General features: G+C 61.3%; 52 protein-coding genes (2 of these 52 only partly in view). 16 read left to right on the forward strand and 36 right to left on the reverse strand.

Translation table 11 applies throughout. From position 1 onward, the window contains the following. The 7 genes from ACZRMO_RS23875 to ACZRMO_RS23905 form a co-directional block, all read right to left on the reverse strand. On the reverse strand, positions 1–1,017 hold the 5' portion of the coding sequence (locus tag ACZRMO_RS23875) for a BatD family protein (RefSeq protein ID WP_463974414.1). The gene continues 624 nt to the left of window position 1, outside the view; 1,017 of the gene's 1,641 nt are visible here — the first part of the coding sequence; the start codon lies at positions 1,015–1,017; its stop codon lies off the left edge, out of view. Further along, positions 1,014–2,753 (reverse strand): tetratricopeptide repeat protein, encoded by a 1,740-nt coding sequence (locus ACZRMO_RS23880; RefSeq protein ID WP_463974415.1) that lies wholly within the window; start codon positions 2,751–2,753, stop codon positions 1,014–1,016. Before ACZRMO_RS23880 ends, ACZRMO_RS23875 begins: the two co-directional genes overlap by 4 nt. Continuing rightward, positions 2,750–3,838 carry a vWA domain-containing protein gene (locus tag ACZRMO_RS23885; RefSeq protein ID WP_463974416.1) on the reverse strand — a complete coding sequence of 363 codons (1,089 nt, stop codon included), beginning with the start codon at positions 3,836–3,838 and terminating at the stop codon, positions 2,750–2,752. The genes ACZRMO_RS23880 and ACZRMO_RS23885 overlap by 4 nt, the downstream gene beginning before the upstream one ends. Then, positions 3,831–4,325 carry a DUF4381 domain-containing protein gene (locus ACZRMO_RS23890; RefSeq protein ID WP_124528467.1) on the reverse strand — a complete coding sequence of 165 codons (495 nt, stop codon included), beginning with the start codon at positions 4,323–4,325 and terminating at the stop codon, positions 3,831–3,833. Before ACZRMO_RS23890 ends, ACZRMO_RS23885 begins: the two co-directional genes overlap by 8 nt. Further along, the gene (locus ACZRMO_RS23895) at positions 4,322–5,254 is read right to left on the reverse strand and encodes a DUF58 domain-containing protein (RefSeq protein WP_017739128.1); all 933 of its coding nucleotides are present in this window, start codon (positions 5,252–5,254) and stop codon (positions 4,322–4,324) included. The genes ACZRMO_RS23890 and ACZRMO_RS23895 overlap by 4 nt, the downstream gene beginning before the upstream one ends. Positions 5,255–5,259: 5 nt before the next feature. Continuing rightward, positions 5,260–6,219: an AAA family ATPase gene (locus tag ACZRMO_RS23900; RefSeq protein ID WP_034119884.1), complete on the reverse strand. Its 960-nt coding sequence runs from the start codon at positions 6,217–6,219 to the stop codon at positions 5,260–5,262. Positions 6,220–6,497: 278 nt separating this feature from the next. After that, positions 6,498–6,851, reverse strand: coding sequence for a hypothetical protein (locus tag ACZRMO_RS23905; RefSeq protein ID WP_463974417.1), 354 nt, complete (start codon positions 6,849–6,851; stop codon positions 6,498–6,500). A gap of 479 nt (positions 6,852–7,330) precedes the next feature. Here ACZRMO_RS23905 and ACZRMO_RS23910 point away from each other — a divergent pair, with 479 nt between their 5' ends. Further along, positions 7,331–12,190 carry an NAD-glutamate dehydrogenase gene (locus tag ACZRMO_RS23910; RefSeq protein ID WP_463974418.1) on the forward strand — a complete coding sequence of 1,620 codons (4,860 nt, stop codon included), beginning with the start codon at positions 7,331–7,333 and terminating at the stop codon, positions 12,188–12,190. 69 nt (positions 12,191–12,259) lie between these two features. On the opposite strand, the gene ACZRMO_RS23915 is transcribed toward ACZRMO_RS23910, so the two are convergent. The 4 genes from ACZRMO_RS23915 to ACZRMO_RS23930 form a co-directional block, all read right to left on the reverse strand. Beyond that, entirely contained in the window at positions 12,260–13,258 is a 999-nt protein-coding gene (locus ACZRMO_RS23915) for an SEL1-like repeat protein (protein WP_463974419.1), read from the reverse strand. A gap of 44 nt (positions 13,259–13,302) precedes the next feature. Next, a complete protein-coding gene (locus ACZRMO_RS23920; protein WP_463974420.1) occupies positions 13,303–14,022 on the reverse strand; it encodes a GntR family transcriptional regulator in 720 nt (239 codons plus the stop codon). Between the two features lie 17 nt (positions 14,023–14,039). Next, on the reverse strand, positions 14,040–14,741 hold the full coding sequence (locus ACZRMO_RS23925) for a FadR/GntR family transcriptional regulator (protein ID WP_105521795.1): 702 nt from the start codon (positions 14,739–14,741) through the stop codon (positions 14,040–14,042). Positions 14,742–14,911: 170 nt separating this feature from the next. Then, entirely contained in the window at positions 14,912–16,237 is a 1,326-nt protein-coding gene (locus ACZRMO_RS23930) for a C4-dicarboxylate transporter DctA (protein ID WP_463974474.1), read from the reverse strand. Between the two features lie 217 nt (positions 16,238–16,454). Here ACZRMO_RS23930 and ACZRMO_RS23935 point away from each other — a divergent pair, with 217 nt between their 5' ends. Then, positions 16,455–17,084, forward strand: a complete 630-nt coding sequence (locus tag ACZRMO_RS23935; protein WP_463974421.1) for a DNA-3-methyladenine glycosylase I — start codon at positions 16,455–16,457, stop codon at positions 17,082–17,084. Between the two features lie 147 nt (positions 17,085–17,231). Here ACZRMO_RS23935 and ACZRMO_RS23940 read toward each other — a convergent pair whose 3' ends face one another. The 3 genes from ACZRMO_RS23940 to pdxR all read right to left on the reverse strand — a co-directional run bounded on the left by ACZRMO_RS23940 (position 17,232) and on the right by pdxR (position 19,530). Further along, complete coding sequence (locus ACZRMO_RS23940; protein WP_463974422.1) at positions 17,232–17,633, reverse strand: cupin domain-containing protein; 402 nt, start codon at positions 17,631–17,633, stop codon at positions 17,232–17,234. Positions 17,634–17,729: 96 nt separating this feature from the next. After that, positions 17,730–18,011: a putative quinol monooxygenase gene (locus ACZRMO_RS23945; protein ID WP_463974423.1), complete on the reverse strand. Its 282-nt coding sequence runs from the start codon at positions 18,009–18,011 to the stop codon at positions 17,730–17,732. 85 nt (positions 18,012–18,096) lie between these two features. After that, on the reverse strand, positions 18,097–19,530 hold the full coding sequence (gene pdxR, locus ACZRMO_RS23950) for a MocR-like pyridoxine biosynthesis transcription factor PdxR (RefSeq protein ID WP_463974424.1): 1,434 nt from the start codon (positions 19,528–19,530) through the stop codon (positions 18,097–18,099). A gap of 144 nt (positions 19,531–19,674) precedes the next feature. On the opposite strand from pdxR, the gene ACZRMO_RS23955 reads away from it, so the two are divergent. Further along, positions 19,675–20,118, forward strand: a complete 444-nt coding sequence (locus ACZRMO_RS23955; protein WP_463974425.1) for a carboxymuconolactone decarboxylase family protein — start codon at positions 19,675–19,677, stop codon at positions 20,116–20,118. 144 nt (positions 20,119–20,262) lie between these two features. Here the strand turns inward: ACZRMO_RS23955 and ACZRMO_RS23960 are convergent, their stop codons facing one another. The 3 genes from ACZRMO_RS23960 to ACZRMO_RS23970 form a co-directional block, all read right to left on the reverse strand. After that, positions 20,263–21,030: an SDR family oxidoreductase gene (locus ACZRMO_RS23960; RefSeq protein ID WP_207044276.1), complete on the reverse strand. Its 768-nt coding sequence runs from the start codon at positions 21,028–21,030 to the stop codon at positions 20,263–20,265. A 9-nt stretch (positions 21,031–21,039) separates the two neighbouring features. Beyond that, complete coding sequence (locus tag ACZRMO_RS23965) at positions 21,040–22,107, reverse strand: phosphotransferase family protein (RefSeq protein WP_463974426.1); 1,068 nt, start codon at positions 22,105–22,107, stop codon at positions 21,040–21,042. 129 nt (positions 22,108–22,236) lie between these two features. Continuing rightward, complete coding sequence (locus ACZRMO_RS23970) at positions 22,237–23,190, reverse strand: 2-hydroxyacid dehydrogenase (protein WP_463974427.1); 954 nt, start codon at positions 23,188–23,190, stop codon at positions 22,237–22,239. 226 nt (positions 23,191–23,416) lie between these two features. Between ACZRMO_RS23970 and ACZRMO_RS23975 the strand changes: the two genes are divergently transcribed. After that, entirely contained in the window at positions 23,417–23,821 is a 405-nt protein-coding gene (locus ACZRMO_RS23975; RefSeq protein ID WP_463974428.1) for a hypothetical protein, read from the forward strand. A 4-nt stretch (positions 23,822–23,825) separates the two neighbouring features. Here the strand turns inward: ACZRMO_RS23975 and ACZRMO_RS23980 are convergent, their stop codons facing one another. Beyond that, positions 23,826–24,350 carry a cysteine hydrolase family protein gene (locus ACZRMO_RS23980; protein WP_463974429.1) on the reverse strand — a complete coding sequence of 175 codons (525 nt, stop codon included), beginning with the start codon at positions 24,348–24,350 and terminating at the stop codon, positions 23,826–23,828. 385 nt (positions 24,351–24,735) lie between these two features. Here ACZRMO_RS23980 and ACZRMO_RS23985 point away from each other — a divergent pair, with 385 nt between their 5' ends. Beyond that, positions 24,736–26,013 (forward strand): serine/threonine transporter, encoded by a 1,278-nt coding sequence (locus tag ACZRMO_RS23985; protein ID WP_463974430.1) that lies wholly within the window; start codon positions 24,736–24,738, stop codon positions 26,011–26,013. 217 nt (positions 26,014–26,230) lie between these two features. Here ACZRMO_RS23985 and acnB read toward each other — a convergent pair whose 3' ends face one another. Further along, positions 26,231–28,840, reverse strand: a complete 2,610-nt coding sequence (acnB, locus tag ACZRMO_RS23990; RefSeq protein ID WP_463974475.1) for a bifunctional aconitate hydratase 2/2-methylisocitrate dehydratase — start codon at positions 28,838–28,840, stop codon at positions 26,231–26,233. Between the two features lie 397 nt (positions 28,841–29,237). On the opposite strand from acnB, the gene ACZRMO_RS23995 reads away from it, so the two are divergent. Then, positions 29,238–29,708: a DUF1289 domain-containing protein gene (locus ACZRMO_RS23995; RefSeq protein WP_463974431.1), complete on the forward strand. Its 471-nt coding sequence runs from the start codon at positions 29,238–29,240 to the stop codon at positions 29,706–29,708. 153 nt (positions 29,709–29,861) lie between these two features. Here the strand turns inward: ACZRMO_RS23995 and ACZRMO_RS24000 are convergent, their stop codons facing one another. Continuing rightward, positions 29,862–30,725 carry a universal stress protein gene (locus ACZRMO_RS24000; protein WP_463974432.1) on the reverse strand — a complete coding sequence of 288 codons (864 nt, stop codon included), beginning with the start codon at positions 30,723–30,725 and terminating at the stop codon, positions 29,862–29,864. Positions 30,726–30,877: 152 nt separating this feature from the next. Here ACZRMO_RS24000 and ACZRMO_RS24005 point away from each other — a divergent pair, with 152 nt between their 5' ends. Next, positions 30,878–31,480, forward strand: coding sequence for a MiaE family protein (locus ACZRMO_RS24005; RefSeq protein WP_124527550.1), 603 nt, complete (start codon positions 30,878–30,880; stop codon positions 31,478–31,480). Here the strand turns inward: ACZRMO_RS24005 and ACZRMO_RS24010 are convergent. Then, on the reverse strand, positions 31,436–32,635 hold the full coding sequence (locus tag ACZRMO_RS24010) for an MFS transporter (RefSeq protein ID WP_463974433.1): 1,200 nt from the start codon (positions 32,633–32,635) through the stop codon (positions 31,436–31,438). The genes ACZRMO_RS24005 and ACZRMO_RS24010 overlap by 45 nt on opposite strands. 156 nt (positions 32,636–32,791) lie before the next feature. Between ACZRMO_RS24010 and ACZRMO_RS24015 the strand changes: the two genes are divergently transcribed. Together ACZRMO_RS24015 and ACZRMO_RS24020 are read left to right on the forward strand one after the other, a co-directional pair. Beyond that, the gene (locus ACZRMO_RS24015; protein WP_463974434.1) at positions 32,792–33,499 is read left to right on the forward strand and encodes a winged helix-turn-helix domain-containing protein; all 708 of its coding nucleotides are present in this window, start codon (positions 32,792–32,794) and stop codon (positions 33,497–33,499) included. Then, a complete protein-coding gene (locus ACZRMO_RS24020) occupies positions 33,500–34,777 on the forward strand; it encodes an ATP-binding protein (protein WP_463974435.1) in 1,278 nt (425 codons plus the stop codon). Between the two features lie 168 nt (positions 34,778–34,945). On the opposite strand, the gene ACZRMO_RS24025 is transcribed toward ACZRMO_RS24020, so the two are convergent. From ACZRMO_RS24025 to ACZRMO_RS24050, 6 genes are all read right to left on the reverse strand, one after another. Next, positions 34,946–35,737 carry a MipA/OmpV family protein gene (locus ACZRMO_RS24025; protein WP_463974436.1) on the reverse strand — a complete coding sequence of 264 codons (792 nt, stop codon included), beginning with the start codon at positions 35,735–35,737 and terminating at the stop codon, positions 34,946–34,948. Positions 35,738–35,754: 17 nt separating this feature from the next. After that, the gene (locus ACZRMO_RS24030; protein ID WP_463974437.1) at positions 35,755–37,578 is read right to left on the reverse strand and encodes a serine hydrolase domain-containing protein; all 1,824 of its coding nucleotides are present in this window, start codon (positions 37,576–37,578) and stop codon (positions 35,755–35,757) included. A 116-nt stretch (positions 37,579–37,694) separates the two neighbouring features. After that, positions 37,695–38,420, reverse strand: a complete 726-nt coding sequence (locus ACZRMO_RS24035) for an amino acid ABC transporter ATP-binding protein (RefSeq protein WP_463974438.1) — start codon at positions 38,418–38,420, stop codon at positions 37,695–37,697. Then, on the reverse strand, positions 38,413–39,072 hold the full coding sequence (locus tag ACZRMO_RS24040) for an amino acid ABC transporter permease (RefSeq protein WP_463974439.1): 660 nt from the start codon (positions 39,070–39,072) through the stop codon (positions 38,413–38,415). The genes ACZRMO_RS24035 and ACZRMO_RS24040 overlap by 8 nt, the downstream gene beginning before the upstream one ends. Positions 39,073–39,078: 6 nt before the next feature. Next, a complete protein-coding gene (locus ACZRMO_RS24045; protein ID WP_463974440.1) occupies positions 39,079–39,741 on the reverse strand; it encodes an amino acid ABC transporter permease in 663 nt (220 codons plus the stop codon). Positions 39,742–39,791: 50 nt separating this feature from the next. Then, entirely contained in the window at positions 39,792–40,622 is an 831-nt protein-coding gene (locus ACZRMO_RS24050) for a transporter substrate-binding domain-containing protein (RefSeq protein ID WP_463974441.1), read from the reverse strand. Between the two features lie 371 nt (positions 40,623–40,993). Between ACZRMO_RS24050 and ACZRMO_RS24055 the strand changes: the two genes are divergently transcribed. Both ACZRMO_RS24055 and ACZRMO_RS24060 read left to right on the forward strand, forming a co-directional pair. Next, positions 40,994–42,238 (forward strand): NAD(P)/FAD-dependent oxidoreductase, encoded by a 1,245-nt coding sequence (locus ACZRMO_RS24055; RefSeq protein ID WP_463974442.1) that lies wholly within the window; start codon positions 40,994–40,996, stop codon positions 42,236–42,238. A gap of 21 nt (positions 42,239–42,259) precedes the next feature. Continuing rightward, positions 42,260–43,261 (forward strand): 4-hydroxyproline epimerase, encoded by a 1,002-nt coding sequence (locus ACZRMO_RS24060; RefSeq protein WP_463974443.1) that lies wholly within the window; start codon positions 42,260–42,262, stop codon positions 43,259–43,261. 46 nt (positions 43,262–43,307) lie between these two features. On the opposite strand, the gene ACZRMO_RS24065 is transcribed toward ACZRMO_RS24060, so the two are convergent. The 4 genes from ACZRMO_RS24065 to ampC form a co-directional block, all read right to left on the reverse strand. Beyond that, on the reverse strand, positions 43,308–44,006 hold the full coding sequence (locus ACZRMO_RS24065; RefSeq protein ID WP_463974444.1) for a GntR family transcriptional regulator: 699 nt from the start codon (positions 44,004–44,006) through the stop codon (positions 43,308–43,310). A 115-nt stretch (positions 44,007–44,121) separates the two neighbouring features. Next, positions 44,122–45,696 (reverse strand): aldehyde dehydrogenase (NADP(+)), encoded by a 1,575-nt coding sequence (locus ACZRMO_RS24070; protein ID WP_463974445.1) that lies wholly within the window; start codon positions 45,694–45,696, stop codon positions 44,122–44,124. A 59-nt stretch (positions 45,697–45,755) separates the two neighbouring features. Beyond that, positions 45,756–46,652 carry a dihydrodipicolinate synthase family protein gene (locus ACZRMO_RS24075; protein ID WP_463974446.1) on the reverse strand — a complete coding sequence of 299 codons (897 nt, stop codon included), beginning with the start codon at positions 46,650–46,652 and terminating at the stop codon, positions 45,756–45,758. 148 nt (positions 46,653–46,800) lie between these two features. Continuing rightward, positions 46,801–47,955: a class C beta-lactamase gene (gene ampC / locus ACZRMO_RS24080; protein ID WP_463974447.1), complete on the reverse strand. Its 1,155-nt coding sequence runs from the start codon at positions 47,953–47,955 to the stop codon at positions 46,801–46,803. A gap of 127 nt (positions 47,956–48,082) precedes the next feature. Between ampC and ACZRMO_RS24085 the strand changes: the two genes are divergently transcribed. Beyond that, positions 48,083–48,961 carry a LysR family transcriptional regulator gene (locus ACZRMO_RS24085; protein WP_463974448.1) on the forward strand — a complete coding sequence of 293 codons (879 nt, stop codon included), beginning with the start codon at positions 48,083–48,085 and terminating at the stop codon, positions 48,959–48,961. A gap of 422 nt (positions 48,962–49,383) precedes the next feature. Here ACZRMO_RS24085 and yghX read toward each other — a convergent pair whose 3' ends face one another. Together yghX and ACZRMO_RS24095 are read right to left on the reverse strand one after the other, a co-directional pair. Beyond that, on the reverse strand, positions 49,384–50,271 hold the full coding sequence (yghX, locus tag ACZRMO_RS24090; protein ID WP_463974449.1) for a YghX family hydrolase: 888 nt from the start codon (positions 50,269–50,271) through the stop codon (positions 49,384–49,386). A gap of 44 nt (positions 50,272–50,315) precedes the next feature. Beyond that, positions 50,316–50,810 (reverse strand): PaaI family thioesterase, encoded by a 495-nt coding sequence (locus ACZRMO_RS24095; RefSeq protein WP_463974450.1) that lies wholly within the window; start codon positions 50,808–50,810, stop codon positions 50,316–50,318. Positions 50,811–50,901: 91 nt separating this feature from the next. Between ACZRMO_RS24095 and ACZRMO_RS24100 the strand changes: the two genes are divergently transcribed. Next, entirely contained in the window at positions 50,902–51,468 is a 567-nt protein-coding gene (locus tag ACZRMO_RS24100) for a YceI family protein (RefSeq protein ID WP_463974451.1), read from the forward strand. On the opposite strand, the gene ACZRMO_RS24105 is transcribed toward ACZRMO_RS24100, so the two are convergent. After that, the gene (locus ACZRMO_RS24105; RefSeq protein WP_463974452.1) at positions 51,465–52,355 is read right to left on the reverse strand and encodes a DMT family transporter; all 891 of its coding nucleotides are present in this window, start codon (positions 52,353–52,355) and stop codon (positions 51,465–51,467) included. The genes ACZRMO_RS24100 and ACZRMO_RS24105 overlap by 4 nt on opposite strands. A gap of 89 nt (positions 52,356–52,444) precedes the next feature. Here ACZRMO_RS24105 and ACZRMO_RS24110 point away from each other — a divergent pair, with 89 nt between their 5' ends. After that, on the forward strand, positions 52,445–53,770 hold the full coding sequence (locus ACZRMO_RS24110; protein WP_463974453.1) for an aminotransferase-like domain-containing protein: 1,326 nt from the start codon (positions 52,445–52,447) through the stop codon (positions 53,768–53,770). Between the two features lies 1 nt (position 53,771). Here the strand turns inward: ACZRMO_RS24110 and ACZRMO_RS24115 are convergent, their stop codons facing one another. Continuing rightward, the gene (locus ACZRMO_RS24115; RefSeq protein WP_017736083.1) at positions 53,772–54,197 is read right to left on the reverse strand and encodes a nuclear transport factor 2 family protein; all 426 of its coding nucleotides are present in this window, start codon (positions 54,195–54,197) and stop codon (positions 53,772–53,774) included. A 236-nt stretch (positions 54,198–54,433) separates the two neighbouring features. On the opposite strand from ACZRMO_RS24115, the gene ACZRMO_RS24120 reads away from it, so the two are divergent. Together ACZRMO_RS24120 and ACZRMO_RS24125 are read left to right on the forward strand one after the other, a co-directional pair. Beyond that, a complete protein-coding gene (locus tag ACZRMO_RS24120; protein WP_463974454.1) occupies positions 54,434–54,661 on the forward strand; it encodes a DUF6434 domain-containing protein in 228 nt (75 codons plus the stop codon). Further along, positions 54,658–55,395, forward strand: a complete 738-nt coding sequence (locus ACZRMO_RS24125; protein WP_463974455.1) for a CPBP family intramembrane glutamic endopeptidase — start codon at positions 54,658–54,660, stop codon at positions 55,393–55,395. The genes ACZRMO_RS24120 and ACZRMO_RS24125 overlap by 4 nt, the downstream gene beginning before the upstream one ends. 137 nt (positions 55,396–55,532) lie before the next feature. On the opposite strand, the gene ACZRMO_RS24130 is transcribed toward ACZRMO_RS24125, so the two are convergent. Beyond that, positions 55,533–56,107 carry the 3' portion of an amidase gene (locus ACZRMO_RS24130; protein WP_463974456.1) on the reverse strand. Its footprint extends 1,135 nt past the window's final position, so only the last 575 of its 1,710 coding nucleotides appear in the window; the start codon falls outside the window, past its right edge; its stop codon occupies positions 55,533–55,535.

Below are 56,107 nucleotides of genomic sequence, written 5' to 3' on the forward strand. Positions count from 1 at the left end.
GCCGATCAGGCCACGGTCATTGGTCTGGTTGGCGAGCACCGGTTGATCCGGGTAGCGGCGCAGGCCGCTGATCTCGCTGCTGGGCAGGGCCGGCAGTTGTGCGCTCGACAGGCCTTCGGCCTTGATCGTGAGGCTGCGGGTCAGCGAGTCGCCGATCTGCACATGCTCCGGCTCGGGGTTCCAGCTTTCGTCGAGGGTCAGGCTACGTGCGGGCAGCCATGGTGTATCGGCGGGGTATAGCTCAGGCTTGGGCTTGACCGTCAGTGGCAGCGGCGCCGAGCTGACGTGGATCAACTTGCCGGGCTTGGTACCTTGCAGGGTATTTTCCTGGGGCGGGCGTGATTCCACCAAGGTGGCGCTGAAGGTCTGCGCGGGAATATCCAGCACACCGCTGTGTTGCGGGTAGATCGCGTAGCGGGTTTCGATCACGCCATGGCGGATGCTGTTGATGACTTTTTCGTAGGTGCGCGACTCGCCCAACTGCTCGATGCGTGCGTCGGGGATCTGCAGCGGTGTAAGGCTGCTGTCGTCATACAGCGACACCGAGTGGTACACGCGCACCGTCAGCAGGGCCTGGGCCTGTACGTACACGCTGGTCTGGTCGAGGTTGGCTTCGACAAACACCGGCGCCAGTTCGGCGTTGGTGTTCTGGCTGGCGGTCTCGACCACTTGCAGGCTGATGGGTTGGGTCGAATATTCGCCCACTTGCAGCGGTGGGATCACCACGGTGCCATTTTGCTTGGGCAGCAGGGTGATGATCCAACGCGTGGTGGCGTGGTTGTCGCCGCCCAGGGTGGTGAGTTGGTTGAGCTGGCGGGTGCCGCTGACTTCGAACTGCGCATCCAGGGGCGACAGGTCAGGTTTGCCGAACTGGGTGACGTCGCTGGATTCCACCGTCAGTTCCACCGTTTCCCCGGAGTTGAGGCGGCTGCGGTCAACGCTGGCGACCAGGTTCGCCGCTTGGGCGTGGCCTGCCGATAACGCGAGCAGAAGCAGTAGGGTGGGGCGGCGGCTCATCGAGTCTTGTCCTGATGTTGTTGCTGTTCGTACCAGAATTTGCGGCGCAGCAGTTCGCCGGGGTTGTCGGGGATCTCCCGCAACCATTGCTCCAGGGCCTGGCGGTGTTCACCGTCGAGGCTGGCGTCGCTGGGGCGTAGCGGCGGGGTGGTGGTTTGCTCATCCCCCAGTTCGCTGCCCGGCACTTCGTTGCCACCGGGGTGGGGCGTGGCGCCGGTCTGGGTATCGCCAGTGCCGGCTTCGCCCTGGCCTTGGGACGATTGCTCGCCACCCGTAGCGTTTTGTCCGCTGGCGCCCGGTTGCGCAGTTTGGCCGGGTTGGGTGGTTTCGTCATCTCTGTTTTTTGCCGGCTTTTCGGGTTCCGGCTGCGCTTGCTCCTGCATCAGGGTTTCCAGCAGGGCTTTGTTTTTCAGTGCCGGTTGCAGGTCGGGCTGGGCTTCCAAGGCCTGTTCGTAGGCGTCGATCGCCGCTTCCAGTTCACCGGATTTGGCCAGCGCATTGCCTCGATTGTAGTGGGAATAGGCGTCATTGCCTTCGGCAAAGCGTTTGATGGCTTCGGCGTAGTTGCCGGCTTCGTACAGTGCCACGCCTTGCCACTGCGGGTCCTGGAAGTGTTCGGCGGCTTCGGCGGGGCGTTTTTGCTTGAGCAGGTACTGGCCTTGCTGGTCGGGGCGCAGCCACAGGTCCTGCCAGTCGAAGGCATAGCTGGGTTGTGGCGCGACCAGGAGCAGCAGCGGCAGGCAGAACAACCAGCCGCGCCGCCCGGCACAGGCGGCCAGCAGCAGCAATGGCAGCAGCAGCCAATAACCCTGGTCGGCCCAGGTGTCGAGGTGCAGGCGCTGGCCGTCGTCGCGCAGGGCTTGCGGCGGGTCGAGCACGCCAAGCTGGCGCAGGTCTTTGTCATCCAGGCGCGCGGCACGGTAGCGGCCGCCCATTTCGTTGGCGAAGGCCTTGAGGGTCGGGCTGTCGAGGCGCGGCACCAGGATCGCGCCTTGTTCGTCCTTGAGGAATTCACCGCTTTCCTGGGTCACGGGTGTGCCTTCACGGCTGCCGATGCCGAGGATCGACAGGCTCGGCGATTGCGCGCTTTGCAGCAGCAGGCGAATGCCCTGGCGCTCCTGTTTGGACAGCGACGAGCCGATCAGCAGCAAGCGCCCCTGGCCGAGACCGCCACGCTTGAGTAGGTCGAGGGCTTTTTCCACCGCCAAGTCGGCACGATGGCCCGCCTCGGGCATGATCGACGGGCGCAGGGCTTCCAGCAGGTTGCGACTGGTGGCCAGGTCGTCGGACAGCGGCACCAGCGTGTGGGCGCTGCCGGCATACACGACGATGGCGGTCTGCGCGTCACTGCGCGCCTGCAACAAGTCGTAGAGCTTGCGTCGCGCCTGTTCCAGGCGGTTGGGCGGGCTGTCGGTGGCGAGCATTTCCGGGGTCAGTTCCAGCAACACCACCAACGGGTCGGAGGGTTTCTGGCTGGACTGTTCAACCCGCTGCCAACTCGGCCCAAGCAGCGCGAGCACGGCCAACAGCCAGGCGATGCCCAGCACCACCCACGGCGATTTGCTTTCGCGACCGTTGCCACCACTGAGCAAGACGGCATGGAAGGCCGGCGGCAGGATCATCTGCCAGCGCCCGGCGCGTTTCTGCCGATGCCACAACTGCCACAGCAGCCAGCCGAGCAACGGCAGCAGCAACAGCCACCAGGGACGGAACCAATGCGGCCACAGGTCGATCATCGCCGCCTCCGCAAACGCAGGCGTTGCAGGCGCTTGCGCCATTCGGGGTGCTGTTGCAGGAAAATCCCCTTGCTTGTGAATTTGTTGAACAGCCGTTGCAGGGCGTTGTTCGGCCAGCGTTCCTGGACCACCAGCAACAGGCTCAGGATCAACGCCAGGGCCAGCGGCCCGCTATACAGCGCCTGCGCCGGGCGGGCCTGGGTCGGTTGTTGTTCGACCGGCTCAAGCTTGTCGAGGGTGTCCTTGATGGTTTGCAATTCTTCACCGTCGCGGGCACGGAAGTATTGCCCGCCGGTGGCCTGAGCGATGGCCTTGAGCGCCGGCTCGTCGAGGTCCAGGCTCGGGTTGACGCCAAGGATGCCCAGGGAACCGGTTTGCTCGGGGTCGGCGCCAATGCCGATAGGGTAGATCTTCACCCCTTCTTCGGCGGCCAGGCGCGCGGCGGTGAGCGGGTCGATCTGCCCGGCGTTGTTGGCGCCGTCCGTCACCAGGATCAGCACGCGGCTTTGTGCCGGGCGCTGGCGCAAGCGTTTGAGGGCCAGGCCGATGGCATCGCCGATGGCGGTGTTTTTGCCGGCGATGCCGATACGCGCTTCATCCAGCCAGGTGCGCACGGTGCGGCGGTCGAAGGTCAGTGGCGCTTGCAGGTAGGCCTGGCTGCCGAACAGGATCAGGCCGACGCGGTCGCCTTCGCGCTCCTCAAGGAAGTCGCCGAGCAAGTGTTTGACCAGGCTCAGGCGGCTGATGTCGTCGTCCTGCCAGTGCATGTCAGGGAAGTCCATGGAGCCGGACACATCCACCGCCACCAGCAGGTCGCGGCCGCTGGCGGCAATCGGCAGCGGTTCGCCGAGCCATTCCGGGCGCGCAGCGGCGGTCAGCAGCAGCAGCCACAGGACCACGAACGGCGCTTGCTGGCGCCAGCCCGGGAGGTTCACGCGGGCACGGCGGCGGGCGAGGCTTTCGAGGTCGCCCAGGTAGCTGACTTTCAACGCGGGCTCGCCGCTGTCGGCCACTGGCAGCACCAGGCGCATCAGCCAGGGCAATGGCAGCAGGGCGAAGATCCACGGCCAGGCGAACTCAAACATGTTTGCGAATCCAGGTGTCGACGGCTTGGGTCAGGCCGGCGATGGCTTTGTCGTCGAGTTTGCATTCGGGTTTATAGGCGCCTTCCACCAGCACCATCCAACGGGTGAGGCCCGCAGCGGGGCAGCGGTTATCGAGAAACGCCAGCCATTTGCGGCCATTGAGGGTGTGGCTCTGGCTGTAGGGGTAGTCGTTGCGGCACAGGCGCTTGAGCAGGCCGTTGAGTTGTTGCAGCCAGGCGCCGGCCGGGGCGCCATCGTAGGGCTTGGGCATCAGTGCCAGTTCCGCCAGGGCGGCAATGCGCAACGGGTCCAGCGGTTGTTCGGCGCGGGCCACGGGGCGTCGCGCGGGCAAGAAACGACGCAGCGTCCACAGCCCCCAGCCGAGCAGCGGGATCAGCAGCAACAATAGCCACCAGCCCGGCGCAGGTGGCCAGAAACCGATGGCCGGTGGGGCGATCAGCGGTTGCAGTTGGTCCAGGCTGCTCATTGCTTTTTCACCGGACGTTGCGGGTTGAGGTATTCGCGCAGTTGCTCGACCATTTCGCTCTGGGTGCTCAAGGGCATCAGCAGCACCCGCAGTTTTTGCGCGAGCAATTCCCAGCGGGCGATGCGCGCCTCGGCCTGGGCTTTATAGGCCTGGCGCAGATCGTAGTTCAGCGTATCCAGTTCCAACAGCGCGCCGCGCTGCGCAAAACGCAGCAGCCCGGCGGCGGGCAGGGCGTGGTCCAGCGGGTCGGAGATCGGCAACAGCAGCAGGTCGCAATGCCGCGACAACAGGCTCAGTTGCTGCTCGGCGCCTTCGGTCAGGGCGCGCTCGTCGCAGATCACAATCACCAGGCTGCCGGGGCGCAAGACTTCACGGCCACGGCGCAGGGCCATGCCCAGGGCGTCGGCTTCGGGGTGGCTTTCGGTGTTCAGGCTCTGGTTGACGCGCACCAAGCGGTTGAGCAGTTGCAGCAGGCTTTGCTTGCTGCGCCGGGGTTTGATTTCGTAGTGCTCGTTGTCGCCGAATACAAGCCCGCCGACGCGGTCGTTGTGCCCCAGCGCCGCCCAGCCGATCAGGCTCGCCGCCTGGGCCGCGAGCACCGACTTGAACATCTGCCCCGAGCCGAAAAACAGCCGGCAGCTTTGCTCGACCATGATGAAGATCGGCCGCTCGCGCTCTTCATGGAACAGTTTGGTGTGTGGCTCCTGGGTGCGCGCCGTCACGCGCCAGTCGATGGTGCGCACATCGTCGCCCGCCTGGTACACGCGCACCTGGTCGAAGTCGACACCGCGCCCGCGCAGTTTGGAGTGGTGCAGGCCGATCAGCGGGCTGCGTTGGCTGGGTGTGGAAAACAGCTGCACTTCGCGCACGCGATGGCGCATCTCGATCAATTCGCTGAGGGTGACGCGGATGCCATCGCTTGCGTTCATGGGGTTCAAGCGACGGCAACGACGTCAAGAATGCGCTGTACCACGCGGTCTTGGTCAATGCCCGCGGCTTCGGCTTCGAACGACAGGATGATGCGGTGGCGCAGCACGTCGAACAGCACCGCCTGGATGTCTTCCGGGCTCACGAAGTCGCGCCCGGCCAGCCAGGCGTGGGCGCGGGCGCAGCGGTCGAGGGCGATGGAGCCGCGCGGGCTGGCGCCGTAGGCGATCCATTCGGCCATCTCCGGGTCGAACTTGGCCGGGGTACGGGTGGCCATGACCAGTTGCACCAGGTATTCCTCCACCGCGTCGGCCATGTACAGGCCGAGGATTTCCTTGCGGGCGGCAAAGATGGCTTGCTGGCTGACACGGCGCTCGGGCTTGGTTTCACCGTTGAGCGCTTCGCCGCGGGCCTGTTGCAGGATGCGTCGTTCGACGGTGGCGTCCGGGAAACCGATTTTCACGTGCATCAGGAAGCGGTCGAGCTGGGCTTCGGGCAGCGGGTAGGTGCCTTCCTGCTCGATGGGGTTCTGCGTGGCCATCACCAAAAACAGCGGCGACAGCTCGTAGGTGCTGCGCCCAACGCTGACCTGGCGCTCGGCCATGGCTTCGAGCAAGGCCGATTGCACCTTGGCCGGCGCGCGGTTGATTTCGTCCGCCAGCACCAGGTTGTGGAAGATCGGCCCTTGCTGGAACACGAAACTGCCGGTTTCCGGGCGATAGATCTCGGTGCCGGTGATGTCGGCGGGCAGCAGGTCAGGGGTGAACTGAATGCGATGGAACTGCGCTTCGATGCCTTCGGCCAGCTCTTTGATGGCCTTGGTCTTGGCCAGGCCCGGCGCGCCTTCCACCAGCATATGGCCGTCGGCGAGCAGGGCGATCAGCAGGCGATCGATGAGTTTTTCCTGGCCGAGAATCTGCGTAGAAAGAAAGGTTCGCAGCGCGAGCAGCGCTTCACGATGTTCCATCGATGACGGTTCCTGGAGAGGTGCGCCCTGGGGTCGAGTCAAGACGCCGGGCTAGGGAGGCTTACTTTAATGCATCGCGGGGTGTGGCGACTAACGGCGTAATGAGTATTTTTGGCAAAACTTGTAGGAAATTTGTTTGGCGTGCGCAAGACAATGTGGGAGCGGGCTTGCTCGCGAATGCGGTGGTTCAGTCAACAAAAATAGCGACTGATACTCCGCTTTCGCGAGCAAGCCCGCTCCCACACAAGCCCGCTCCCACATTTGATCCCTTGTGCAGCTTAAGTTCGGGTGAAGGTACCGGTGCCCTTGAGGATGTTTTGCAGGGTTTCTTCAACTTCGGTCATGTCTGACGCAGCGGTCGCGTGGGTGATCTGCAGTTGATCCTTGCCGCCCAGCGCGTCGGCGTCGCCGGCAGCCAGTTCCACCAGCAGGGTCGTGTCACCCAGGGTGACCTTCAGCCCGTCCAGGGTCGATGGCTCGTAGTCCCAGGTCAGTTCCACTTCGTCTTCGTCCGGGTAACGGGTCAGCATGAACATCTCGCCGTTCTTGCCGTGGCAGCAGAGCATGGCCATGTTGTCCTCTTCGTCATCGCACGGGGTGACCATCAGGGCGTCGGTTGTCAGTTGCAGCATGGGGAATCCTGTCTGGGCGGGGCGTAATGCGGGCAATTGTGCCATTGCCGCGAATTTTGTGCTGCATCCTGTGTCAGACCCAGTGCATGACCTGACGCGTGCTACCAGTCATTTCCGGTACTCGGTGCGGTAAAAATACCTGTTTTTTTCACCGAAAATTCCGGGTTGCCCAAGTTGCAACCGCCGGCCTGCGTACCGATGACCGAATATGTCGCAGCACCGCAAGCAGCTGTCTTCCCACACTCGTTAAGCTGCGCAACGGATGTGCTTGAGCCAGGCGCCTGACCTGCCCGTCGTACCGTCATCTGGCCCGGTGCGCATCTTGTGCAAGTTGTATGTGACCCCGTTGTCTTGTGCAGCTTCACCCACCTGTCGCTTTGATTCGCTATGGTTAACCTGCGAACAGAGCTGACGGTCTCCCCGCAAGGGGATAACACGCGACGCTTTCATCAATAACAAGCCCAAGCGGAGTACCACAGATGGCGTTCTTCACCGCAGCCAGCAAGGCCGACTTCCAGCATCAACTGCAAGCGGCACTGGCGCAGCACATCAGTGAACAGGCACTGCCACAAGTGGCGCTGTTCGCTGAACAATTCTTCGGCATCATTTCTCTGGACGAACTGACCCAGCGTCGCCTTTCCGACCTGGCCGGTTGCACCCTCTCTGCGTGGCGCCTGCTTGAGCGCTTTGACCACACCCAACCGCAAGTGCGGGTGTACAACCCCGATTACGAGCGTCATGGCTGGCAATCGACCCACACTGCGGTCGAAGTGCTGCACCATGACCTGCCATTCCTGGTGGACTCGGTCCGTACCGAGCTGAACCGTCGTGGCTACAGCATCCACACCCTGCAAACCACCGTGCTCAGCGTGCGTCGTGGCAGCAAGGGCGAGCTGCTGGAAATCCTGCCAAAAGGCACCCAGGGCGAAGGCATCCAGCAAGAATCGCTGATGTACCTGGAAATCGACCGTTGCGCCAACGCCGCCGAACTCAACGTGCTGAGCAAAGAGCTTGAGCAGGTGTTGGGCGAAGTGCGCGTGGCGGTGGCCGATTTCGAACCGATGAAAGCCAAGGTCCAGGACCTGCTGGCCGGTATCGACGCCAGCCAGTTCAATATCGACGGCGAAGAAAAGGCTGAGATCAAGAGCTTCCTGGAATGGCTGGTGGGCAACCACTTCACCTTCCTCGGCTATGAAGAGTTTGTGGTACGTGACGAGGTAGGTGGCGGTTATATCGAATATGACGCCAGCTCCTTCCTCGGTCTGACCAAGCTGCTGCGTGCAGGCCTGACGGCCGAAGACCTGCGTATCGAAGACTATGCGGTCAACTACCTGCGTGAGCCGACCGTGCTGTCGTTCGCCAAGGCTGCCCACCCAAGCCGCGTACACCGCCCGGCCTACCCGGACTATGTGTCGATCCGCGAAATCAGTGCCGACGGCAAGGTCATCAAGGAACACCGTTTCATGGGCCTCTACACCTCTTCGGTGTACGGCGAAAGCGTGCGAGTGATTCCGTATATCCGCCGCAAGGTGGCCGAGATCGAACGCCGTTCCGGCTTCCAGGCCAAGGCTCACTTGGGCAAGGAGCTGGCGCAAGTCGTTGAAGTGTTGCCCCGCGACGACCTGTTCCAGACCCCGGTGGACGAACTGTTCAGCACCGTGATGTCCATCGTGCAGATCCAGGAACGCAACAAGATCCGCGTATTCCTGCGCAAAGACCCGTACGGTCGTTTCTGCTACTGCCTGGCCTACGTGCCACGCGACATCTATTCCACCGAAGTGCGCCAGAAGATCCAGCAAGTGCTGATGGATCGCCTGAAGGCCTCGGACTGCGAATTCTGGACCTTCTTCTCCGAGTCCGTGCTGGCTCGCGTGCAGCTGATCCTGCGGGTCGACCCGAAGAACCGCCTCGACATCGACCCGCTGCAGCTGGAAAAAGAAGTGGTGCAGGCCTGCCGCAGCTGGCAGGACGACTATGCCAGCCTGGTGGTGGAAAGCTTCGGCGAAGCCCACGGCACCAACGTGCTGGCGGATTTCCCGAAAGGCTTCCCGGCCGGCTACCGCGAGCGTTTCGCCGCGCATTCGGCTGTGGTCGACATGCAGCACCTCAACAGCCTGACCGAAGCCAACCCGCTGGTGATGAGCTTCTATCAGCCGCTGGGCCAGGTCTCCGGCCAGCGTGAGCTGCATTGCAAGCTCTACCATGCCGACACCCCGCTGGCGCTGTCAGATGTACTGCCGATCCTGGAAAACCTCGGCCTGCGTGTGCTGGGCGAGTTCCCGTACCGCTTGCGTCATGCCAATGGCCGTGAGTTCTGGATCCATGACTTTGCGTTCACCGCCGCCGAAGGCCTGGACCTCGACATCCAGCAACTCAACGACACCCTGCAGGATGCATTCGTACACATCGTCAATGGCGATGCCGAGAACGATGCATTCAACCGTCTGGTACTCACTGCCGGCCTGCCATGGCGCGACGTGGCGCTGCTGCGCGCCTACGCCCGTTACCTCAAGCAGATCCGCCTGGGCTTCGACCTCGGTTACATCGCCAGCACCCTGAACAACCACACCGACATCGCCCGCGAGTTGACCCGGTTGTTCAAGACCCGCTTCTACCTGGCGCGCAAGCTCACGGCCGAAGATCTGGAAGACAAGCAGCAACGCCTGGAACAAGCGATCCTCACGGCCCTGGACGATGTTCAGGTGCTCAACGAAGACCGCATCCTGCGTCGCTACCTGGACCTGATCAAGGCCACCCTGCGCACCAACTTCTACCAGACTGACGCCAACGGCCAGAACAAGTCGTACTTCAGCTTCAAGTTCGACCCGCGTGCCATTCCCGAGCTGCCAAAGCCGGTGCCGAAGTTTGAGATCTTCGTCTATTCGCCACGGGTTGAAGGCGTGCACCTGCGCTTCGGCAACGTCGCTCGCGGTGGCCTGCGCTGGTCCGACCGTGAAGAAGACTTCCGTACCGAAGTGCTTGGCCTGGTAAAAGCCCAGCAAGTGAAGAACTCGGTCATCGTGCCAGTGGGTGCGAAGGGCGGCTTCCTGCCGCGTCGCCTGCCACTGGGCGGCAGCCGTGACGAGATCGCGGCCGAGGGTATCGCCTGCTACCGCATCTTCATCTCCGGCCTGTTGGACATCACCGACAACCTGAAGGACGGCGCCCTGGTGCCACCGGTCAACGTCGTGCGTCATGACGACGATGACCCGTACCTGGTAGTCGCAGCGGACAAAGGCACGGCGACCTTCTCCGACATCGCCAACGGCATTGCCATCGACTACGGCTTCTGGCTGGGTGATGCGTTTGCTTCCGGTGGTTCCGCCGGTTACGACCACAAGAAAATGGGCATCACCGCCAAGGGCGCGTGGGTCGGTGTGCAGCGTCACTTCCGTGAGCGCGGCATCAACGTGCAGGAAGACAGCATCACCGTGGTGGGCGTCGGCGATATGGCCGGTGACGTGTTCGGTAACGGCTTGTTGATGTCCGACAAGCTGCAACTGGTCGCGGCCTTCAACCACCTGCACATCTTTATCGATCCAAACCCGAACCCGGCCACCAGCTTTGTCGAGCGCCAGCGCATGTTCGAGCTGCCGCGTTCGGCCTGGACCGACTACGACACCAGCATCATGTCCGAAGGCGGCGGTATCTTCTCGCGCAGCGCGAAGAGCATTGCCATCTCGCCACAGATGAAAGAACGCTTCGACATCGCGGCCGACAAGCTGACCCCGACCGAACTGCTGAACGCCTTGCTCAAGGCGCCGGTGGACCTGTTGTGGAACGGCGGTATCGGTACCTACGTCAAGGCCAGCACCGAGAGCCATGCCGACGTGGGCGACAAGGCCAACGACGCGCTGCGCGTCAACGGCAACGAGCTGCGTTGCAAGGTGGTAGGCGAGGGCGGTAACCTCGGCATGACCCAGTTGGGTCGTGTGGAATTCGGCCTCAATGGCGGTGGTTCCAACACCGACTTCATCGACAACGCCGGTGGTGTGGACTGCTCCGACCATGAAGTGAACATCAAGATCCTGCTCAACGAAGTGGTGCAGGCCGGTGACATGACCGACAAGCAACGCAACCAGTTGCTGGCGAGCATGACCGACGAAGTCGGCAGCCTGGTGTTGGGCAACAACTACAAGCAGACCCAGGCCCTGTCCCTGGCCGCGCGCCGTGCCTACGAGCGTGCTGCCGAGTACAAGCGCCTGATGAGCGACCTGGAAGGCCGTGGCAAGCTGGACCGCGCCATCGAGTACCTGCCAACCGAGGAGCAGCTCGTCGAGCGCGCCGCGACCGGCAAGGGCTTGACCCGTCCGGAGCTGTCCGTGCTGATTTCCTACAGCAAGATCGACCTCAAGGAAGCGTTGCTCAAGTCGCTGGTACCGGATGACGACTACCTGACCCGCGACATGGAGACCGCGTTCCCACCGAGCCTGGTGGCCAAGTTCGGCGAAGCCATGCGTCGCCATCGCTTGAAGCGCGAGATCGTCAGCACCCAGATCGCCAACGACCTGGTCAACCACATGGGCATCACCTTCGTTCAACGACTCAAAGAGTCCACCGGCATGAGCCCGGCGAACGTGGCGGGCGCGTATGTGATCGTGCGTGACATCTTCCACCTCCCGCACTGGTTCCGTCAGATTGAAGCCCTGGACCACCAGGTTTCTGCCGACGTGCAACTGGAGTTGATGGACGAGCTGATGCGCCTGGGTCGCCGTGCTACGCGCTGGTTCCTGCGCAGCCGTCGCAACGAGCAGGACGCTGGCCGTGACACCGCGCACTTCGGTCCACACCTGGCAGCACTGGGCCTCAAGCTCGACGAACTGCTGGAAGGCCCGACCCGCGAAGGCTGGCAGAACCGCTACGGCAAATACACCGAAGCCGGTGTGCCGGAGTTGTTGGCGCGCATGGTTGCAGGTACCACTCACCTGTACACCTTGCTGCCGATCATCGAAGCCGCTGACGTGACCGGGCATGACGCCGCCGAAGTGGCCAAGGCCTACTTCGCCGTTGGCAGCGCCCTGGACCTGCCGTGGTACCTGCAGCAGATCAGCGATCTGCCAGTAGCCAACAACTGGCAGGCCCAGGCCCGCGAAGCGTTCCGCGACGATGTGGACTGGCAGCAACGGGCGATCACCATCTCCGTGCTGCAAATGGCCGACGCGCCACAAGACATGGAAGTCCGTGTGGCCCTGTGGCTTGAGCAGCACAAGGACATGGCGGAGCGTTGGGTGGCAATGATGGTGGAAATCCGTGCCGCCGTGGGCACGGACTACGCCATGTATGCAGTGGCCAACCGTGAGTTGCTGGACTTGGCACTGAGCGGTCAGTCGGTGCTGTAACCGGCGTGTTGAAGCAGTAAAACGAAAACCTCGTATCCTAGGATGCGAGGTTTTTTTTTGCAGCGCAGGTTATCGGCCGTTACCCAGCAACCTCAATGGCTCGCGGATTCGGAAAAGCAAAGGAATTTTTGCCTCCATGTCCATCACCAGCGGTGTTGCCGCCTCGAATTGCGGCGGCGTCATTTGATGCAGCAGGTCTTCAATAGCCTCTCCCAGCCCGTCGACAGGTCGTGTGTGCTGCGTTTTGCTGTATGCAAATTTCAAAAGCGCGTAGGCGAGGGGCAGATTTTTCTCAAGCCCGTAGGTGCGTAGCCTACGGGTCTTGTCGCGAGGCATGCCGGCGAGTGCAAAGCCGTACTCCAACAGGCCATCCAACTGACCCATCCAGGCCAACTGGGCAAGCCTTTGCTGCTTCTCAAGGGGGTTGGCGACAGTAACAGGATCTTTGAAGACGCGGTCCCAGATCGCTGGCGCATGGCCGCCGTCGGCCGACTTCTGACACAGTTCTTCAATCAGCGCTTCGCGTATCACCGCGTTGGCAACCAGCGAAGGGTGCTTGCGATAGGCTTGGGCAAGTTCATATTCGGCTCGGTGATCGTTCGTCGCGACCGCCTGTTCCAGCCAAGTGATGTCCTGGGTCATTGTGTACATGTTCAGCAGGCCTTGGGCATCACCCGCGCTTGCCAGTGTGGTAGATAGCTCCCGTGCCCTCGCCAGGGATTCGGCATCACCCAGCCACATCAAGGCCAGGATATGGTCCTGTGCCGCAGCCAACTTCAGCCATCCTTTGGTGTTTTGCTGCAGAAAGCGAAGTGAACCAAAAATACGTGCCGTGCAAATGGCCGTGGCATATTGCGATTCAACATCGCCGCCCAGACCGGAAATAATCAGATAGTCCACAGCCTGGTCGAAACCCCCCAGGTAGAACCGCTCGAACCCGGCTCGCTTGGCCTCGATATTGAGTGCGCTCAAGGGGGTGGTCATTTGCGGGGACAGCGTTGCGCGTTGTGTGTTCAGCACGGACAACAGTTCGTTCAATTTCGATGAAACGCTTGGATCTCTGTACATGGTTCAAACCTGCGATAAAGCACTCAATCAGTGCGAAGCGCAGGTTATGAAACCTGTGGTGCGTGCGAGCACTGCATACTTACATCATGGTTTATGCGCTTGGCCAGGTGAGTCAGGTGTTGCGTCATCAAGGCGACGGCGGTGCTGGCATCGCCACGCTCCATGGCGTCGAGGATGTCCAGGTGTTCCTGCCAGGTGCAATAAGTGCAGGCCTGCGCCTGGTACTGGGCGATGATCAACGAGGTCAACGGCACCAGGCTGTTGAGGAACTGCGCCAAGGGGGCGTTGCCCGCGATGGCCGCCAGTTGCAGGTGGAACTCCCCGGACAAACGGATCGCCGGCCCAAGCTGGCCACGGTCGATGCACTCGCGTTCACGGGTGATCAGCTCACGCAGTTGGCGCGCCTGCTGTGAGGTGATATGCACGCAGGCCAGATTCACCACCGTGATTTCCGTCAGCCGCCGCGCTTCCAGTATCTCTCGGGTTTGCTGGGCATCCGGCGCCGCCACCTGGGCGCGCTGGTTGGGGCGCAGGATGATCACTTGCTGGTGCGACAGTTTTGCCAGCACCCGGCGGATCACGCTACGGCTGACGCCGAAGGTTTCCCCCAGGCTCTCTTCGGTAAAACGACTGGCCGGCGCAATGCGTTGTTCGAGAATGGCGTCGAACAGGCGCGGGTAGATGTCATCCACGGAAGGCTTTTTACCGGCGATCAAGCGCAGGGCAGGGAAGATAGGGTCGCGTTGCAACGCGTAAGCGGTCATGGCCAGTCTCCAGTAAATCAGCTGCCCAGATGGTCATCCGGGATGTTCAAGCGAATGCCCATGCGCAGGCCTTCCTGCAGGATGTGCCGACGCATCTCGGCACTGGCCAGGGCGCTGTTCTTGTTGCGAATGGCGCGCACCACCGCCTCGTTTTCCCGCAGGCGTTCGGCCAGGTGCTCCGGCGAGTTGCGCAGCACCTGGGCGCTCTGCTTGAGGGCGTTGCTGGTTTGCTGCACCACGTTCTGGAAGATCGGGTTGGAGGTCAGGGCGAACAGTTCTTCGTGAAAGCCGATGTAGGCGTTCATGCCGGCCTCGGCGTCTTCAGCGTCGAGGGCTTCGCGCATGTCCATCAGGGTCAGGCGCAGTTGGCCGACTTCCTTGCTACTGATGGATTGGGCGACGAGACCGACGATGAAGGGTTCGAGGGTGTAGCGCAGTTGCAGGATATCTTCCAGGCTCGCGTCGGCCACGGCATCGCTGGACTGTGGTTCGCTGACGCTGGTTTCCAGCACCACCACGCCTTTGCCGGGCATGGAGCGCACCAGGCCGAGGGTTTCCAGGACGATCACCGCTTCACGCAGGCTGGGGCGGCTGATGCCCATCTGTTCGGCCAGCTCGCGTTGCCCGGGGAGCATTTCACCGCGGCGCCACTGGCCGCGCGCCAAGGCGGCGCGGAGTTTTTCTACCACTGAATTGACGACGGTTGAGGTGCTGATCACGTCTACGCCTCCTTTAAGTTGCAAACACAATAGTGAAATGGGCAAAGGTCTAAATGTGGGAGCGGGCTTGCTCGCGAAAGCGGGGTGTCAGCCAAAGATGTTCCAACTGAACCACCGCATTCGCGAGCAAGCCCGCTCCCACATTGGACCTGCGTCGCTCATGAAATGGATTAGAACTCCTGATGCGCCGGCAACACCGGCTTCTTGGCCTGGAAGGCATACCCTTGCTGCCCTTCAAGCACCTTGTTGGCACGCTGCAGGTCGATGTCTTTCTCCCAACGGGCAATCGCCACGGTGGCGACGCAGTTGCCGATCAGGTTGGTCAGTGCGCGACCGATGCCCATGAACCAATCCACTGCCAGCACCAGCACCAGGCCCACCACTGGAATCGCCGGGATGGCCGTAAGTGTCGCCGCCAGGATCACCAGCGCCGAGCCCGGAATGCCGTGGGCACCTTTGGAGGTGATCAACGACACCAGCAGGATGGTCATCAAATCGGTCATCGACAGCGGTGTGCCGGTGGCGTTGGCAATAAATACGATGGCCAGGGTCAGGTAGATCGAGAACCCGTCGAGGTTGAACGAATACCCCGTTGGAATCACCAGGCCGACGGTGGAACTGCCGATGCCCAGGTGCTCCAGTTTACGCATGATCTGTGGCAGCACGGCGTCGGAGGAGGCGGTGCCCATCACGATCAGCAGTTCTTCGCGCAGGTACTTGAGCAGCGGCAGCATGCGCAGGCCCGACAGGCGCATCACCAGGCCGAGGATCAGCCCGACGAAGGCAAAGCAGGTCAGGTAGAACAGGCCTACCAGGCTGCCCAGGTGTTGCAGCGAGTCCAGGCCGTAGGTGCTGGTGGTGAAGGCAATCGCACCAAACACACCAATCGGCGCCAGGCGCACGATCATGCCCATGATGCGGAAGATCACATGGCTCAGCTCGTTGATCAGGCGCGAGATGCCCGATGCCGCTTCGCCCACCAGGTTCAGCGCGCTGCCGAACAGCACCGAGAACAGCAGCACTTGCAGCACGTTGTTCTCGGCGAAGGCGCCGATCACCGAGTTGGGGATCAGGTCCATCAGGAACTGGCTGGTGCCGCGAATATGCTGGCCCTTGTCGGCCAGTTCATTGAGGCCGGCAGACGAAAGCTGTTCCAGGTGGATATTGGCGCCGGTGCCAATACCGGTGCTGAAGGCCATGACCAGGCCAATCACCAGGGCTACGGTGGTGAGGATTTCAAAGTAGATCACCGACTTGAGGCCGATGCGCCCGACTTTCTTCAAGTCGCCCGCGCCGGAAATACCGCTGACCACCACGCAGAACACGATCAGGCCGATCAGCATTTTGATCAGCTTGATAAAGCCGTCACCGAGGGGTTTGAGTTGTGTGGAGAATTCGGGAAGGGCCAGGCCGCAAACAACGCCTAGCATCAGGCCGATCACGACTTGCAGGAAAATCGAACGCGAGCACCATCTGAGCATGGGAGGGATCTCTATTCGGTGCCCTGGTGGTTCCAGGGCTTAATTGTTGTGGTCTTACCGGTAAGTCCAGTGCGCGGCCAGTCTACGCTCGGCTTTTTTGAAATCACAAGTAAAAATTCGGTGGTTGACCGGACCCGGTCTGACCAGTTGGTCGGCGAGGGCGATGCTTGAGCGGTTAGTGCCCTGGAAAATTTTTCGCTTATCATTCGCCGCTGGGCCGACGAGGTGATGGATGGACATACCAGGACTGACCACCGACGCCACCGGGCAGACCTACTGCACCTGGCGCACGTCGGCGCCGCAATACCCGCATTACCACGACCACGAGTGGGGCGTGCCGGTGGCCGACGACATCCAGTTATACGAGAAGATTTGCCTGGAAGGCTTCCAGGCGGGCATGGCGTGGATCACCATCCTGCGCAAGCGCGAGCAGTTCCGGCTGGCGTTCGAGGGCTTTGATTTTCGCCGGGTGGCGCAGTATGGAGAGGCCGATATTGAGCGGCTGATGCAGGACGTGGGCATTGTGCGCAATCGGGCGAAGATCGTGTCCACCGTCAACAATGCACGCAGGGCGTGTGAGCTGGTGGATGAGGCGGGGTCGTTGGCGCGCTGGTTGTGGGCGTTTGAGCCAGCGGATGATGAGCGTCCAAAGGTGGTGGACATGGCCTATTGGACGGGCAATCCCACGTCGCTGGCGTCAGTGCGTTTGTCGAAAGCCTTGAAGAAACGCGGTTGGACGTATGTGGGGCCGACCACGATGTATGCGCTGATGCAGGCGATGGGGATGGTCAATGATCATCTGGAAGGCTGCCTGTGCCGGCCCCGTATCGAAGAGTTACGGCGCCAGTTCAAACGCCCCTGAATCCTTGAAAGCACACCATTCAACCTGTGGGAGCTGGCTTGCTCGCGAATGCGGACTGTCAGCCACAAATACTTCGACTGACCCACCGCATTCGCGAGCAAGCCCGCTCCCACACAAGCCTGCACACACATGGATTTTGGGGGCGGGTTACTGTGGCAGCGGGGTCAGTACCTCGGCTTTATCATCCATAACCATCACCACCAGCAACCTAGCCGGTTTGGTCTGGCTGGCATTGCTCGATTCAAAATGCCGCGACCCCGCCGGCTCATAAAACGATTCGCCGACCTTGTAGGTGATCGCCTTCTCATCGTTCACCCGCGAGGTGATTTCGCCTTCCAGCACGTAGGCCACGGCGGTGCCGGTGTGGCTATGGGGTACGGTGGCTTGCCCAGGTGCATAGTCCACGGTGAGCATGATGGTTTTCTTGCCAGGCACATTGGTCAGCGCGTGTTCCTGCAAGACCTTGATCGATTCCTGGTTGTACACCGGTTCGTGGGCAAAGGCGCTGAGGGAGGCGAGCATCAGGGAGGCGGCGAGCAGTCGTTTCATGGCGAGGTTTCCGAGTAGTTCGAGACCTGTTCACCCTACGCCGCGTGGCCGGGGGCACCAATAACCAATCCTGGTGAAGTGCAGGAGGCCAATGCCTTAATGGTCGAACACCAGGCGGCTGGCCAGGCGTTCGCCGGTCAGGTCGATAAACCCTTGGAGGGCCGGCAGGGCGAAGTGCGCGTTGCGTTGTTCGGCGCAGGCCCAGTGGCCACTGACGGTCCACTGGTTGAGGTCCAGCGGGCTGCGGCACACGTTGTAGTCCAGGCAGCCGGGGCTGGTGCGCACCGCTTGCGCGATGAGTTGCAGGCGTTCGCCCAGCTCCCTGGAGCGCCCGGCGGTGGCGCGGACATGGACAGTGTTGAAGGCACAGGCAGGCATGGCGATGGTCTCCGGGGGCGGGTGTCAGTGCACAGGCTAGAGCCTTGTTGTGCCAGTACCAATGACCAATCCGCCGGTAAATCCCCTAGCCAATCTGCTGCAGGATATCGCGCACCCGGTCCAGGGCCGGGTCGATGTCCAGGGTCTCGATGGCGCCAAAGCCGATGATCAACCCCGCGCGCAGCGGTGCGTCATGGAAAAACACGTCCAGTGGGTACAAGCCGACCTCCACCTGGCGTGCCAGCTGAATCAGCAGCGGGATATCGATCGCGCCCTTGCACAGCGCCGCCATGTGGAACCCGGCCACGGTGGGCACCGCTTCGAACCAGGGCGACAAGTCCCCGGCGAGCCGTTGCAGGATGCGCTCACGGCGCCCGGCATACACAGTGTGGCAGCGGCGGATGTGCTTGAGCAGGTAACCTTCGCTGATGAACTTGGCCAGTGCCCATTGCGGCAAGGTAGAGCTGTGCTGGTCGGTCAATTGCTTGGCCTTGAGCACGGCGCCATGGATCGCCGGTGGCAGCACCGCGTAGCCAAGGCGCAGCTCGGGCAGGAGGGTTTTCGAAAAGGTACCGACGTAGGTCACTACGCCACGGTTGTCCATGCTTTGCAGTGAATCGGTGGGGCGGCCTTCGTAGCGGAATTCGCTGTCGTAGTCGTCTTCGATGATGATCGCCCCCAGCTCGAAGGCCCGCGCCAGCAGGGCTTCGCGGCGTGGCAGGCTCATGGGCATGCCGAGGGGAAATTGGTGCGACGGCGTCACGTAGATCAGGCGCGTGCCGTCAGGGATCTTATCGACCTGGATACCCTGTTCGTCCACCGGCACACTGGCGACGCTGGCCCCCATTGCCATGAACAGCTGGCGTGCGGGGCTGTAGCCGGGGTCTTCCATGGCGACGATGCTGCCGGGCTCGAGCACGACGCGGGCGATCAGGTCGAGCGCCTGCTGCGCGCCGTTGGTGACCACGATGTCGCTGTCACGGCATTTCACGCCCCGCGAAAACGCGATGTGCCCGGCGATGGCACTGCGCAGGGCGGGCAAGCCTTCGGGCTGGCTGTAGAAACCGCTGTTCTGTGCAATGCGCCGCAATGCATCCTGGGTGCAGCGCCGCCATTCATCCTGGGGGAACTGATTGCGGCTGGTGGCGCCGCCGATAAATTCGTAGCGCAAGGTGCTGTCGCGCGTGGGGTGGCGCATGGGCGAGGGCAGCGCTTGCCACTGTGCCAAGCTGGCGGCGCAAGCCAGGTCCGTGGCCGATTGCGGGCGTTCAGCCTGCAGCGCATGGGCGTTGACGAAGGTGCCGCGGCCGGTCTTGCCCACCAGGAGGCCTTCGTAGGTCAGGGTGGCGTAGGTGTCGGACACGGTCTTGCGCGACACCCCCAACTGCTCAGCCAGCAAACGGCTGGGCGGCAATTGCGCACCGGCGGCCAGGCGCCCGGTGCGGATGGCTTCGCGCAGTTGCTGGTACAGCTGTTCGGCCAGGTCCTTGCGGCCGTTGATCACCACGTGCAGTTCCATGTTGTATCCCAAGGCTTCAGTCTGCGCCAAGACTACGCGCTGGCGCGGTGGGTGCAAAATGGTCTGCGCATAAACCGACCGATTGGCTATAGGGCTTATGACGCGGGGGTTCTAGGCTGGGGTGTCATTTCAGAGAAGCACGCCATGGAACCCCGTCTCGATTACTACACGGCTTCACCGCAAGCGCTCAAGGCCATGTTGATGCTGGAGGCGAACACCTTTGGCCTGTCGATCGAACAGCCCTTGCTTGAGTTGATCAAGATCCGCGTTTCGCAACTCAACCACTGTGGGTACTGCACCGACATGCACTCGATGGCGGCACGCCAGCGCGGCGAGACCGAGCGGCGTTTGTTTGCGTTGTGTGTGTGGCGCGATTCGCCGTTTTTCACCGCGCGGGAAAAGGCCGCACTGGCCTGGAGCGAATCGGTGGCGGCGCTGCCCACTTCGCAGGTGACGGATGAGCTCTTCGCCGCCGTGAGGGTGGAGTTCAATGAGCAGGAACTGGTGGACCTGACCATGGCGGTGTCCAGCATCAGTGGCTGGAACCGCCTGGCGGTGAGCTTTCGTCAGCAACCGCCGAATGCTTGATTGAACTGAACACCGTTCATTGATCGTTCCCACGCTCTGCGTGGGAATGCATCCCTGGACGCTCTGCGTCCGTTCTTGCAGGCGTGACGCAGAGCGTCACCGGCGGCGTTCCCACGCAGAGCGTGGGAACGATCTAATGCATGATCAGGACAGGAACCCGCCATCCACATTCAGCGCAACGCCAGTAGTGTAGCTCGACGCATCGCTCGCCAGGTACAGCACTGCACCGGCCATTTCGCTCGGGTCGGCCACGCGCTTGAGGGGGATCTGCGCCAGCGCGGTTTTCAGGATGGCGTCGTTTTTCACCAGTGCCGAGGCGAACTTGGTGTCGGTCAGGCCCGGCAGCAGGGCGTTGCAGCGAATGCCGAACGCAGCGCATTCCTTGGCGAAGACTTTGGTCATGTTGATCACGGCCGCCTTGGTCACCGAATAGATGCCCTGGAACACGCCCGGGGAGATGCCGTTGATCGACGCCACGTTGATGATGCTGCCACCGCCGTTCTCGCGCATCAGCTTGCCGGCTTCCACCGACATGAAGAAGTAGCCGCGAATGTTCACGTCCACGGTCTTCTGGAACGCGCCGAGGTCGGTGTCCAATACGTTGCAGAACTGCGGGTTGGTGGCAGCGTTGTTGACCAGGATGTCCAGGCGGCCGAACTGTTCGCGGATACCGGCGAACACCTGGGTAATCTGCTCCATTTCACCGATGTGGCAGGCAATGGCCGTGGCCTTGCCGCCATCGGCGATGATTGCGTCGGCCACGTGCTGGCAACCGTCCAGTTTGCGGCTGGAGACAATCACGTGGGCGCCTTGCTGGGCCAGCAACTTGGCGATGGCTTCACCGATGCCACGGCTCGCACCGGAAACAAAGGCAATCTTGCCGTCGAGGTCGAACAGGTTGGTCTTGGACATGGGGGTTCCTTAGAGGGCTGATTTAGCGATCACATTCAGGCTCATCTGCTCCAGCAGCTTGTTCATGTGGATGAACTGCGCAAAGCGTTTGTCCTGGGTCTGGCCATGGAAGAAGCGGTAGTAGATCTGCTGCACGATGCCGGCCAGGCGGAACAGGCCGTAGGTGTAGTAGAAGTCGAAATTGTCGATCTGGATGCCGGCGCGTTCGGCGTAGTAGTCCACGAACTGACGGCGGGTCAGCATGCCGGGGGCGTTGCTTGGCTGGCGGCGCATCAGTTGCACCGGTGCCGGGTCGGCGGCTTCGATCCAGTAGGCGAGGGTGTTGCCCAGGTCCATCAATGGGTCGCCGAGGGTGGTCAGTTCCCAGTCCAGCACGCCGATGATCTGCATCGGGTTGTGCGGGTCGAGGATCACGTTATCGAAGCGGTAATCGTTGTGCACGATGCTGGAAGTGGGGTGGTCGGCCGGCATCTTGTCGTTGAGCCAGGCGCGCACGGCTTCCCAGCGCGGGGCGTCGGGGGTCAGGGCTTTTTCGTAGCGATCGCTCCAGCCGCTGATCTGCCGCGCCACATAACCTTCGGGCTTGCCCAGGTCAGCCAGGCCGCACGCGGTGTAGTCCACCTGATGCAGTTCGACGAACTTGTCGATAAAGCTCTTGCACAGCGCCTCGGTCTTGGCGGCGTCCAGGCCCAGTTCGGCCGGCAGGTCGGAGCGCAGGATGATGCCGTTGACCCGCTCCATCACATAGAACTCGGCGCCGATCACCGATTCATCGGTGCAGTGCACGTAGGCTTTGGGGCAGTACGGAAAGCCGTCCTTGAGTTGGTTGAGAATGCGGTATTCGCGCCCCATGTCGTGGGCGGACTTGGCCTTGTGGCCAAAGGGCGGACGGCGTAGGACGAATTCCTGGCCGGGGTACTCCAGCAGGTAAGTCAGGTTGGACGCACCGCCCGGGAACTGGCTGATGGTCGGCGTGCCGCTCAGGCCAGGGATATGGGCCTTGAGGTAGGGATCGATCAGGCTGGCATCAAGTTCTTCGCCTGCTCGGATCTGGGTCGATTGGTCGTTCAGCGCCATGCTTATCCCTTCTGCTTATTCTAAAGGCCTCGGACTATTTCCTAATCTAATGCGCACCACCGCCCAGCGACAAGGTCGGGGCGGCTTAATAGGTTAGCGTGTTGGATGATGATCAGCGTGCCTGATCGGTCATTTTGCGGGCGGGGGCAATGCGACGGGCGTGAGCACCGGGCGCCCGGCGAAGTACTCCAGCAGGTTGTCGGCCACGCGCTGCACGGTGTCGTGGGCGGCTTCCGGCGACAGGCCGGCGACATGGGAGGTCAGCACGGTGTTGCTCAAGCGCTTGAGGGCGTCGGGCACCTGGGGTTCGTCGTCGAATACGTCCAGGGCCGCGCCACCGATGCGGCGCTGTTCGAGGGCGGCCACCAGGTCGGCGGTGACCACCACGCTGCCGCGTCCGATGTTCACCAGGAAGCCATTCGGCCCGAGTGCGTCGAGGGCGTGGCGATCGATCAAGTGGCGGGTGCTTGCGCCGCCGGGCGTGGCGAGGATCAGGAAGTCCGAGGTTCGGGCCAACTCTACCGCCGTGGCGCAGTAGGTGTAGTCCACGTCATCGCGCGGTTGGCGGTTGTGGTAGCTGATTTCCATGCCGAAACCCAGGGCCGCACGCTTGGCGATCTCCAGGCCCACGGCGCCCAGTCCGAGAATGCCCAACTGTTTGCCGCCCAGGGAGGGGCGCATGACCTTGGGCCATTCGTTGCGGCGTACGGCGGCGTCGGTCTGCGGGATGCCGCGTACCAGCGACAGCAGCAGCGCCATGGCGTGGTCGGCGACCGAAGGTGCGTTCACACCGGCGCCGTTGGTGACGACGATCCCGCGATTGCTGGCGGCTTGCAGGTCCACATGTTCGTAGCCGGCGCCGATCACGCAGATGATTTCCAGCAGGGGCAGGGCGGTGATTTCTTCGGCGTACAAGCCCAGCGGGCCACGGGTCAGCACGGCTTTGATCTGCCCGCCGTGGGCCTTGATGGCCTGGGCGCGTTCGGCGGGCGTGGGCGCCAGAATCACGTGGAAGTCATCGTTTTCGATGATGTGCAGGTATTCGTTGATGGTTTCAACCAGAACCAGAACAGTGGTGGACATCGGAAGGCTCTTCCTGAAGGGTTTGAGGGGGGAGTATGCGGGATTTGTAAGACTGAGCGTTTTACTGAGATAGAAAATTTTCTTCTTCCGTAAGGCCATTCTGAATTTCCTCGCCGTTCGTCCTGGGTGTGTTTGTTGGGCCAGACTCTGCGGACTTTCCCTCTAGCAGAGACGACATGGATGCCTGTTCCTGCAACGCTCGAAGAAGAGACTCAATGGACCCCGTATGGATACAAACACTACCCTGCGCTATCCACGGTCATCCTATTTCTGGACAGGAATTCAGGAGATTAACAAATTGATTTCACTCAAGTTTGCCGGTGGCACGATCACTCACGACGATTTGTCGCTCCTGCAGGAGGGCGCCGTGTCGGAGCAGGTCGATCTGCTGAAAGAAGACATGCTTCAGGTTGAATTTGCCGGCGGCTTCCTACTCGATGTGGGGTGGTATCCGGAGTTCGATGCAGCGGGTGGTTTTCGGATAAATGTCATCAGGAATTACGACTGGGGCCGGCCTGTCGTTGCACTGACGGCGCACGAAACTGCTGAGCTCCTGGAGAAACTGGATATTGCGCAGAACGCCATAAACGGCGAACTGCACAATTCTTCTTTAGGAAGCTCAGCTTTTTAGCCGATCACCCCCAAATATCCGTAGCCCTGACTCGTTTCACAAACGCCCCCGCCAACGTCGCATTGTGATGCTCGATGATCGCCTGCGCTTTGAGCGCCGGGGTGTCCATGCAGGTGTGGCCATCTTCGGGTAACACCACCGAAAGCCCAAGTTCAACAGCCACTCGGCAAGTCGTGTCGATGCAGAACTGGGTTTTCATGCCCACAATCACCAGTTCATTGACCTGCGCCGCATTCAGTTGCTGCGCCAGGTCAGTCCCCAGAAAACAGCTGGGGCGGGTTTTATTGAACAGATGATCGCGGGATTCATCGACGTCCAGGCCGCGCCACAACTGCCAGAGCGGGCTGCCCGCTGCGATGGGCGAGCCTTCTGGCCCGGTGTGGCGGGCGACGAAGATCGGCGCGTTGGCGTTGCGGGCGCGCTGAATCAGTTGGTTGATGGTGGCGAGTACGCGTTCGCGCTCAAAGGGCTTCTCCGGGCCATCGTAGAGGCCGGTTTGCATATCGATGATCAGCAGGGCGTCAGCCATGGTGTTGCTCCTTGTGATTGCCAGGTGGGCGGAGCAATAAAAAGGCCCCGTCCATTGCTGGCGGGGCCTTGGGTTGAATCTGTGGGGTGTTTAGCTTGACCACCCACAGCCACCGCGCGACCCGCCGATAGCGGTCGTGGTGGTGGTGCGGGTGAGGTGCAGCTGAATAAAGTTCATGGTCCGATCATGCTTAGATCGACGCCAGGTTGTCAACAAATGTGTCTGGCTCGGGTGCGGCGTGTCGATATACCACGCCACCGTTCCTCAGCTAAGTCTTTGCTTATTCACAAGAATCCCGGACAATCCGGCCCCTTCTATGGTCGGGGCGCTGCCTGTCAGGTTTTTCTGACTCGTCCCGGCCGTGTAAATGCGGAGATCCGACCGGATGAATGATCAGGCCAATAGCGTTGACGAACGCTATGCATCGACACCTGCAACCCTCACAAGCTGGAGCCGCCAGGACACCACCTGGATGCTTGGCCTGTTCGGCACGGCCATTGGCGCCGGCACCTTGTTTTTGCCCATCAACGCTGGCCTGGGCGGTTTCTGGCCGCTGTTGATCCTGGCGCTGCTGGCATTCCCGATGACGTTCTTCGCTCACCGGGGCCTGACCCGCTTCGTCCTGTCCGGTCGTGAAGGCTCCGACATCACCGACGTGGTCGAAGAGCACTTCGGCATCACTGCCGGCGCGCTGATCACTCTGCTGTACTTCTTTGCGATCTTCCCGATCCTGCTGATCTACAGCGTCGCATTGACCAACACCGTCAGCAGCTTCATGGAACACCAACTGCACATCATGCCGCCGCCGCGGGCGCTGCTGGCGTTTGTGCTGATCCTCGGCCTGTTGGCCGTGGTGCGTTGCGGTGAGCAAGTGATCGTCAAGGCGATGAGCCTGATGGTGTATCCGTTTATCGTCGCCTTGCTGTTCTTGGCGGTGTACCTGATCCCGCATTGGACGGGTGGCATCCTCAGCACCGCCAGCGAAGTACCGGCGCCGTCCGCGTTGCTCAGCACGCTGTGGCTGGCGATCCCGGTGATGGTGTTCTCGTTCAACCACTCGCCGATCATCTCGGCCTTCGCGGTGGACCAGAAGCGCCAGTACGGCGCGCATGCCGATGAGCGCAGCTCGCAGATCCTCTCCCGCGCGCACCTGTTGATGGTGGCGATGGTGCTGTTCTTCGTGTTCAGCTGCGTGCTGACCCTGTCGCCGGCGCAACTGGCCGAAGCGAAAGCGCAGAACCTGTCGATCCTGTCGTACCTGGCCAACCACTTCGACAACCCGACCATCGCCTTCGCCGCGCCGCTGATCGCGTTCGTGGCGATTGCCAAGTCGTTCCTGGGCCACTACATCGGCGCCAGCGAAGGCCTCAAGGGCCTGGTGCTGAAGACCGGTCGTCGTCCGGCGGCGAAGACGCTGGACCGCATGACCGCTGCGTTCATGCTGGTGGTGTGCTGGATAGTCGCCACGCTTAACCCAAGCATCCTCGGCATGATCGAAGCCCTGGGTGGGCCGATCATTGCGTCGATCCTGTTCCTGATGCCGATGTACGCGATTCGCAAGGTGCCGGCCATGGCCAAGTACCGTGGGCAGGCGTCCAATGTGTTCGTTACGGCGGTAGGCCTGGTGGCGATTACGGCGGTGGTTTATTCGCTGATTGCTTGAGCCTGAGTACGGTCTCTAAGACTGTGCAGTTCTAAAGTGTGGGAGTTGGCTTGCCTGCGATAGCGGTGTGTCAGTCACCCATACAGTGACTCAACTACTGCTATCGCAGGCAAGCCAGCTCCCACAGTTGTTTTGGGTTGCTGCAAGTACAGTATTCCAGGCATAAAAAAACGCCGCGTATCGTGAGATACGCGGCGTTTTTTATTGCATCAACATCTTAGGCTTGAATCACCGGGATGTTGGCGCTTGCTGCGATTTTACGGAACTCGGCGATCTGGTCGAAGTTCAGGTAGCGGTAGACGTCACTGGCCATGGTGTCCAGTTTCGCTGCGTAGCCCATGTACTCTTCGACGGTCGGCAGGCGACCCAGAGTGGAAGCAACTGCCGCCAGCTCAGCCGAAGCCAGGTAGACGTTCGCGCCGTCACCCAGACGGTTCGGGAAGTTACGGGTCGAGGTCGACACAACAGTCGAATTCGGCTCGACACGTGCCTGGTTACCCATGCACAGCGAGCAGCCCGGCATTTCCATGCGCGCACCAGCCTTGCCGTAGATGCCGTAGTAGCCTTCTTCGGTCAGTTGGTGAGCGTCCATCTTGGTCGGCGGCGACAGCCACAGACGGGTTGGCAGCTGACCCTTGACCTGTTCCAGCAGTTTACCGGCAGCGCGGAAGTGACCGATGTTGGTCATGCACGAACCGATGAACACTTCGTCGATCTTCTCGCCGGCAACGCTCGACAGCAGACGGGCATCGTCCGGGTCGTTTGGCGCGCAGAGGATAGGCTCGTTGATTTCCGACAGGTCGATCTCGATGATTTCGGCGTATTCCGCGTCGGCATCGGCTTCCATCAGCTCTGGGTTGGCAACCCAGGCTTCCATCGCTTGGGCGCGACGTTCCAGGGTACGCGGGTCGCCGTAGCCTTCACCGATCATCCAGCGCAGCAGGGTGATGTTGGAGTTCAGGTACTCGGTGACGGACTCTTTCGACAGCTTGATGGTGCAACCGGCAGCCGAACGTTCAGCCGAGGCGTCGGACAGCTCGAAAGCTTGTTCCAGCGTCAGGTCGTTCAGGCCTTCGATTTCCAGGATGCGGCCGGAGAAGGCGTTTTTCTTGCCTTTCTTCTCTACGGTCAGCAGACCCGACTGGATCGCGTAGTAAGGAATGGCATGAACCAGGTCACGCAGGGTGATGCCAGGTTTCATCTTGCCTTTGAAGCGCACCAGGATCGATTCCGGCATGTCCAGTGGCATTACGCCAGTGGCTGCGGCGAACGCGACCAGGCCAGAACCGGCCGGGAACGAGATGCCCATCGGGAAACGGGTGTGGGAGTCACCACCGGTGCCGACGGTGTCCGGCAGCAGCATGCGGTTCAGCCAGCTGTGGATGATGCCGTCGCCTGGACGCAGCGATACACCGCCACGGGTCATGATGAAGTCAGGCAGGGTGTGGTGGGTGGTCACGTCGATCGGCTTTGGATAAGCCGCGGTGTGGCAGAAGGACTGCATCACCAGATCGGTCGAGAAGCCCAGGCACGCCAGGTCTTTCAGTTCATCACGGGTCATTGGACCGGTGGTGTCCTGGGAACCCACGGTGGTCATCTTCGGCTCGCAGTAGGTGCCAGGACGAACGCCTTTGCCTTCCGGCAGGCCGCACGCCTTGCCGACCATTTTCTGTGCCAGGGTGAAGCCTTTGCCGGTGTCGACAGGTGCTTCAGGCAGCTTGAACAGGTCGGTAGGGCCCAGGCCCAGCTCGGTACGTGCCTTGTCGGTCAGGCCGCGACCGATGATCAGCGGAATACGGCCGCCAGCGCGAACTTCGTCCAACAGCACCGGGGTCTTCATTTCGAAGGTGGTGATGACTTCGTCGCTGTTGTGTTTGCAGACTTTGCCAGCATGCGGGTACAGGTCGATCACGTCGCCCATGTTCATGTTGGTAACGTCGAATTCGATTGGCAGTGCGCCGGCATCTTCCATGGTGTTGTAGAAGATTGGAGCGATCTTGCTGCCGAAGCAGAAACCGCCAGCGCGCTTGTTCGGCACGTAAGGAACGTCATCGCCGAAGAACCACAGTACGGAGTTGGTTGCCGATTTACGCGACGAACCGGTACCGACCACGTCACCGACGTAGGCGATCGGGAAGCCTTGGCCGCGCATCTCTTCGATCTGCTTCATCGGGCCGGTCTTGCCTTGCTCGTCCGGCACGATGCCTTCGCGAGCCATTTTCAGCATGGCCAGGGCGTGCAGCGGGATGTCTGGACGGGACCAGGCATCGGGAGCAGGGGACAGGTCGTCGGTGTTGGTTTCGCCGGTAACCTTGAATACGCGCAGGCTGATCTTGTCGGCCAGGGTAGGGCGGTTGCTGAACCACTCGCCGTCAGCCCAGGACTGAATCACGGCTTTGGCGTGTTCGTTGCCGTTCTTGGCTTTTTCGGCCACGTCGTGGAACGCGTCGAACATCAGCAGGGTGTGCTTGAGTTGGGCGGCGGCGACAGGTGCCAGCTCGGCATCGTCCAGCAGCTCGACCAGGGTCACGATGTTGTAGCCGCCTTGCATGGTGCCAAGCAGTTCAACAGCGCGCTGTTTGCTGATCAGGGGGGAAGTGGCTTCGCCCTTGGCCAGGGCAGACAGGAAACCGGCCTTGACGTAGGCAGCTTCGTCAACACCAGGTGGAATGCGGTTGGTGATCAGGTCAACGAGGAATTCTTCTTCGCCAGCCGGAGGATTTTTCAGCAGCTCGACCAGGCCTGCGGTTTGTTCGGCGTTAAGCGGCTGGGGAACAATACCCAGGGCTGCACGCTCTTCGATATGTTTGCGGTAGGCTTCAAGCACAGTTATTACCCTCATCAGTGGTCCCACGGGACGCTCATCCAGAAATGAACGGCACGCATGCGCTCGGGGGCTTTTTGGGCCGCAAAGCCAGCGCTGCCGGCATTCCTCACAGAAGCTGCTTTCAAAGTTTTACGCCTGCAGAACGGGGCTGATGAGGGTTGGCGAGGGCATTGACCTACCGAGTCATTGACCATCGCCAACACCGTTCTGAAGGAACGACTGTGCTCGTGACGCTTTGAAAACAGCTTCCAGCGGATTATTGGCGCCTTACAAGGCCGGATGATTCTACGGCAAAAAAAATCTAAAGGTAAGTTGCCTAACCAAGTTTGCAGGGTGATCAAGGTTAGACAAAGGGCTAACATGACGCATTGTTTCGCTGATTTGCGTGTTGTTACCCATGCCCAACCAAACCATCAAGACCCCCTGCGTAGGCCTGTGCTCCACGGTCTACGGCGATCTCGTGTGCCGTGGCTGCAAGCGTTTCCACCATGAAGTGATCCAGTGGAATGGCTATAACGAAGAAGAAAAGCGTGCGGTCTGGCTGCGCCTGGAGCAACTGCTGGTGCAGGTGATGGCCGGCAAGGTGGAGGTTTTCGACCCCAAGACCCTGCGCGGCCAGCTGGAGCAGCGCAAGATTCGCTTCGTGCCGCACCAGTCGGAGTATTGCTGGGCGTACCAGTTGATTGCCCGGGGCGCGCGGGTGATCTCCAATCTGGAGGCCTATGGCATGGTGCTGTTGCCGGAATTTCGCGCCTGGGCCTTGCCGGATTTGCGTGATGCGATTGATCGGGAGTTTTTTATCCTGTCCGAGGCGCATTACCAGCGCTATATCGCACCGGGTTTCTTGAGGGATGTGTTTTCCAACTGATAACACCTAACCCACTGTGGAGTGGGCTTGTGTGGGAGCGGGCTTGCTCGCGAATACGGTGGGTCAGACAACATATTTGCTACTGACAGACCGTATTCGCGAGCAAGCCCGCTCCCACACAAACCCGTTCCCACAGGTTGAACTGCATTGTTCTCAGGCCTTGCTGGCCAGCTCTTCCAGGTGATCCATAAGGCTTGTCGGCTTGAGCACCAGCGCATCACTTTCCAGCTGGTCGAGTACAACTTCCGCCGTATTGCCGATCAACGCGCCGGAAATGCCGGTACGCGCCACGGTGCCAATGATGGTGACGGCGGCGCTGTACTTGTGCGCCGCAAAGGGAATCAGCACGTCGGCAGGGCCTTCCTCGATGTGCAGCCTTGAGTCGTCGATATCGAACTCGGCCTGGAAGGCCCGGCACTGTTCCCGGTAGCGCGCTTCAATCGTTTCCTTGAGCTGGAACGTTGGGTCTGCCGCTGACAGCATTGGCGACGGATGGGCACTGATCACATGCAGTTGCGCCTTGGCCAGGCTGGCGATGTCGAAGCCATGGCCGACGATTTCCGCGTGCAGTTCACGGTGCTCAGCGTCGGTATTGCCCACATCGATGGCCGCCAGGATCACGCGCCCAGCCCACGGCGTAGACGTCTTCACTAGCAGCACTGCCGTCGGGCAGTAGCGCAGCAACTTCCAATCCGCTGGCGTCAGCAACGCCTTTTTCAGCGGGCTGTCGGGAAAGTGTTGCTTGATCACCAGCCCACAACCTTCGGCCTGCTGCACATCAATGATGGTTGTATGCAGGCTGTCATTCCACGCCTGTTCGGTGGTGACGCTGTAGCCATCCTCCTGCAAGCCGGCCTTGAGCAAGCTCAGCAGCGCCGAATGCTCATGCTTTCTGTCGCACACCAGCAAATGCAGGTGCGCGCCAGTGACCCCGGCAATCAGCTTGGCGCGCTTGAGGGCCAGGCTTTCCGAGTGTTCGGGCTCGATGACGACCAGGATGCTGCGGATGGCTTGCATGTTCGGGTTCTCCATGAAAAGGGGGGGCATGGAACAACTATAGTTGCTGCCCGGCGCACGTCATGTTGATACACATCAAGGCCGGTGGCTGGTGGTCTGCGGCGTGGTCGGTATAATCGGCGCCCTTTTGTGATCCTTTGCCCGTGAGCCCGATGAACCTGCCCGAAATCCACGAATTCCTCGGCTGCCGCACCCCCGACGCCTGGGTCCAGGCTGCCTTGGCCGATCAGGAAACCCTGCTGATCGACCACAAGAACTGTGAATTCAAAGCCGCCAGCACCGCCTTGAGCCTGATCGCCAAGTACTACAGCCATGTCGACCTGATCAATATGATGTCGCGCCTGGCCCGGGAAGAACTGGTGCACCACGAACAAGTCATGCGCCTGATGAAAAAGCGCAAGATCGAACTGCGCCAACTGAATGCCGGGCGTTACGCCTCGGGTTTGCGCAAAGTCGTGCGCACCCACGAGCCGGTCAAACTGGTGGATACGTTGGTGGTCGGCGCCTTTATCGAAGCGCGCAGTTGCGAGCGTTTCGAAGCGCTGGTGCCGCATTTGGACGAAGAACTCGGCAAGTTCTACTTCGGCCTGCTGAAAAGCGAGGCGCGGCACTTCCAGGGCTACCTCAAGTTGGCCTACCAGTACGGCGACGCCAAAGACGTGCCCCTGGTCATTGAGCGGGTGCGAGCGGCCGAGCAGGAATTGATCGAGTCACCCGACGTCGAGTTCCGCTTTCACAGTGGCGTGCCAGCCTGAGGCGACGGCCACGCCGATCAAAGCGGTGATGCCTGCCAGCAGCAGGATCACCGTTTGCACGCCCAAGGGCGCGGCCAATACGGCAATCATCAGGCCCGCCAGCGGTTGCGGCAGGTTGTTGAGCAAGGTAATCACGCCCACGGTCTTGCCGAAGTCCTGCACCGGAATCACCTTTTGCCGCACGCTGCGCATGTACACGCTGTACATCTTGTCGAAGCCGATCACCAGCAAAAAGCCCAGGGAGTACAGCCATAGATTGGGGCTGATCGCCGTGATCAGTGCGCCCAGGGCAATCATTGCGTAGGAAAGCCCACCGAGCAGCTTCAACGGCAGGGTGGCGCGCGCCAGGTAGAACAGAATCACGATGGTCACCAGTGCGCCGGCCGCTTGCAGCAAGGCGTAGGCGTCTTTGCCGGCGGCGTACAGGCCAGTGACCATCGCTGCGGACGTGGCCAGCGTGACGCCGATGATCAGGTTCACGCCCATCGTCAACGCAATCAGGCGCTTGAGTCCGGCGAGGTTGCGGATATGCCCAAACGCAATCCGCAGCGGTTGCAGCCAGATATCCCGATGCTGCTCGAAAACGGCCGGGATTACCGTGCTGGAGCGCTGCCACACGCGCATCGCCACGTCCGCCAACACAAACAGCCCGGCAATCCCCAGTACCACCCAATGCCACGCCCAGGCTTCCAGCATCAGCGCCGCCACCAGTGGCCCGAGCACCAGGCCGCTTTGGTCGGCGATCTGTGAATAGGACAGGGTCTTGGCATAGCTGTACTGCTGGAAGATGTGCGGCATGAGCACTTCCCGGGCCATGATGCCCTGGGTGGTCAACACCCCGCACACGGCCGACAGCAGCACGATCCAGTAGATGCCGTCGAACAGGCCGAATAGCGCCACTGCCAGCACGCAGGCCAGCGCCCGGTAGACTTGGCTGATATGCAGGATGCGCACGGGCGGGTACTTGTCGCACAACGCCCCGCACAGCGGAAACGCGAGGAAGCGCGGCAGCGACTCGACGAAAAACGCCAGCCCGGCCCAGGAAACACTGCCGGTGGTCTGGAAGACGATCAACGGCACGATAAACAGCAGGATCTGATCCGCCAGCCGCGACAGGAACAGCGAGATAAAAAACGCCAGGTAATCCTTACGCATACAACTCCCTGTGAATGGCGTTAAAGAGTGCGGGCAATTTGTTAAAAAGTCTTAAAAGCATGAAGCTTCGTCGGGCCTTGCTGGCCAGGTGCTTAAGTTGCCCAGCTTGCCACCTATAATGCCTGCACTTCAATCTGCGTCACACACTGAGAACTTATGGAAAACCTGGGGCTGGGCAAGGTATTGCTCGTTGAAGACGATGAGAAACTGGCGGGCTTGATCGCGCACTTTCTGTCGCAGCATGGTTTTGACGTGCGGGTGGTGCACCGGGGCGATGAGGCCTTGGCGGCGTTCCTGGATTTCAAGCCGAAGATTGTCGTGCTCGACCTGATGTTGCCAGGCCAGAGCGGCCTGCATGTGTGCCGAGGGATTCGTAGTGTCTCTGACACACCCATCGTGATCCTCACCGCCAAGGAGGACGACCTGGACCATATCCTGGGCCTGGAGTCCGGCGCCGATGATTATGTGATCAAGCCGATCAAGCCGCCGGTACTGCTCGCGCGGTTGCGCGCGTTGCAGCGTCGCCAGGTGCCTGAGCCAACGGTGCGTGGCTCCCTGGTGTTCGGGCGATTGGCCATCGATCGTACGTGCCGCGTGGTCAGCCTGGGTGAGGAGAAGGTCGACCTCACCACCATGGAATTCGAATTGTTGTGGTTGCTCGCCAGCCACTCGGGCACGATCCTGTCGCGCGATGACATCCTCAACCGCATGCGCGGCATCGCCTTTGACGGCCTCAATCGCAGCGTCGATGTGTACATCAGCAAGCTGCGCGGCAAGCTTAACGACAACCCCCGTGAGCCGGTGTGCATCAAGACCATCTGGGGCAAGGGTTACCTGTTCAATCCGTTCGCGTGGGAGGTCTAGATGCTGCGGTTGTTTCTGCGTCTGTATGTGATCTTGGCGCTGGGTCTGGCGGGGGCCATCTGGCTGGTCAACTACACCTTTGACGAGTTGCTGCCCGAAGCCAATGAAACCTATAACCGCGAAGCCATGCGCGGCCCGGCGTATGGCTTGGTGGAGCATTTGCGCCCAGTGCCGGAGGCGGGCCGGGCGGCGCGCCTCGCCGAGTTGCAAAGCCACTACGGTCTGCACCTTAAACTGGTGGCGCGCGACGAGCTGAAGCTGAGCTCACGCGAACAGCAATTGCTCGCGGCCGGGCAATTGGTGGTGCGTGGCGACTTTATGGAGTTCATCGCCAACATCGACGGTGGCTCGCAACTGTTGGAAATCAAACTGCCGGAAGAACCCAAGTGGTTGTACCTGTGGGCCTATGGGTTCCTCGGCCTGTGCCTGGCCATCGTCCTGTATTTCTGGGTGCGCCCGCACTGGCGCGACCTGGAACATATCCGCCTGGCCGCACAACGTTTTGGCGACAACGACCTTCGCTCGCGCATCCTGCTGCCGCGCCGCTCCACCGTGCGGGAGCTGGCCGGGCACTTCAACCAGATGGCCGAACGCATCGAGAACCTCATCGCCAACCAGCGCGAACTGACCAACGCGGTCTCCCATGAGTTGCGCACGCCGATTGCGCGCCTGTCGTTCGAGCTCGACCAGCTCAAGCAACAGGCCGATCCGCGCCTGCGCGGCGAGCTGATTACCGATATGTATGCCGACCTTGGCGAGCTGGAAGAAATGGTTTCCGAGCTGCTCACCTACGCCAGCCTGGAGCGCGGCGCGACCCAAGTCACCCGGGAAAGCATCGAGGCCCACAGCTGGCTCGACAGCGTGATCGGCAGCGTCGCGCTGGAGGCCGAGGCGGCGGGTGTGCAGTTGTCGTTGCGCACCTGTGAAGTGGATTTTATCCAGATCGAACCGCGCTTCATGGCGCGGGCGGTGATCAACCTGCTGCGCAACGCCATCCGTTACGCCGAACGGCGTGTGGAAGTGTCGCTGGTCAAGTTCGGCCAGGGTTATGAAGTGCGCGTGTGCGATGACGGCCCTGGCGTGCCCGAGGAAGGGCGGGCGAAGATCTTCCAGCCGTTCATGCGCCTGGACGCCAGCCGCGACCGCCGCACCGGTGGTTTCGGCCTTGGCTTGGCGCTGGTGCAGCGGGTATCGCAATGGCATGGCGGGCAAGTGGAGGTGTTGGATTCGGAGTGGGGCGGTGCGTCGTTTCGGATGACGTGGGCGTATGCCGAGTAGCGCTTTAGAAAACGCAGTAGATCAAAATGTGGGAGCGGGCTTGCTCGCGAATGCGGTGGTTCAGTCACCTGATGCATTGGCTGACATTCCGCTTTCGCGAGCAAGCCCGCTCCCACACAAGCCCGCTCCGACATTGGTTTTTTCACAGGCTTTTATTGGGTCGCCAGGTTAGAACGTGTATTCCAGCACCCCCATCACCGACGTCTGCAAGCGCCGCTCCACAATCGGGCTCTTGCCCGCTTCATCCGCCAGGTACTGCACGTCGAGCAAGGTGGAGAACTGGGTGTGCTCGCTGATCGGCAAACTCCACACCAGGTTCATGCCATTGCTGATATTGCCTGCGCCGGCCTTGTAGGCCTTGAACCGGCTTTGTGCGGCCTGGCCGGTGGTCACGCCGTACCAGGTCTGCAGGTATTCACGGTCGCCAAAGTGGCTGCTGAGGCTGGCATCGACCGAGCCGTAGTGGCCGTCATAGAGGTTGGTGCCCAGGCTCAGTTCCAGATGGGTGTAGGCCTTGCCGGTGTCCTTGTGGTCATCGTCCTTGAGCGCGTGTTCCAGGGTGGCGCCGACGATGGCGCCGCCGAGGTTGTAGCTGGCACTTACGCCTACTTGCGCGCGCGACTTGATTTCGCCCATGCCTTTGAGGCGCTTGGAGCCGGCGTGCATGGATTCGTTCTTGTCCTTGCGTGAAGCGCTGGCGCCGATATAGGTGCTGAAGCTCAGGGCGTTGCCTTCGTAGCCCCAGCCCAGGCCTTTGTCGGTGTCGAGGAAAATCCCCCAGGGGCTGACGATTTTGCCGCCCAGCACCGGCGCGGTCATGCGTTCGTCGCTGCCGCTGTAGCGGGGTGCGTTGGCGACGCCGGCCTTGAGGCTGTATTGCCAGTCCTCGGCAATGGCTGCGTCTGCCGTGGCCAGCAGGCACAGCGATGAGAGGGACAGGCATAGGTTTCTTGAGCGCATCAGGGTGTTCATCCGTATTAAAGGTTCAGGGGTGGGTGAGGCGAATGGGTGCGTTTGAAGGCGTAGCCCGACGCGCTGAGGCCATTGATCTGGCGGCTCACGGTGTCGCCCAGGCCATAGCCATTACCGGCCAGTACGGCGTGGGCGTTATCGACGGGTAGCAGGATGTAGTCGGTCAGCGGTTCGTCGTGCAATTGGCCGCGAATCACCAGGAAACCTTGCTCCAGGCGCACGCTGATGCCGGTCAGTGGTGCGTCGGGCTCATGGGTGTTGAGGACCTGATAGGTGCCGATGGTGTCGGCCCAGGCCTGGGGCAAGGGCGGCGGGTCGATGCGCTCGCCAATGGCGATGCGTTGGCCGTGGCTGCGGGCAGTGAGCATTTGGCGGCCTTGCACGGTGATCATGTCCAATTGCACGCGGCCAAGCTCGCCGAGGTCCTTGAACCACAAGCCGAGCACGCGTTTTTGCGCGCGCAACCAGCCTTGTTCGTCACGCAACAGCTCGAAGTCGAACCCGGCCAGTTCGCCGGACAAACGATCCTTTTCGTCGCGGATGCGCAGCACACCCCAGGCGGTGGCATAGAAGCCGGCCAGGCGCTTGCGGTCGATGGCGGCCGGTACATGGCGCAGTTTCAACCCGTGGTTGGGTGCCTCGCAGCCGTCGCCACACACGGATTTTCCGGTTTGCGCCTGAAGCATCAGGCGCAGGGCGTCGGTGGCCAGGCGGGCAACCAGGTCTTCGGCGTTGCTGTCGTTGGCCATGATGATCACCGCCAGTTGCTGGTCGGGCAGCAAGGTCAGTTGTGCGGCAAAATCATCACCGCCGCCGCTATGCTGGTAAGTGCGCACGCCGGCGCCGACCGGTTCATCGCCGCAAGGGGCGAGGAACCAGCCCAGCCCCATCTGGCAATCGAAGTCGAGGGCTTTGCCGGTGTTTTGTTGGGTGAACATGGCGTCGATGGAGCTTGCGCTCAGCAAGCGCTTGCCTTTGTACAGACCCTGGGCGAAGAGCATGCTCACGAAGTGGCTGAGGTCCTTCGGGCTGGCCCATAACCCCCCGGCAGCCAAGTCGCGCACCTGGGCATCGCTGCTGGCGCTGCCGTCCTGATAGCCCATGGCGCGGTAGCCTGTTACCGCGCCGGTGCCGATAAAGCTCGACTGGTTCATCTCCAGGGGCTTGAGCACGCTGTATTGCAGTTGGGCTTCGAAACTTTTGCCGGTGCTGCGCTCAATGGCGGCGCCCACCAGTGCATAGCCGAGATTGGAGTACGCCACTTGCGAGCCCGGCGGGCTGCTGAGCCACACGCCGGACATGCGCATTGGCATCAAGCCCATGGCGAAGGTGCTGTGCAGGTCGCGCAGGTGCTCGCTGGGCAAGCCGGACTGGTGGCTCAGCAAGCGGCGCAGGGTGATATCGCGGTCTGCCGCGTCCTGGTCTGGATGAAAGCGCGAGCGCACATGGAATTCGCTCAGGGTTTGCTGGATCGGTACATCCAGCCCCAGGCGCTGTTGCTCCACCAGTTGCAGCGCCGCCGTGGCGGTGAGCAGTTTGGCGATGCCGCCCGCGCGAAATGCGGTGTTGGGCGTCACCGGCACACCGTGGGCCTTGTCGGCCAGGCCAAAGCCGTGGGCCCAGATCAGTTCCTGGCCGTTGACCAGGGCAATCGACAGCCCTGGCACATTCTGCCGCGCCATTTCCTGAGGGATTCGCGCTTGCAGGTGTCGGATGATCGCGCCGTAGTCACCCTTTGGAATGCGCGGAGAGGCCGGCGGCTGCCCCTGGCAACCGACGCTGCCGAGCAGGCAACCCAGCAGCGCGATACTGCGCAATGTGCGAAACATGAAGAGCACCCGAAGGATGGTTGGGATGCTCAAATGCTAGAGGCGCGGCGGTTGCCAGTCTTTGAGGGCTTTGTCGGGAAACTGTCAAAGACTGTGAAGGGGCCGGCTCAAGGAACTCAGTGCAGAACGCGCTGGAGAAACTGGCGAGTGCGTTCCTGCTGCGGTGCGTTGACCACCTGGCGTGCATCACCCACTTCGCAAATCAGACCATTGTCGAAGAAGGCGATGCGGTCTGCGGACTCGCGGGCGAAGGCGATGTCATGGGTCACCATGACCAGCGTCATGCCTGAGCCCTTGAGCTTGCGAATGGTATCCAGCACTTCGCCGACCAGTTCGGGGTCGAGCGCGGACGTCACTTCGTCGAACAGCATGTAGTCGGGCTGCATGGCCAGGGCGCGGGCAATTGCCAGTCGTTGCTGCTGGCCCCCGGAGAGGCTGGCGGGACGCATGTCGGCGCGGTTGTCGAGCCCGACGAACGCCAGGTGCTCAAACGCCAGCTCCAGTGCCTGGGTCTTGGGGATCTTTTTGACCAGGCGCGGTGCCAGGGCCACGTTTTCCAGTGCGGTGAGGTGGGGGAAGGCATTGTACTGCTGGAACACGATGCCGAGCCGTTGGCGCAGCTTGTTCAAGTCGGTGCCCTTGGCGTGCACATTCGTGCCATCCACCAGGATGCTGCCGCCCTGTATCGGTTCCAGGCCATTGATGCACTGCAGCAAGGTCGACTTGCCGGAGCCACTGGCGCCAATCAGGCACAACACCTCGCCCTTGTGGATCGTCAGGTTGACGCCCTTGATCACTTCAACAGGGCCAAAGCTTTTGCGGACATCCTTGATATCAATCATGGTGCATTACCTTTTCGAGGTGGCGGCTGTAGCGCGAAATGGGGTAGCAGATGGCGAAGTAGAAAAGCCCCGCGCCGGCCAGAACCAGAAGTGCTTCGTTTGAGCGGTTGATCAAAATCTGCGAGGCCCGCAGCAGCTCGATATAACCCACCACGCTCACCAGTGCGGTGTCTTTGGTCAGGCCGATCACGGTGCCAATCCAGCCAGGAAGCAACGTGCGAAAGGCAAGCGGAGCAGAGATGTGACGCAGCGTTTGCCAATAGTCCAACCCCAGTGAGCGGCCGGCTTTTTTCAGCTGGGGACGGATCGATGCCAGGCCCGCACGCACCAGCTCCGAGGTCAGCATGCCCATGTACAGGCTCAGGACGACGACGCCGATCAGCAGCGGGCTCAGCGCGTAGCCGGCCATGGCAAAAAAGCTGTTGGCCAGGATGAACTGGATGATCAGCGGGATGCTGCGAATGACGTTGACCAAGGGCCCCAGTGCCAGGCGGGCAACCACGGATTCCTGCCGAAGCCAGCCGACCAGGATGCCGATGCAAGTGCCGAGAAAGGTCGCCAGGAGTGTGAGTAGAAGTGTGTGCCAGATGCCGCTGAGCAAAAAGCCGATATCGCTCCACTGCAGGCCTGAATACGCCAGTTGGAATTGCATGGTGGCTTACCCCTTGAACACGCGCCAGAAAGTGAGTCGGGCGCCGCCCTCGATAAGCTTGGACATGACGTAGTACATCCCGGCGGCGACAAGGAAAAACTCGAATGTCCTGAATGATTCGGACTGGGCCGCCTGGGTGGCGCCCGTCAGTTCGCGCAGGCCAATGATCATGCCCAGGGAACTGTTGAGCAGGGCCCAGTTGAGCTGGTTGACGTAGGGGAAATAGACAACCCGGAACAGCTGCGGGAAGACCACGTGGGTGTAGGCGGCGAAGGAAGAGATCCCCAGGGAGCGAGCGGCCGTGTGCTGTTGTTTCGGAATGGCTTGCAGCCCACCCCGAAAGATCTCGGCCAGGTAGCCGGCATTGTTGAACGACAACGCCAGCAGCATCGCCAGGTAGCTGGAAAAGTGCAGCCCCAGCGCCCCCAGGCCAAAATAAATCATATAGACCTGGAACAGCGCCGGTGTATTTCGCGCCACTTCGACCCAGGTGGTGGCAAGCGTGTAGCCGGGGCTTTTTCCCTGGCGGCGCAACAGGGTCAGGACCAGGGCGACCAACGTGCCGATGATCATTGAAAGCACGGTCAGCGTGAGTGTGGTGCGGGCACCTTCGACCAGCTCGGGGAGCTTGTCCCACACCATTGACCAGTAAAACGTATATCCAAACATAACGCAGGCTCCGGGCTGGAGCGGCCAAGGTGCGCCGCTCAAGGAAGGGGTTAGTAGTCCACGCCGGCAACCGCCAGCGAAGGCGCTTCGCCGTCACCGAAGTACTGCGCATACAGCTCTGTGTAGCGTCCGTTTTTTACTTGGGCCCAGACGAACGTCTTTACCCAATTGAGCATTTGCGTGTCGGATTTCTTTACCGCGATGCCACACAGGTCGGGCGGTGTCGGGGCGATACCTTTGATGGCCAGCGTCGGGAATTGCCCGCTCTGGACCAGCGCGGCCGCCGATGCATTGCCGATGATCACGCCATCGATCTTTCCCTGGGCCAGGGCCAGGTAGCTTTCCGCCTCGCTGCCAAACCCGGTGTAGCTGCCGCTGCTGTCATTCCAGCCTTTGCGCAGTACCTGCAATTCCTGCTCGGTGGTGGTGCCTGTAACGCCGCCAATCGTGCGCCCCTTCAGGTCTTCGAAGCCTTCAATGCCCGCGTCTTTGCGGGTAAGCACAACGTTGGTGTAGTTCACGTAGGGCTGGGAAAAACTCACGCTCATCGCACGCTGGGGTGAGATAGACGTGGAGGCGATCAGCACGTCGATGCGGTTGGACACCAGTGCTGGTATGCGTTCGGAGGAGGGGGTTTCGACAATCACGGGTTTTACGCCAAGGGCTTTTGCCATGTCCTTGCAGTACTGAACGTCGTAGCCATCCGGCTCGTTGGCGGGGTTGCGAAAGCCGGCGGGTGGGTAGTCGAGCTGGACGCCGCAGCGAAGGGTTTTGGTCGCGATGATCTGGTCCAAGGTCGAGTCGGCCGCGGTCGAAACCATCGAGGCGGTTGCTGTGAGGGTGAGCAAGAGAGCGGCGCTTGCATGGCGTGCAATGTTCATGAGGAGTCCCTGCTGTGGTTGGTATTGTTGTTTTAGGGGAAGATGCACTTTTTGTAGGTTGTATCCAATCTACTATGGTCAAAAATCTACCAAACGTTTACTGATCGAAAAAGAGGGATGACGTGTTTTTTTGTGTGTTGGCCATTAAAAAATTCCGAACATTACAAAATTAGTTAAATAAAACAGTTAGTTATGTGTTGTAGAAAAGATGTTACCGGCAAACAAGTGTGTCTAGCCTTGGCAGGCATCAATCAGGTGATTGACAATCTGTGTTTAATGTATCCAATCTACATTCCGTTAGATTTGTCTGCTGAGGCCTGTGCATGGATCTCTGTAAACAGGCATTTTTCCATCTGGAATAGGTGTGATACATGAAGCACGTACTCGTCATTGGCGCCGGTATTGTGGGGTTATCGACGGCGCACCATCTGTTGAAGGACGGGGCCCGAGTTACCTTGATCGATCGGGACCCTCAAGGTGATAAAGCCTCGTTTGGCAATGCCGGCGGGATTGCGGTCACAGAGGTGGTTCCGGCCTCGGTGCCTGGTATGTTGTGGAAGGTGCCGCGTTGGTTGCTCGACCCTTTGGGCCCCCTGGCGATACGGGCGGCTCATGCGCCCAGGCTGATCCCGTGGCTGTTGCGTTTTTCCGGGGCCGGTCGTCCTGCGCAGGTCCGGCACATCGCGCAGGCGCTGGCTGCCCTGAACACGCGGGTCTATGTGGATCTGCTGCCACTGCTCGGTGAAAACGGCCTGCTTGACGAATTGCGGCAACTTGGCGCCTTGACGGTTTACGAGAAACCGGCGGCATTCGAAAACGATGCCGCACAGTGGGCGCTCAAGCGTGCCCACGGCGTTGAGGTGCTTGCGTTGAGTGGTAACGAAGCGCGAGAAATCGAACCTGCGCTGAGTTCATCCATCACCCACGGGGTGTTTACGCCGCAGTGGTCCCATGTGCGGGACCCCAAAATCCTTGTCGATAAATTGCGCCAGTCACTGATCGGCCGAGGACTATGCATTCGGGTTGGCGAGGTCTCTGGTATCGGGCCAGGCCTTGATGGGGAAGCTGTATCGGTAAGGCTCGGCGAGGGTCAGTGGGTGCAGGCCGATAAAGTCGTGGTGGCGGCAGGCGCGTGGTCTGGGCAGCTTGCCCGTGCTGTCGGCGACAAGGTTTTGCTGGAAAGCGAGCGCGGTTACAACACCACCCTGGCCGCGCCCGGCGTAGTGCTGTCCAGGGAGATCATCTTCGCGGAACGACATTTTGTCGCCACGCCGTTGAGCTGCGGCTTGAGGATCGGTGGTGCCGCTGAGTTCGGCGGCTTGAATGCGGCGGCGAACTTCAAGCGTTCCCACGCGTTGGCCCGGCTGGCCGCCCACTACCTTCCCGGACTGCAGACCGAGGGTGGCACGTGTTGGGCTGGACATCGCCCGGCAACCCCCGACAGCCTGCCGGTGATCGGGCCATCACCGCGCAACCCAGCGGTGATTTATGCATTCGGTCATGGCCACCTCGGCCTGACGCAGGGCGCAACCACCGGACGCCTGGTCAGCGACATTGCCTTGGGCAAGCCGCCGCAAATCGATCTCGAACCCTATGCAATCAGCCGCTTCAACTAAACCGCCAAGAAGGGGATCTCCATGTCTCGTCATACGTTCTTCTGCATTGATGCACATACCTGTGGCAACCCGGTACGGGTGGTAACCGCCGGCGCGCCTTTGCTGCCCAACGTTTCGATGGCTGAAAAACGCCAGATTTTTCAGCGTGAACACGATTGGGTTCGCCAAGCGTTGATGTTCGAACCGCGGGGGCATGATGTGATGTCCGGTAGCATTCTCTATCCGTCATCCCGTGAGGATTGCGACATCGGCGTGCTGTTCATCGAGGTCAGCGGCTGCCTGCCAATGTGCGGGCACGGCACAATCGGCACGGTGACCGCTGCGTTGGAAGCGGGCCTTGTGGTGCCTCGAATCGAAGGCACGCTGGCAATCGAGGCGCCAGCGGGGCGTGTAGCAATTGACTATGTGAAAAATGGCGCCTACGTGGAGCAGGTTCGTCTCTACAACGTTGCCAGTTATCTCCACGCCACCGATGTGCAGCTCGACGTGCCGACCCTGGGCAAGTTGACGATCGACCTGGCCTATGGGGGGAATTTCTACGTGATCATCGAGCCCCAGGCAGGTTGGGCAGGCCTGGACGCAATGGCGGTCAGCGAGATTGTGCGGTTGAGCCCCTTGGTGCGCCAGGCGGCGCAAGCGTTGCTGGCGCCGGTGCACCCGCTGGACGCGCGTATCCAGGGTGTCAGCCATGTGATGTGGTGCGACAAACCCAGAAACCCTCGTGCCGATGCGCGTAATGCGGTGTTCTATGGTGACAAGGCCATTGACCGCTCACCGTGTGGCACCGGTTCCTCGGCGCGTATGGCGCAGTTGGTTGCCAGAAATCGCTTGAAGGTGGGCGATGAGTTTGTTCACGAAAGTATCATCGGCACGCTGTTTGATTGTCGGGTCGAGTCGGCGACTGAAGTCGGTGCGTTTGCCGGGATCTTGCCGAGTGTCGCCGGTTGGGCTCGGGTGACGGGGCATAACACGCTGTTTGTGGATGACCGTGACCCGTTGGCGCATGGGTTTCAACTGGGTTAAGCGCACAGGATGGCAGGCCCCTTCGTTGAAGGAGGGGCCTTGGGGCTCAGGCCTGGTTTTCTTTCTCGCGTTTTTTCTTGAGCAGCGTGACCAGGTCATGACCCGCCCGTTGGATATGTTTGCGTAGGAACTGCACGGCTTTTTTGACGTCGCCTGCTTCGCACAGCTTGAGCAATTCACGGTGATCGACTTCGGCTTCTTTTTTGCCGGCGGTCAACAACAGTTGCAAGCGAATGTAACGATCAGTCTGGACGTTGATGCCCTGAACGATCGCCAAGGTCTGCACGCGATCGGCCGCTGCGTACAGGCTTTCGTGGAATAGCCAGTTGAGTCTGCCCCATTGCGCAATGTCATCGTTCACATAAGCCGCCTCGAGTTGAGGCAGCAGTCGTTTGGTGGCGGCGAAATGCGCGTCTGTCATTTTCGGCAGCGAACGTTCCAGCAGCTCTGACTCCAGCAGCGCGCGCAGGTCAAACAACTCCTCGATCTGCTCCGGCGGGATGGACTTTACCACCGAGCCTTTGTGGATCTGAGTGGTGATCAGGCCGGATGCCTCCAGCTCCTTGAAAGCTTCACGCACTGGCATGCGGCTGACGCCGTACTCCGTCGCAATGGTCTCCTGGATCAGTGACTCACCTTCCTTGAATTCCCCGTTGAGAATCCGCTCACGCAGTGATTCCGCCAAGGTTTCAGGCAAGCTTTGACGTTTGATGCGCAGGTTGGGCGAGGGTTCTTTTTTAGACATTCTTCAGCTACTGGCAGGTGAGTGGATCCAGGATTTGAGATCCTCTTCAGGCGATCATACCTCAGGCACACGAGCGTAGGACGCTTCCAATAGATGAGAGCGAAACATTTCACCGTCAAGGCTCAACCGTACCGTCCACCCGCCGGGCAATGCCGAATGGATTTTGATCCTGAAGCGCAGGGGGCAATAGTGCCTGGGGAAAATCCTGATAGCACACAGGTCGCAGAAAACGCTGGATCGCCAAGCTGCCCACCGAGGTGGTACGCGAGTCTGATGTGGCAGGGAAGGGCCCGCCATGGACCATGGCATGGCCGACCTCCACGCCGGTACCAAAACCGTCCAGCAGCACGCGGCCGGCCTTTTTCTCCAGGGTAGGCAGCAGTGCCGCCAGTGTCGGGTAGTCGCTTGTGTGGGCGTGAACCGCAATCGTCAATTGGCCGCCCACTGCGCTGAGAACCTGCTGCAACGTTGCTGCATCAGGGCAGCGAACAATCAACGATGAGGCGCCGAACAGCTCTTCGCGCAGCTGTGGTTGTGCGAGGAACGCGGCGGCGCTCGCAGCAAACAGGGCCGGCTGCCCTTGAAAACGCTCGCCCGGCTTGCCCCGGGCAAGCAGCTCCACCGCGGGGTGTGCGTTTAGCTTATCGACCCCCTCGCAATAGTTTGCGTGGATCTGGCGCGTCAGCATGGTCGCCGCAGGCAGTGTGGTCAGGGCCTCGCTTGCGGCACGTTCAAAGGCCACGAGTTCCGGGCCTTCAATGGCCAGGATCAACCCAGGGTTCGTGCAGAACTGGCCTGCGCCCAAGGTCAGCGAGGTGGTAAACGCGCCTGCGATCTGGGTGCCACGTGCGGCCAATGCATGGGGCAGCAAGACAACGGGGTTGATCGCGCTCATTTCTGCATAGACCGGGATCGGCTCCTGGCGTGCCGCGGCGATGCTCATCAGTGCCAGGCCGGCCTGTTGCGAACCGGTGAAGCCAACAGCCTTGATTCGATAATCGGCAACAAGGGCCTGGCCGATCGTGTGCTGCGCATCGAACAGCAGGGAAAACACCCCCTCCGGCAAGTTGCATTCGCGCACTGATCGTTGAATCGCCCGACCGACCAGTTCGGACGTGCCCGGATGCGCAGAGTGGGCCTTCACAATGACGGGGCAACCGGCAGCGAGCGCGGAGACGGTATCGCCTCCGGCGACCGAAAAGGCCAAGGGAAAGTTGGAGGCACCAAAGACCGCCACCGGGCCGATGGCAATGTTGCGTAGTCGAATATCTGCGCGGGCTTGCGGCGTGCGGGCGGGGATTGCCGGGTCAATACGTACCCCTAGGAAGCTACCCTCGCGAACAGCCGATGCGAACAGCGCTAGCTGGCCGACAGTGCGGGCGCGTTCGCCTTCGACTCGCCCGCGAGGCAGACCGGTTTCGGCCATGCAGCGCTCGATCAGTGCGTCACCCAGTGCCAGGATGTGGCGGGCGATGGTTTGCAAAAACACCGCCCGGACCTCGGGCATGGTTTCGCGGTAGTTGTCGAGCGCCGCGTCCGCCAAGGCGCAGGCGACCTCGAGATCACCCAGGCTGGCGCCACCGAATACTGGCGATAGCGGCTCGCCCGTCGCGGCGTTGATGCCCTGCAGTTGACCGTTTGCACCGGCAACCCTCGACTGACCGATCAACAAATGACCTGTAATAGACATGGCAGTTCTCTTTCAGTGAAAGGGGCGGGCCCTCTTGCAGGCAAGGGGCCCGCGCAGGGTCAGCCGCGCGCAGCCAGGGTGTCGATGGCTTTTTGCACGGTATTGATGACGTACTCGCGTTCCTGGCCTACCAACGCCAGGCGCGGTGCGCGTGTCCACTCGGGCGCGCCGTATACCAGGTGCTCGGCCAGCTTGATGTATTGCACCAGCTTGACGTGCACATCCAGGTGAAAGGAGGGGGTGAGGATGTGATACAGCTCGCGGGCTTCAGCGAAACGTTGCTCGGCACAGAGGTTGAACAGCTTCACGCATTCAGCCGGCCACACGTTGGTCATGCCGGACACCCAGCCGGTGACGCCGAGTGCGCAGCTCTCGACGATCAGGTCATCAACCCCGCAAAAGATGCTGAAGCGATTGCCGAACTCGACGTACATGTCGGTGACGCGGCGGATATCGCCGGTTTCTTCCTTGATGCAGACGATCTGCGGCGTGTCCACCAGGTCTGCGAGGATCGCCGGCGTGCAGTCCACGCCGTACGCGACGGGGTTGTTGTAGATCATGATCGGCAGGTCGGTGGCACTGGCGATGCCCTTGTACCACTCGACCGTCTCGCGGTGGTCGGTCTTGTAGCCCAGGCTCGGGAAGACCATCAGGCCTTGTGCGCCGAAGCTTTTGTAGAGCGCCGCATGCTTCTTCGCAGTTTGCAGGGTGATTTCGGCCAGGCCTGACAACACTGGGACGCGTCCGTCGGCCACCTCGACCGCCGCGCGAATCACCGATTCACGTTCTTGCATGTTCATCGACGCGTTTTCGCCCAGCATCGGCAGGACGATAACGCCAGAGACGCCTTCGCTGATCAAGCGCTCGATGCTGGCCCGGGTTGCGGCCAGATCGACGTCGCCGTCGGGGGTCAGCTTGGTGGTGACTGCGGGGAACACACCTTTCCAGTTTGCCATTTCACGTACCTTTTTTGTTGTGGATGGAACACTTGAATACTGACAACTGTATCCAATCTACAATTCGAAGGTTTGGCTGTCCAGCCTGGAATTGATCTTTTTGATGCCCGCCGGCTTGGCCGCGTACGGTCGGGCACCGGTGTGATGGTTAACGCTGCATTGCTTCCAGGATTGCGTGCGCGACCTTTACCCGCTCGCCATTCGGGTAGTTCTTGTTTGCCAGAATCACTACCCCCAAGCCCTTGCTCGGCACATACGCCACGTAGGCGCCAAACCCGCTGGTAGAACCGGTTTTGTTGATCAGCATGCCAGCGCGAGGGGGGTGTGCGGGCGTCAACCACTTGACCGGGTGAGGCTCCATGGCCATTTGTGTGGAGTTGCCGTTTACCAGCGCATCGAGCGGGATAGGGTAGGGGTACATTTCCCAGCCCAGGCCTTGGGTCATGCCGTTGACGGTGTAGTAACCGGTGTGGGTATGGGTGATGGCCTCTTGTAACGCTTTTTCCAGGTGTGTCGGGTCGAGGTTGACGTGAACGTAGCGCAGCAGGTCCGAGGCGCTGGTCTTGATGCCGTAGGCTTCGCTGTCCATGGCGCCGGGACCGACGCGCACGGGTTTGCCATCCTTGCCGTAGCCTTGGGCGTACAGGTTCATCTGGCTTTTCGGCACGGTGACAAAGGTGTGCTTGAGGCCCAGTTTCGGCAGCAGGGTCTTCTCCATCGCCTGGTCAAACGGTTGCTTCAGGCTGTGTGCCGCCAGGTAGCCGAACAGGCCCAGGCTCGGGTTGGAATACAAGCGCTGGGTGCCGGGGGTGAAGGCGGGCGTCCAGTGCTGGAAGTAACTGATCATGTGCTGGGTATTGTCGGCCTCGCGCGGGAATTGCAAGGGCAAGCCCCCCGCGCTGTAGGTGCCGAGGTTGAGCACGCTGATGTGCTCGAACGCGCTGCCACGCAGCGCTGGCAGGTACTGGCTGGCCGGTGCCGAGAGCGTGAGTTGGCCCGTCGCGACGGCATAACCTGCGAGGGTGGCGGTGAAGGTTTTGCTCACCGAGCCGATCTCGAAGAGGGTGTTTTCGCTGACGGGCTGCCGGACGTCCTGGTTGGCGACGCCGTAGTTAAAGTATTGCATCTTGCCATCCTGCAGGACGCCGACGACAAGTCCCGGAATAGACTGTTGTTGCATCAGCGGTTTGACGCTGGCGTCCACTACGGCGCGCAGGTCGGTGGCGGCAAGGCATTGGCCCGTGCCGAGAAGCAGGGCAATGGCACTGAAATTAAGCATTCCAAACCGGGCATGTTGGGGCATGATGTCGCTTCCATGAGAGTGATCGATTGAATGACGCCTGCGCGTGCGCCGCCAATGTAGGCAGTTCGCAGGCGTTGGACAAACGATCATATTTCGCAGCAGCCATTAGAAAAATTTGGGCCAGCCCATGCTTCGCTCCCATCTGCCCCTTAACGCCCTGCGTGCCTTCGAGGCCTCGGCCCGGCATTTGAGCTTTACCCGTGCCGCCATCGAACTGTGCGTCACCCAGGCGGCCGTCAGCCATCAAGTGAAAAGCCTGGAGGCGCAGCTCAACGTCACCTTGTTCAAGCGCCTGCCACGGGGCTTGATGCTGACCAGTGAAGGCGAAACCCTGCTGCCGGTGGTGCGTGAGTCCTTTGATCGCATCGCCCAGACCCTCAGCCAGCTCGAAGGCGGGCATTACCGCGAAGTGCTCACGGTGGGCGCGGTTGGCACCTTCGCCGTGGGCTGGTTGCTGCCGCGTCTGCCTGACTTTCACGCGCGTTATCCGTTTATCGACCTGCGCCTGTCCACCCATAACAACCGTGTGGACGTGGCCGCCGAAGGCCTGGATTACGCGGTCCGTTTCGGTGCCGGCGCCTGGCACGGCACCGACGCCTGCCAACTGCTGGAAGCGCCGCTGACCGTGCTGTGTGTGCCGCACCTCGCCGAGCAACTGCGCACGCCAGCCGATCTGCTCAAGCACACCTTGCTGCGCTCCTACCGCGCCGATGAGTGGAGCCTGTGGTTCCAGGCTGCCGGCTTACCCGCCGACACCCTGGTGCCGCGCAGCATTGTGTTCGACTCGTCCCTGGCGATGATGGAATCGGCCCTGCAAGGCATCGGCGTGGCGTTGGCGCCGGCGCTGATGTTTTCGCGCCAGTTGGAAAGTGATGCCATCCGCCAGCCTTTCGACGTGGGCATCAGCACCGGCAGTTATTGGCTGACCCGCTTGCAGTCGCGGGCCGAAACGTCGGCGATGCTGGCGTTCAAGGGTTGGTTGAAGGCGGTCGCAGGGGCGCATTGATAGGCATATCCGCGAGAGGGTGCGCACCCGCTGTGAGGATTGACTGTGGGCCCCAGTGGCCATAGGTATCTGCACAACGTTGAGCATTGCTGCTGGACCTGTGGCGAGGGAGCTTGCTCCCGTGACGGCCTGGCAGTCGGGCGATTTTTACCGTGTGTAAACCGGCTCTACTGTGGGAGCGGGCTTGCTCGCGAAGACGGCCTGGCAGGCGGTCTGGGTTTTTGGGTCGGAGTACATATCCGTTACCGAAGCCATGGATATGTACTCTGACCCAAAGGCTCCAGCGCCTGACACATAGCCTTCGCGAGCAAGCCCGCTCCCACATTTGGATCGGGGTACATCCGAAAAACCGCAGGCGCCTGTCAGGCCGCTATCGCAGGCAAGCCAGCCCACACACGCCAGTGCCTACAGCCAGATGGGTGTCAGGCAAGATATTTGCGAAACCACCCCAGCGTTCTTTCCCACGCCAGATTCGCCGCCGCCTCGTCATAGCGTGGCGTCGAATCATTGTGGAAACCATGGTTGGCGCCCTTGTAGATGTATCCCTCGTACGTAGTACCCGCGGCCTTCAACGCCGCTTCATACGCCGGCCAGCCTTCGTTGATCCGCGTATCCAGCTCGCCAAAATGCAGCATGATCGGTGCCTTGATGCGCGGTACGTCCTTGGCTTCGGGCTGGCGCCCATAGAACGACACCGCCGCACCCAATTCCGGGTAGGCCACCGCTGCCGCATTGGTCACGCCGCCGCCGTAGCAGAAGCCGGTGATGCCGACTTTTCCGGTGCTGCTGTCGTGGTGCATCAGCCATTCGATGGCGGCGAAGAAGTCGTTCATCAGCTTGGTCGGGTCAACGGTCTGTTGCAGTGCCACGCCTTTTTCATCGTTGCCGGGGTAGCCGCCCACCGAGGTCAGGCCATCGGGTGCCAGGGCGATAAAGCCGGCTTTGGCCAGGCGTCGCGCGACGTCTTCGATATACGGGTTGAGGCCACGGTTTTCATGGACGACGACCACTGCGGGCAATTTGCCTGCGGCCTTGGCCGGGCGCACCAGGTAGCCGCGTACGGTGCCGTTGCCCTTGGGCGAGGGATAGGTGATGTAGTCGGCGACGATATCCGGGTCGGTGAATTTCACTTGTTCGGCCAGCGCGTAGTTGGGGCTCAGGGCCGCCAGCAACGCCGAGGCGGTCAGGCCGCCAAAAGTGAACAGCGCGGCGCGGTCAAGGAATTCGCGGCGGTTGATCTTGCCGTGGGCGTAGCCGTCATAGAGTTCCAGCAGTTCGGGCGCAAAGTCTTTCGCGGTGAGACGAGTCATCGGTGCAATCCTCGATTAGCGGTGGCGGTCAATGTAAACCACCTTCAACCCTCGCGACCATGGGCGGTGGCGGCCAATTGGCCGGTGTCGACGCGCACGAACACCGAGTCGCCAATGGCCGTCAGCACGTCACCTGCATACACCTCGCAGACCACGCGGCTTTTGCGTCCCACGTCGCCCTCGACCCGCGCGCGCAAGGTCAAGGTGACGCCCATGGGCGTGGGCTTGATGAACTTGATACCGAGGTTGCCAGTGACGCAGTCGATGCGTGGCAGGCTGCCGGGTTCGCGCTGTTCTGCACGGTAGTGATAGGCCATGGCCGTCCAGTTGGAATGGCAATCCACCAGCATGGCGATCAGGCCGCCGTAGACCAGGTCGGGCCAGCCACTGTACTGGGCGTCGGGCAGGTGTTCGGCGATCAGGTGGATGCCGTCCGTGTCCCAGCGGCTCTTGATGTGCAGGCCATGGGGGTTGCTGGCGCCGCAGCCGTAGCAGATACCTTCGGGGGCGGTAATGTCCTGGAGAGAAGCAGCCTGCATGAAATGTCCTTATTGTTCTGGGGGGCTACTCTGTTTAGCAGCACACGGGCAGGATGGGAACCCGTTGGCCTTACTTCTTGCGGAGCGTTGCATGAACCTTCGACTTTTCCCAATCGTGTGGCTGGCGCTGGTCCTGGGTGGGTTTTCCAGTGCCCAGGCCGTGGAGTATCGGGACGTCAACCGCGCGGCCAGCCAGATCAGCTTCACCTTCCAGCAGTTCGGGCAGCGGGTCTACGGCACCTTTGGCGAGTTTGAAGGGACGCTGGCGTTTGACACGCAGCACCCCGAGGCGGCCCATGCGCTGCTCACGATCCAGCTTGCCAGCATCGATGCCGGCAGCGCCGATGCCAATGATCAATTGCAGCGGCCGTCCTGGTTCGATACCGCGACGTATCCGCAGGGCGTCTACCAGTCCAGTGGCGCCACGGCACTGGGGGACAATCACTTCAAGATCAACGGCAACCTCACCCTCAAAGGCATCACGCGCCCGGTGACGGTGGATGTGGTGCTCAAGGAGCAGGGCGGCATTGGTGTGTTCGACGGCGAGTTCATCCTCAAGCGCGCCGATTTCAAGATCGGCGAGGGCGAGTGGGCCGGCAACAGCGTGGTGTCCAATGACATCCACATCAAGTTCAAGATGGTCGCGCCGCAGCGCTAACGGGCGAATTTCTTCGCGCCGGCCACGCAACCGATGACCGCGACGGTGACCAGCACCATGCCCAGGCTGACCTGTTCATGCAGCAAGCCAGCCGCCAGCGCCAGGCCGAAGAACGGTTGCAGCAATTGCAACTGGCCCACCGCCGCGATGCCGCCCTGGGCCAGGCCGCGATACCAGAATACAAAGCCGATCAGCATGCTGAACAATGCCACATAGCCCAGGCTCAGCCACGCGGGCAGGCTGATGCCACTGAGACTCGCAGGGGCGAGGATCAGGCTCAACGGCAGCACCACCGGCAGCGACACCACCAGTGCCCAGCAGATCACCTGCCAGCCGCCGAGGCTGCGCGACAACTTGGCGCCCTCGGCGTAGCCCAGGCCGCACACCAGCACCGCCAACAGCATCAGCACATCACCGGCGGGTGCGGCGCTCAAGCCTTGGGCAAACGCATAACCCATCACCAGCACGCTGCCCAGGATCGAAAACAGCCAGAACACCGGGCGCGGACGCTCGCCGCCGCGCAGCACGCCGAACACTGCGGTAGCCAGTGGCAGCAAACCGATAAACACGATGGAGTGGGCCGAGGTCACGTATTGCAGCGCCAGCGCGGTGAGCAAGGGAAAACCGATGACCACGCCCAGCGCGACGATCACCAAGGGCAGCCACTGGTTACGCGCCGGGCGTTGTTCCTTGAACAGCGCCAACAGCATCAGCCCGAGTACGCCGGCGATGGCGGCGCGGATCATCGTCAGGAACACCGGGTCGAACTCCATCACCGCCAAGCGCGTGGCCGGCAATGAACCGCTGAAGATCACTACGCCGATAAAGCCGTTGATCCAACCCTGGGTGCTGCTGTCCGGGGGGTTGAGGGAAGAAGTGCGTTCCATGGGCAGTGGCCTGAAAAAGAATGATTGCGTGCTGGCCATCCTAGAGTTGAAGATTATTACAATCAAAAAATTGTCATGGATACAGCCCTATGCCGCGCGCCCGCTACAAGTCGCTGGTCGATTCCTTTGCCGCCGCCATCCGCAACGGCGGCATGCCGCCCGGCACACGCCTGCCGACCCATCGGCAATTGGCCGCCGAGCATGGCTTGGCGCTGGTGACAGCCAGCCGGGTGTACGCCGAGCTGGAGGCCATGGGCCTGGTCAGCGGTGAAACCGGGCGCGGCACCTTCGTGCGTGAGATCGCCTTGCCGCCGGGGCAGGGCAGCGGCCAGATGAACGTTGCGACGGGCATGCTGGACCTGAACTTCAACTATCCGTCACTGCCGGGCCAGGCGGATCTGCTGCGCACGGCCCTGCGCCAGTTGGCATTGTCCGGCGACCTGGAAGCGCTGTTGCGCTATCACCCACACGCCGGCCGCTTGCATGAGCGCGCGGCGGTGGCGCGTCATCTGTTGAGCCGAGGGCTGGCGGTCGAAGCCGAGCAGGTGCTGGTGGTCAGCGGCGCGCAGCACGGGTTGGCGGTGACGATGATGGCGCTGCTCAAGCCGGGGGATGTGATCGCCGTCGATGCGCTGACCTATTCAGGCTTCAAGGTGCTGGCCGAGACCCTGCACCTGGAAATCGTCGCGATCCCGGTCACGCCCGCCGGCCCGGACCTGCACCACTTGCAGCAGCTGTGCCGCAAACGCCCAGTGCGCGCGGTGTACAGCATGCCGACCCTGCACAATCCGCTGGGCTGGGTCATGAGCCTGGGGCAACGCGAGCAGTTGGTGGCCATTGCCCGTGAACACAATCTGATGATTATCGAGGACGCCGCCTACGCGTTTTTGGCCGAAAACCCGCCGCCGCCCCTGGCGACCTTGGCGCCGGAGCGCACGGTGTACGTGGGCGGCCTGTCGAAAAGTGTCGCGACGGGACTGCGCGTCGGATTTGTCGCGGCGCCGGCTGAGTGGGCGAAGGTGTTGGAGCGAACGATCATGGCCACCACCTGGAACGTGCCGGGGGTGATGTGCGCGATTGCCGTGGGCTGGATCGAAGACGGTACCGTCGCCCAGTTGGAAGCACAAAAGCGCGCGGATGCCCAGGCGCGCCAGGCGTTGGCGGCGCAGGTGCTGACGGGGCTGGCTTACATCAGTCACCCGTCATCGTATTTCCTGTGGCTGCCGTTGGCGGAGGAGGTCCGCGCTGATCAGATCGCCATGACCTTGCAGCGCGAGCATATTTCCGTGTCCACCGCCGAGCCGTTTGCGGTGTCGGCCCAGGTGCCCCACGCGTTGCGCCTGGCATTGGGCTCGGTGACCATGCCGGCGCTGCGTGAAGCGCTGATCAAGGTGCGCAAGGTGGTGGCGTGGTAAATCAGTACTTGTAGGCCTGGCGCCCGATCAGCAACCATTTGCCATGCTGTTTTTGCCAGACCTGGAAGTTGTCGATGTCGGTGGGCACTTCGACGCCGCTGTTCACCGCCAGGGCGTGAAAGTGGTTGCGCACCAGGGCGGTGTCGCCGTTCAGGCTGATGGTCTGGTTCTGCATTTCCAGGGTCTTGAAGGCGCTGGTGTGGGTTTCCAGGTCGGCGATGAACTGCGCCTTGTTCTGCACTTTGCCGCTGGAATGGCCGTAGGTGAGCGTATCCGAGGTCAGCGCATGCAGTTGCTTGAGGTCCAGATGCAGCATGGCCTGGGTCAGTTGATCGACCGCTTGGGCCACGTCCTTTTCCGCTGGAGCGGCAGCCACATAGCCACTGAACAGGCACAGAAAACCGATCAACACTTTTACGTTGGGCATGGGTGTTTCCTTATTGTTGTTGGGTGAATACGACGGCTTAAGTCGTCGTACAACCATGCCGTATTTGTCAGGTCGAAATAAAGTGAAATTTGAAATATCTTGAAATTATTGGCCATATTTGCGATGGCTATTCATATACGACGTCCTAACACATCAAATACTCACGGCCGATTCTTCCTGGCAAAGTGGCATATCGCTATGCTGTCGCCCAAACAACAAAACACCCGAGAGACAAAATGGATTTTGACTGGCACAGCGACACCATCACCCGCACCACCCCTGTCACTTCAAGCTATAAAAACACCCAGAATGTGCGCCGCTTCATGCTGGAACACTGCGGCCCCGGCTTCAAATTCGATCGTCCTTTCATGGCCTGGATTCGCAACGACATCGCCAAAAACCTGGGCGATGTCGTGGACGAGTGGCGGCGCCGCAACCCTGATCGCCAGGAACCGCGTGTGTGATCACCGAAGGTATGTGGGTGCTGGCCGACTACGCCAGCCACCTGACTCCCGGCCTGCTGTTGTTCGGCCTGTGGTTTGCGCTGACACCCACGACGCTGCCGGCGATGCGCATCCTCATTCTGCTGGCCGCGTTTGTGCTGATGCGCGACGCGATGACGCCGTTGGGTATGTGGGCGCTGGGCAGCGAGGTGCAGATCGCCTTCAGCGCCAATGCCTTTGTGCTGGCGATGCTGGGTTGGCTGTCGGTGCTGCTGATCATGCTGCTGGCACGCATCGCACCGGACCTGTGGCGGCTGATCCGCTGGACCCTCGGCCACCCTGGCATTGGCTTGGCGTGCGGGTTGCTGGTGGGGTGCTTGATCGGCGTGCCGCTGCGGATTTACCAAGGTATCGACGCGTCGGCGATCCACGGTTATTGGGTCTGGTTGCCGGGCATGGTGGTCTTGGCGTTTGGCGCCAATGCCCTGGAGGAAGTGTTGTTTCGTGGGTTTTTGCAGGGCTATCTGGAGCAACACGTCACGCTGTTGCGCGCGGCGTTGATCAGTGCCGTGGCGTTTGCGGCGTGCCATGCTTTCCTGGCGTTGAGCGTGACGCAACTGGGCTGGCCGGTGTTGCTGTTTACGTTGCTTGAAGGGTTGGCGTGCGCGTTGGTGCGCATGCGCTATGGCGTGTTGCCAGCGGCGGTGGCCCATGGCACGGCGATCTTGCTGATCGCGGTGCCCTACATTCCCTGATTTGAAATACACAGCCAAAGGTGGGAGCGGGCTTATGTGGGAGCGGGCTTGCTCGCGAAAGCGGTGGATCAGTCACTCAAGTATCGACTGACACACCGCTTTCGCGAGCAAGCCCGCTCCCACAATTTTGACCGCGTTTAGGCTGTTGGCAACGGCGGCGTACGCGGCGGAACCTGGCGTTTGCTGCCCGTCGCTTCAAACGCCGCCGCAAAGCGCAGCAACGCCGAATCGTCATAGGCACGCCCGGCAAACGTCAGGCCGATCGGCATGCCAATGTCCGCCATCACGCCCATTGGCACGGTGACCGTCGGTACGCCCAGGTGGCGGATCGCAAGGTTGCCGTTGGCCACCCAGATGCCATTACTCCAGGCAATATCCGCCGACGCTTCGTTCACATCCGCATCCGCCGGGCCCACATCGGCCACGGTGGGGAACAGCACGGCGTCGAGGCCGAGGTTGTCCATCCAGTCTTCCAGGTCCAGCCGCCGGGTTTGCTCCAGGCCGCGCAGGCCGTCGGGCACGGTGCTGATTTCGTTCCACGGGGTGATGCCACGCTCGGCCATGCGCACGTACTCGTCCATGCCGGCGGCAAGGTCGTCTTCACGGTTCGGCAAGGTGCCGGGGTCGTGCGGGAAGATTTTCGGCCCGTCCACATCCGCCAGGCGGTTGAGGCTTGGGTCGCCGTTGGCACGCAGGAAATCGTCGAAGGCCC

It is taken from the genome of Pseudomonas sp. B611 (genome assembly GCF_055407965.1).

Coding starts and splice junctions, on each gene's coding strand:
- ACZRMO_RS24085 (WP_463974448.1), top strand. CDS start 48,083: ATGCTTCGCTCCCATCTGCCCCTTAACGCCCTGCGTGCCTTCGAGGCC.
- ACZRMO_RS24045 (WP_463974440.1), bottom strand. CDS start 39,741: ATGTTTGGATATACGTTTTACTGGTCAATGGTGTGGGACAAGCTCCCC.
- ACZRMO_RS23920 (WP_463974420.1), bottom strand. CDS start 14,022: ATGACCGCTTACGCGTTGCAACGCGACCCTATCTTCCCTGCCCTGCGC.
- ACZRMO_RS24040 (WP_463974439.1), bottom strand. CDS start 39,072: ATGCAATTCCAACTGGCGTATTCAGGCCTGCAGTGGAGCGATATCGGC.
- ACZRMO_RS23980 (WP_463974429.1), bottom strand. CDS start 24,350: ATGGCTGACGCCCTGCTGATCATCGATATGCAAACCGGCCTCTACGAT.
- ACZRMO_RS24060 (WP_463974443.1), top strand. CDS start 42,260: ATGTCTCGTCATACGTTCTTCTGCATTGATGCACATACCTGTGGCAAC.
- ACZRMO_RS24050 (WP_463974441.1), bottom strand. CDS start 40,622: ATGAACATTGCACGCCATGCAAGCGCCGCTCTCTTGCTCACCCTCACA.
- ACZRMO_RS24035 (WP_463974438.1), bottom strand. CDS start 38,420: ATGATTGATATCAAGGATGTCCGCAAAAGCTTTGGCCCTGTTGAAGTG.
- ACZRMO_RS23905 (WP_463974417.1), bottom strand. CDS start 6,851: ATGCTGCAACTGACAACCGACGCCCTGATGGTCACCCCGTGCGATGAC.
- ACZRMO_RS24100 (WP_463974451.1), top strand. CDS start 50,902: ATGAACCTTCGACTTTTCCCAATCGTGTGGCTGGCGCTGGTCCTGGGT.
- ACZRMO_RS23975 (WP_463974428.1), top strand. CDS start 23,417: ATGGATACAAACACTACCCTGCGCTATCCACGGTCATCCTATTTCTGG.
- ACZRMO_RS23940 (WP_463974422.1), bottom strand. CDS start 17,633: ATGAAACGACTGCTCGCCGCCTCCCTGATGCTCGCCTCCCTCAGCGCC.
- ACZRMO_RS24095 (WP_463974450.1), bottom strand. CDS start 50,810: ATGCAGGCTGCTTCTCTCCAGGACATTACCGCCCCCGAAGGTATCTGC.
- ACZRMO_RS23885 (WP_463974416.1), bottom strand. CDS start 3,838: ATGTTTGAGTTCGCCTGGCCGTGGATCTTCGCCCTGCTGCCATTGCCC.
- ACZRMO_RS23965 (WP_463974426.1), bottom strand. CDS start 22,107: ATGGCGCTGAACGACCAATCGACCCAGATCCGAGCAGGCGAAGAACTT.
- ACZRMO_RS24115 (WP_017736083.1), bottom strand. CDS start 54,197: ATGCCCAACGTAAAAGTGTTGATCGGTTTTCTGTGCCTGTTCAGTGGC.
- ACZRMO_RS23895 (WP_017739128.1), bottom strand. CDS start 5,254: ATGAACGCAAGCGATGGCATCCGCGTCACCCTCAGCGAATTGATCGAG.
- yghX (WP_463974449.1), bottom strand. CDS start 50,271: ATGACTCGTCTCACCGCGAAAGACTTTGCGCCCGAACTGCTGGAACTC.
- ACZRMO_RS24075 (WP_463974446.1), bottom strand. CDS start 46,652: ATGGCAAACTGGAAAGGTGTGTTCCCCGCAGTCACCACCAAGCTGACC.
- pdxR (WP_463974424.1), bottom strand. CDS start 19,530: ATGGAACTGCACGTGGTGATCAACGGCCGCAAGGACCTGGCCGAACAG.
- ACZRMO_RS24070 (WP_463974445.1), bottom strand. CDS start 45,696: ATGTCTATTACAGGTCATTTGTTGATCGGTCAGTCGAGGGTTGCCGGT.
- ACZRMO_RS23915 (WP_463974419.1), bottom strand. CDS start 13,258: ATGTACAGAGATCCAAGCGTTTCATCGAAATTGAACGAACTGTTGTCC.
- ACZRMO_RS23960 (WP_207044276.1), bottom strand. CDS start 21,030: ATGTCCAAGACCAACCTGTTCGACCTCGACGGCAAGATTGCCTTTGTT.
- ACZRMO_RS24110 (WP_463974453.1), top strand. CDS start 52,445: ATGCCGCGCGCCCGCTACAAGTCGCTGGTCGATTCCTTTGCCGCCGCC.
- ACZRMO_RS24105 (WP_463974452.1), bottom strand. CDS start 52,355: ATGGAACGCACTTCTTCCCTCAACCCCCCGGACAGCAGCACCCAGGGT.
- ACZRMO_RS23945 (WP_463974423.1), bottom strand. CDS start 18,011: ATGCCTGCCTGTGCCTTCAACACTGTCCATGTCCGCGCCACCGCCGGG.
- ACZRMO_RS23910 (WP_463974418.1), top strand. CDS start 7,331: ATGGCGTTCTTCACCGCAGCCAGCAAGGCCGACTTCCAGCATCAACTG.
- ACZRMO_RS24120 (WP_463974454.1), top strand. CDS start 54,434: ATGGATTTTGACTGGCACAGCGACACCATCACCCGCACCACCCCTGTC.
- ampC (WP_463974447.1), bottom strand. CDS start 47,955: ATGCCCCAACATGCCCGGTTTGGAATGCTTAATTTCAGTGCCATTGCC.
- ACZRMO_RS23890 (WP_124528467.1), bottom strand. CDS start 4,325: ATGAGCAGCCTGGACCAACTGCAACCGCTGATCGCCCCACCGGCCATC.
- ACZRMO_RS24025 (WP_463974436.1), bottom strand. CDS start 35,737: ATGCGCTCAAGAAACCTATGCCTGTCCCTCTCATCGCTGTGCCTGCTG.
- ACZRMO_RS23955 (WP_463974425.1), top strand. CDS start 19,675: ATGGAACCCCGTCTCGATTACTACACGGCTTCACCGCAAGCGCTCAAG.
- ACZRMO_RS23935 (WP_463974421.1), top strand. CDS start 16,455: ATGGACATACCAGGACTGACCACCGACGCCACCGGGCAGACCTACTGC.
- ACZRMO_RS24055 (WP_463974442.1), top strand. CDS start 40,994: ATGAAGCACGTACTCGTCATTGGCGCCGGTATTGTGGGGTTATCGACG.
- ACZRMO_RS24010 (WP_463974433.1), bottom strand. CDS start 32,635: ATGCGTAAGGATTACCTGGCGTTTTTTATCTCGCTGTTCCTGTCGCGG.
- ACZRMO_RS23900 (WP_034119884.1), bottom strand. CDS start 6,219: ATGGAACATCGTGAAGCGCTGCTCGCGCTGCGAACCTTTCTTTCTACG.
- ACZRMO_RS23995 (WP_463974431.1), top strand. CDS start 29,238: ATGCCCAACCAAACCATCAAGACCCCCTGCGTAGGCCTGTGCTCCACG.
- ACZRMO_RS24065 (WP_463974444.1), bottom strand. CDS start 44,006: ATGTCTAAAAAAGAACCCTCGCCCAACCTGCGCATCAAACGTCAAAGC.
- ACZRMO_RS24005 (WP_124527550.1), top strand. CDS start 30,878: ATGAACCTGCCCGAAATCCACGAATTCCTCGGCTGCCGCACCCCCGAC.
- ACZRMO_RS24030 (WP_463974437.1), bottom strand. CDS start 37,578: ATGTTTCGCACATTGCGCAGTATCGCGCTGCTGGGTTGCCTGCTCGGC.
- ACZRMO_RS23970 (WP_463974427.1), bottom strand. CDS start 23,190: ATGTCCACCACTGTTCTGGTTCTGGTTGAAACCATCAACGAATACCTG.
- ACZRMO_RS24020 (WP_463974435.1), top strand. CDS start 33,500: ATGCTGCGGTTGTTTCTGCGTCTGTATGTGATCTTGGCGCTGGGTCTG.
- ACZRMO_RS23985 (WP_463974430.1), top strand. CDS start 24,736: ATGAATGATCAGGCCAATAGCGTTGACGAACGCTATGCATCGACACCT.
- ACZRMO_RS24015 (WP_463974434.1), top strand. CDS start 32,792: ATGGAAAACCTGGGGCTGGGCAAGGTATTGCTCGTTGAAGACGATGAG.
- ACZRMO_RS24000 (WP_463974432.1), bottom strand. CDS start 30,725: ATGCAAGCCATCCGCAGCATCCTGGTCGTCATCGAGCCCGAACACTCG.
- ACZRMO_RS23880 (WP_463974415.1), bottom strand. CDS start 2,753: ATGATCGACCTGTGGCCGCATTGGTTCCGTCCCTGGTGGCTGTTGCTG.